The following is a 57,671-nucleotide window of genomic DNA, read 5'->3' as shown; positions in this document are numbered from 1 at the left end:
GGCGCCCCGCCGTGCACTCCGAGGTGCGGATCGTGGGTCCCGACGACGTCGAGCTGCCCCGCGGCGAGATCGGCGAGATCGTCGCCCGCGGCGACCACCTGATGACGGGCTACTGGAACAAGGAGGCCGAGACCGCGGAGGCGCTGCGCGGCGGATGGATGCACACCGGCGACGCGGGCTACATGAACGAGGACGGGTACGTCTTCGTGGCCGACCGGATCAAGGACATGGTGATCACCGGCGGCGAGAACGTCTACTCGGTGGAGGTGGAGAACGCGCTCGCCAAGCACCCCGCCGTCGCGCAGGTCGCCGTGATCGGCGTGCCCGACGAGGAGTGGGGCGAGCGGGTGCACGCCGTCGTCGTGCTCGCCGCCGGCACGTCCGTCACCGGCGACGAGCTCCGCGGTTTCGCCCGCGAGCACATCGCGAACTACAAGCTGCCGCGGTCCGTCGCCTTCGTGGAGGCGCTCCCCGTCTCCGGCGCGGGGAAGATCCTCAAGCGCGACCTGCGGCAGCAGGACTGGTCACGCGCCTGACGCACGGCCGGCGGCCGTCCCCGGACAGCACTGCGCCCCCGCCGTAAACGGCGGGGGCGCAGGACATGTCAGGAGATCAGCCCAGGCGCTGCTTGAGCGCGTCCAGCTCGTCCTTGAGGCCGGTGGGCAGCTTGTCGCCCACGAACTCGAACCACTCGTCGATCGACGGCAGCTCGCCGCGCCACTCGTCGACGTTCACGGCCAGCGCCTCGGCGACGTCCGCGACCGGGGTGTCCAGGCCGGTGAGGTCCAGCTCCTCCGGGGTGGCGACGATGCCGACCGGCGTCTCCTGGCCGGTGACGTTGCCCTCGATGCGGTCGACGATCCACTTGAGCACGCGGCTGTTCTCGCCGAATCCGGGCCACAGGAAGCGCTTGTCCTCGCCGCGGCGGAACCAGTTCACGTAGAACACGGCCGGCAGCTTGGACTCGTCGGCCTGCTTGCCGATGTTGAGCCAGTGATCGAAGTAGTCGCCCACGTTGTAGCCCAGGAAGGGCAGCATCGCCATCGGGTCGCGGCGGACGGTGCCCACCTTGCCCTCGGCGGCGGCGGTCTGCTCCGAGCCGACGGTCGCGCCCATGAAGACGCCGTGCTTCCAGTCGCGCGCCTGCGTGACCAGCGGCACCGTCGTCTTGCGGCGGCCGCCGAACAGGATGGCCGAGATCGGCACGCCCTGCGGGTCGTCCCACTCGGGGGCGATCGACGGGCACTGCGACATCGGGGTGGTGTAGCGCGAGTTCGGGTGCGCGGCCACGGTGACGACGCCGTCCTCGTTCTCGGCCGAGGAGCTCTCCCAGTCGTCGCCGCGCCAGTCGGTGAGGTGCTGCGGCGCGGCCGACATGCCCTCCCACCAGACGTCGCCGTCGTCGGTCTTGGCGACGTTGGTGAAGATGGTGTTGCCGGCGTCGATGGTCTTCATCGCGTTCGGGTTCGAGTCCATAGACGTGCCGGGGGCGACGCCGAAGAAGCCGAACTCGGGGTTCACCGCGTACAGGCGGCCGTCCTTGCCGAAGCGCATCCAGGCGATGTCGTCGCCGACGGTCTCGGCGCGCCAGCCCGGCAGGGTCGGCTGGATCATCGCGAGGTTGGTCTTACCGCAGGCCGACGGGAACGCCGCGGCGATGTAGTAGACCTTCTGCTCCGGCGAGATCAGCTTGAGGATCAGCATGTGCTCGGCGAGCCAGCCCTCGTCGTGCGCCATGGCCGAGGCGATGCGCAGCGCGTAGCACTTCTTGCCCAGCAGGGCGTTGCCGCCGTAGCCCGAGCCGTACGACCAGATCTCGCGGGTCTCCGGGAAATGGGTGATGTACTTGGTCTCGCTGCACGGCCACGCCACGTCGGCCTCGCCCGGCGCGAGCGGCTTGCCCACGGAGTGGATGGCCTTGACGAAGAAGCCCTCGTCGCCCAGCTTCTCCAGCACGGCCGAACCCATGCGGGTCATGATCTTCATCGAGACCACGACGTACGGGCTGTCGGAGAGCTCGACGCCCAGCTTCGGGTCGTCGGCGCCCAGCGGGCCCATGCAGAAGGGCACCACGTACATGGTGCGGCCCTGCATCGAGCCGCGGTAGAGGTCGGTCATCGTCGCGCGCATCTCGGCGGGACGGACCCAGTTGTTCGTCGGGCCGGCGCCCTCCTTGGTCTCCGAACAGATGTAGGTGCGCGACTCCACGCGCGCCACGTCCGCCGGGTCCGAGAGAGCCAGGAAGGAGTTGGGCTTCTTCGCGTCGTTGAGCTTGGTGAACGTGCCCGCGGCGACCATCTCCGAGGTCAGGCGATCCCACTCCTCGTCGGACCCGTCCGCCCACACCACGCGATCGGGCTGCGTGAGCTCGGCGACCTCGCGCACCCATGCGATGAGCTGCGCGTGCTTCGTGGGGACCGAATCCCCCTCGAGGCCGGGAATGGTGGCTGACGTCATGTGTGTCATCTCCGAAAGTCGTACCGAACCTTTGAACCAGTGTCACACATCGGGCAAGGTCACAGAACCGAGGGTGACGTGCAACATCTCACATCACACGTCGACCACTTCTCCTGCGCCCGGGAGGAAGCCGATGCGTACTAAGTAGTCGACGTAGACGTCGAGCCCGGCGTCCCCGACGGGGCCCCGGTCACCGTCGAGCCCGATGCGCCCGTCGGCGGCGCTCGTCGGGGTCCAGCCGCCGCCCTCGCCGACGGTCTCGCGCTCCAGACCGGCACGGATCAGCAGGATGGCGCGCGCGAGCGCCTCCGCCACCTCGGGCCGGTCCCGGAAGGCGGCGGTCTGCCGCTCCAGGAAGACGTGACCCGGCACCGCCTCGACGGGGTAGCCGCCGCGGCGCAGCGCCCCGACGATCTCGGCCCAGCTCACCCGGGAACCGCTGCCCACCTCGAGCGTCCGCAGCGGCTCGGCGCCGGCGCGCAGGACGTCGACCATCGCCTCGGCCGCCCGGTCGACGGGGGTCATCTCGATCGTCTGGTCCAGCAGCTCCGACGGTGCCGCCCCCACCGTCGCGATCGACCGGACGAGGTTCCAGAAGGCGTCGTCGGTGTTGGTGGCGCCCGACTCCAGGGACCCGGTCAGCAGGCCGGGCCGCAGGATCGTCGACCGCACGCCGCTCGCCGCCGCGAGCTCCACGACCCGCTCGGCCACCCACTTGGAGTGCGTGTACCCGGCGTCGGGGATCTCCTCGAAGGCGCCCGCCGCCGAGATGGTGGAGACGAACTGGAAGGCCGTCCCGGGTCGCCGCGAGGCCAGCTCCAGCAGGAACCGCGTCGAGTCCACGTTGGCCGCCCGCAGCCGGGGGTACGGCTCGACGTGGTTGACCCGCGCGCCGCAGTGGATGATCGCGTCGACCTGCTCGATCACGCGGTCCCAGACGGCGGCCTCGATCCCCAGGGCGGGTAGCGCGAGATCGCCGGGGAGCGCGGTGATGCGGTCCTCGTAGCCGTCCGACCAGGAGCCGTAGCCCCGCATGGTCGTGCGGATGCGCTCGAGCCCCGACGCCTCGTCGCGGGCGCGGACCAGGGCCTGCACGCGGGCCGTCGGATCGGCCTCGAGCACGGCGCGGATCAGGTGCCCGCCCAGCAGGCCGGTCGCGCCGGTGACCAGGACCTCATAGCCGGTGGGCGTCACGTCGGGCGTCGACGGCGCGAACCGCACGTCGTCGACGGGGACCTCGACCGCCCGGGGCCGGCCGGCCTCGGACAGCGACGCCAGCACCGACGCCGGGGTGGCGCTCTCGAAGAGCCCCGCGATCGGCACCCGCACCCCGAAGTCGACGTCCACGCGGTCCACCAGCCGCATCAGCGACAGCGAATCGCCGCCGAGCTCGAAGAAGGAGTCGTCGAGCCCCACGTCCTCGGCGTCGAGGACCGACTCGAACAGCGCGACCATGGCCCGCTCCTCGTCGGTCTCCGGCGCGCGGTACCCGGCGGCCGCGGCGAACACCGGCTCCGGCAGCGCCGCGCGGTCGAGCTTGCCGCTCGGGGTGAGCGGCAGGGCGTCGAGCACCACGACGAACGGGACCATCGCGGCGGGCAGCCGCCGCGCGACGACGGCGGTCACCTCGTCCGGCGCGAGGCCGGGCGCGACGACGTAGCCGACGAGCCGGCCGCCGCGGGCGCCGTCGCGCACGAGGGCGACCGCGGCGCTCACGCCGGGGACCGCGGCCAGCGCCGCCTCGACCTCGCCCAGCTCGATCCGCACGCCGCGGATCTTCACCTGGTCGTCGGCGCGGCCCACGTACTCCAGGGCACCGTCGGGCAGCCACCGCACCAGGTCGCCCGTCCGGTACATGCGCGCCCCGGACCCGCCGTACGGGTCGGCGACGAACCGCGACGCCGTGAGGCCCGGGCGGCCCACGTAGCCGCGGGCGACCGCGGCACCGGCGACGTACAGCTCGCCCACGACGCCCGGCGCGACGCGCCGGAGGGCACCGTCGAGCACCCGGACCGCCATGCCGCGGACGGGCCGGCCGATGGGCACCGGGCCGGCGCCCCCGGGGCGGATGCGCGCGAAGGAGACGGCGATCGTCGCCTCGGTGGGGCCGTAGGCGTTGACCAGCCGGCGGCCGGGGCCCCAGCGGTCGACGAGCGCGCGCGGCACGGCCTCGGCGGCCACCACCAGCGACGTGAGGCCCCGCATCCGCCCGGCGGGCACCGACGCCAGCACGGACGGGGTAAGCACCGCGTTCGTGACCCGGTGCTTCTCGACGAAGTCGGCGAGCTCGCGGCCCGCGCGCACCGTCGCCGAGACGACGAGCGTGCCGCCCGTGCCGAGGGCGCACAGCAGCTCCCACACGGCGGCGTCGAAGCCGACCGAGGCGTTGTGCAGCATCCGCGTCCCCGGGCCCAGGTCCAGCTCGTCGAAGGTCCGCACCAGGTCGGCGAGGCCGGCGTGGGTGACCGCGACGCCCTTGGGCGTGCCCGTCGAGCCGGAGGTGAAGATGACGTACGCGGCGTCCTGCGCGGTCAGCGGCGACCGCCGGTCGGCGTCCGTGACGGGCTCGTCCCCGGCATCGCCCGGGCCGGCGTCGAGCAGCGCACCGTCGACCTCGAGGACGGGGTGCGCGTCCGCGAACATGGCCTCGATGCGCTCGCGCGGCGTCGCGGCGTCGATGGGCAGGAAGGCGGCGCCCGCCTTCGCGACGCCGAGCACCACGGCGACGAAGCCGATCGAGCGCGGCGCGGTCACCGCGACCACGTCGCCCGGGCCGACGCCCTTCGCGAGGAAGCGCCGCGCCCACCGGTTCGACAACGCGTCGAGCTCGGCGTAGCTGAGCGGGGCTCCGTCGCCGGCGACCGCGCGGGAGCGGGGGCGGGCCGCGGCGCGTCGGGCGAAGAGCTCCGGGAGCGTGCGGGCCGGGACGCCGCCGATGGCGCCGCCCCAGCGGCGCACGAGCAGCCGTTCGGTCTCGCCGGTGCCGTCGACGTCGGCGAGGCGGGCGTCGGGCCGGGTGACCGCGGCGGTCAGCACGCGGCGCCACCGGTCGATCAGGTCCTCGACCCAGCCGCGGTCCAGCGCGTCGGTGCGGAAACCCGCGCGGACGTGCATGGTCCGCCCCGGGACCACCGCGACGGAGAGCGGGTAGTGGGTGGCCTCGTCGCCGTGCACGTCGACGACCTCGACGTCGGTGCCGGGGATCGTCGCGCCCGCCGTCGACGGGTAGTTCTCCACCACGAACAGCGAGTCGAAGAGCTCGTCCCGGCCGGTGGCGCGGGCGATCTCGGTGAGGCCGAGGTGCTGGTGGTCGAGCAGGCGCACGTACTGCTCCTGCACGCCGAGGACGACCTCGCGGACCGTCGCGCGCGGATCGAGGGGGACCCGCACCGGCGAGGTGGTGATGAGCAGGCCCACCAGGTCCTCGACGCCGTCGAGCTGCGCGGGGCGGCCCGACTGCACGGACCCGAAGACCACGTCGCCGCGGCCGGTCGCGCCGCCCAGCGCGATCGCCCACGTCGCCTGCAGCACCGCGCCGGGCGTGGTGCCGAGCGTGCCCGCGAGGCGGGTGACGGCCGCGTTGAGGTTGTCGGGGACGATCGCACGCACCTCGTCGTGTCCCTCGCCCGACGGTCCGCCGTCGGCCCCGGACCGCAGCGGGCGGTCGCGCGCGACGAGCGTCGGCTCGTCGAGGCCGTCCAACTCCGCCGCCCAGGCGGCGCGCGCGGCCTCCCGGTCGCGCCCCTGCAGCCAGGTGAAGTAGTCGCGCAGGCCCGCCCGCGGCCCGCCGAGGGCGTCGGGATCGATGCCCGCGTACCCCGCCAGGAGATCGCGGAAGATCACCGGCGCCGACCAGCCGTCCCACAGGATGTGGTGGTTCGTCACCACCAGCCGCACGTCGCGCTCGCCCACCCGGACCAGCAGGAACCGCATGCCGGGTTCGCGGTCGAGGCGGAAGCCGCGGCGCCGCTCGGCGGCGGCCAGCTCGACGAACCGGGCGTCCGGGTCGTCCTCCGCGCGCACGTCCTCGTGGCGGAAGGGCACCGGCCCGGGCGCCGCGATGACCTGGACGGGGGCGTCCAGCCCGTCGGCGACGAACCGGGCGCGCAGCGCCTCGCGGCGGGCCAGCAGCGCGCGCACCGATTCGGCGAAGCGGTCCTCGTCGAGGACGCCCTCGAAGTCGATCACCGTCTGCACGACGTACGGATCGGCGGCGTCGCCCGCCGCGTCGCCGAGCTCGGCGTGGTAGCGGAATCCCTGCTGCAGCAGCGTCAGCGGCAGCACGTCCTCCAGGCCCGGGTACCGCTCGTCGAGGCAATCGACCTGCTCGCCCGTGAGCGCGACCAGCGGGAAGTCCGACGGGGTGTGCCCGCCGCCGCTGCCCGCCGCGGCCACCACGTCACGCAGCGCGTCGAACCACAGGGCGCCGAGCCGGCGGACCGCATCCTCGTCGATCAGCGCCGGTGCCCAGGTCCAGGCCGCGACCAGCTCGGGCCCGTCCGCGCCGTCGCGGGCGACGGCGTTCACCTCGACGGCGTGCATCAGCGCGAGCGCGTCCGGCGCCGGGGAGAGATCGGGGAAGCGACGGTCGGGCGCCCATGCCTGATCGCCCGCGCTGGTCGTGCGGCCCAGGTAGTTGAAGCCGATCTCCGGCTGCGGCAGCCCGGCGAGGGCCTGGGCCGTCTCCGCGTTGGCATACCGCGCGAGGCCGTAGCCGAGGCCGCCGCCGGGCAAGGCCCGCAGTTGCTCCTTGATGCGCTTGACCGCCGTGGCGGGGCCGTCCGTGCCCGGCCGCAGCCGCACGGGGTGGACGTTCGTGAACCACCCGACGGTGCGCGCGAGGTCCAGCCCGGGCGCCAGGGACTCGTCGCGGCCATGGGTCTCCACCTCGACGAGCGCGGAGTCGGCGTCGCGGCCGCGCTCGCCCGCCCACGCGGTGACCGCGGTCGCGAAGGCCGCGAGCAGCACGTCCTGCACGCCCGCGTGGAAGGACTCCGGCACCGCACCGAGCAGCGGCCCGGCGATCTCTGCGGGCAGCGTCAGCTCCGCGCGGCCGGCCGCGCCGTGGGTGTCGCGGGCGGGGTCGAGGGCGCCGTCGACCAGCGACGGCGCACCGTCGAGCACCGACCGCCAGTGCGCGACGTCCTCCGGCCCCACCTGCGCGGCGCGGTCCGCGAGCACCGTCGACCAGCGGCGGAAGGAGCTGCCCACCGGGGCCGTCACCACGGGCCGGCCCGTCGAGGCGGCGTGCCAGCCCGTCGCGAGGTCGGTGAGCAGGATGCGCCAGGACACCCCGTCGACCACGAAGTGGTGGGCCGCGACCAGCAGCGCGCCCTCCCGCTCCGGGCCCAGGTCGAACCACACGACCCGCAGCAGCGACGGTGCGCCGGGCCGCAGCAGGGACGTCACGCGGCGGTGCTGCGCGGCGATCATCGCGCCGACCTCGTCGATCGACAGACCGGTGGCGTCGACGCGGTCCACGACGTCGGCCGCGGCGACGGCACCGACGGGCCGCACCACGAGCGACGAGCCGCCCCCGGGCGCCGTGCCGATCTCCGCGCGGAGGGCGTCGTGCCGGTCGAGGATCGCCTGCGTCAGGGCGTGCAGCGTCTCCGTGCCCACGCCCGACGGGGTGCGGACCAGCACCGACTGGTGGAAGCCCTCGGGGGTGCCGCCGTGCGCGGCGAACCAGGACAGGACCGGTGTGGGCGCGATCTCGCCGACGCCGTCGTCGGGCACCGCGTCGGCGGGGTCGGCCCGGCGGGCCACCGCCGCGAGGCCCGCGACGGTGCGGTGCGCGAAGACGTCGTGCGCGGTGATGGTGAGGCCCGCGGCGCGGGCGCGGCCGACCAACTGGATCGACGTGATGGAGTCTCCGCCCAGCTCGAAGAAGGAGTCGTCGACGCCGACCTGCTCGCGGCCGAGCACCTCGGCGAAGACCCCGGCGAGGATCTCCTCGGCGGAGGTCACGGGCGCCCGGTACGGGGCGTCGTCGCCGGCGTCGGGCACGTGCAGCGCCGCGCGGTCGACCTTGCCGTTCGCGGTGAGCGGCAGCGCGTCGAGCACGAGCACCCGGGCGGGCACCATGTGCGCGGGCAGCCGCCGGGCGGCGTGCGCCCGGACGTCCGCCTCGGACGCCGTGCCGGTGACGTACCCGACGAGGCGCCGGGCGGCACCGTCGCCCTGCACGACGACGGCCGCGCCGCCGACGCCGGGGCACGCCGCGAGCGCCGCCTCGACCTCGCCGGGCTCGATCCGGAAGCCGCGGAGCTTCACCTGGTCGTCGGCGCGGCCCACGTACTCCAGCTCGCCGCCGGGCAGCCAGCGCACCAGGTCGCCGGTGCGGTAGACGCGCGCGCCGTCGGCGCCGAGGGGGTCGGCGACGAAGCGCGACGCGGTGAGCGCGGGCAGGCCCGCGTAGCCGCGGGCCACGCCGGGCCCGCCGACGTACAGCTCGCCCACGACGCCCGGCGGCACGCGCCGCAGCCCGGCGTCGAGGACGTAGGCGCGGGAGCCGCCGATGGGCTTGCCGATGGAGACGGCGCCCTCCCCCGGGGTCAGCGGCCCGACGGTCGCGGCGACGGTGAGCTCGGTGGGGCCGTAGGCGTTGATCAGCCGCCGGCCCGGCGCCCAGGTCTCGACGAGCGCGCGGGTGACGGCCTCGGCGCCGACGGTGAGCGAGGTGAGGCCGGGCATCCGGCCCGGCGTGATCGACGCCAGCACCGAGGGGGTGATGAGCGCGTGCGTGACGCCGTGCTCCTCCACGAAGTCGGCGAGCTCGTCGCCCACGCGGGTCTCGCCGGAGATCCGCAGCGTGCCGCCGGTGGCGAGGGCGCTGAGCAGGTCCCAGAAGGAGATGTCGAAGCCGACGGAGAAGTTCGACAGCACCTGCGCACCCGCGCCCGCGCCGGTCCCGGCGGCGATCGCGGCGGCCAGGCCCGCGGCGCCGGCGTGCGGCACGACCACGCCCTTGGGGGTGCCGGTGGTGCCGGAGGTGTAGACGACGTACGCGGCGTCGTCGGGCCGCAGCGGCCCGCCGCGCTCGGCGTCGGTGAGCGGGGAATCGTCGAATTCGCGCAGGTCGGGGGCGGTGTCGGCGCCGATCACGAAGCGCGGCGCCGCGTCCTCCAACAGGAACGCGATGCGCTCGGCGGGGTACGCGGGATCGATCGGCAGGTAGGCGGCGCCGGCGCGCAGCACGGCCAGCTCCGCCACGATCAGGCGCGCCGAGCGCGGCACGGTCAGCGCGACCACGTCGCCCGGCCCGACGCCCTCGCCGCGCAGGTAGCGCGCCCAGCGGTTCGCCTCGCGGTCGAGCTCGGCGTAGGTCAACGACTCGTCGTCGTCGGCGAGGGCGAGCGCATCGGGCGTCGCCGCGATCCACTCGTCGATCAGGCCGGGGACGGTCGCGGTGCGCTCGGGGCCCGACGGTGCGCCCCACGCCGCGAGGGTCGCGGGCTCGGTGTCCAGCAGCACGTCGAGGGCGGCCACCCGCGTCCGCGGGTCCGCGGCGACCTGCTCGAGCAGCCGCCGCCAGCGGGCGACGAGAGCCTCGACGGTGGCGCGGTCGAAGACGTCGGTGCGGTACTCGACGCCGCCGGTGAGGCCGTCGGCGGACTCGGTGACGCTGAACAGCAGGTCGGCACGGGAGGTCCCGGCGGCCATCGGCGTCGCCTCGGCGCCGAGCACGTCGCGCAGGTCGCCCCAGCCCGGATCCTCGTTCCAGCCGAGGATCACCTGGAAGATCGGGTGCCGGTCGGCGGAGCCGCGCGGCTGCATCGCCACCATCTCACCGAAGGGGACGTCCTGGTTCGCGTAGGCGTCGAGCACCGTCGACCGGGTGCGCCGCAGGTAGTCGCCGAACTCCGCCGACCAGTCGACGGTGGTGCGCAGCGGCAGCAGGTTGACGAACATGCCGACCACGTCGTCGCACGACGCGGGGCGGCCGGACGCGGCGGTGCCGATCACCACGTCGTCGCCGGCGCCGAGCTTGGACAGCAGCGCCGCGAGGGCGGCGTAGTGGACCATGAACAGGCTCGCGCCGTGCGCGCGCGCGAGCTTCCGCAGGGGCTCGGCGAGCTCCGCGGGCCACGCGAAATCGACGGTGCCGCCGTCGAATTCGTTGTCGACGGGGTACGGGCGATCCACGGGCAGCACGGTCTCGGCCGGCGCACCGTCGAGCGTGCGGCGCCAGAAGTCGCGCTGCGCGACGACGGGACCGTCGGGGTCTCGCAGCCGCTCGAGCTGCCAGGCCGCGAAGTCCGCGTACTGCACGGCCAGGGCGCCGAGGTCCGGCGCGACGCCGGAGCGGCGGGCGGCGTAGGCGGCGACGAGGTCGCGCAGCAGCGGTCCCACGGAGGCGCCGTCGCCGGCGGTGTGGTGCAGCACGAGGACCATGCGGGGCGGCTCGTCCGGGTCGGGATCCTCGAGCAGCCAGCCGCGGAAGGGCGGCTCGGCGGCGAGGTCGAAGGCGTACGCCGCGCACTCCCGGGCGACGGCGTCGCGTTCCTCGGCGGGGACGGTGCGCCGCTCCAGCAGGCGGTCGTCGTCGATGGGGACGGCGAGGTCCTGCACCACGTCGTCGCCGCGCAGCCGGAGAACGGTGCGCAGCGCCCGGTGCCCCACCACCACGTCGCGCACGGCGCGGGCCATCGCGGCGGCGTCGATCGGCTCGTCGAAGTCCAGGACCAGCGGCATGTTGTAGACCGGCGAGGGTCCGCCCAGCTGGAAGTCGCGGAACAGCCCCGCCTGCGCGTGCGAGGCGGGGGCCTCCGTCACGTCGCCCAGGGACGGGATCGACGGGCCGGCCGGGCGGGAGGTCGACGGTGCCGTCTCGTCCACGATGGCGTGCGCGAGGCCGCTCAGGGGTCGGACCGTCGGGGCGGCGACGGGCGGCGCGGTCGCGATCAGCGCGGCGATGCCGCGGGGCGTGGGGTTGTCGAAGACCTCCACCACGGGGACCTGCACACCCCTCAGCTCGGCGATCCGGTCGGTGACCCGGACCGCGACCAGCGAGGTGCCGCCCAGGTCGAACAGCGAGTCGTCCGGGCCCACCTCGGGCACGCCGAGGATGCCGCCGAGCATCTCGGCGACGAGCGCGACGTCGTCCCCACCGGTCGCCGCGGCGGCAGGGGTCGCGGGCGCCTCGGGCGCGACGTCCTCGGGCACGGCCTCGAGCAACGGCCCGAGGAGCGCGTCGGGGTCGGCGACGAGCGCCGCGATGGCGCCGCGCCACTCGGCCGCGAGCGCCGCGACCTGCGGGGCGTCGAAGACCCCGGCCCGGCCGCGGACGTCGAGGGTGAGCCCACCGTCCACGACGAGGGCGACGAGGGCGAGGTGCCGGACGGGCCCGGCGTTGACCACCTCGGTGCCGCCGGGCACGCCCGCGAAGTCCTCGGGCACCGGCTGCAGGTAGTTGACGACCACGCCGGTCGAGCCGTGCTCGCCGTCGAGCGGGCGGCCGCGCTGGTGCAGGAAGGCCTGGCGGATCGCGGCGTCGACGGCCCGCAGGCACGCGCGCACGGTGCCCTCCCGGGGCAGGTCGACGCGCACCGCGATGGTGGTCCCGGCGGCACCATCGGTGTCGAGGCCGGTCTCGTCGATGCGTCCCGAGACGGGCAGGTCCACCCGCACGCGCTCGGCGCCGGTGCGTCGCGCGGCGACGAGCGCGGCGGCCACGACGGCGACGGTGAAGTTCCGCACGCCCACGGCGCGGGCCTCGGCGTCGAGGCTGCGGACCAGGTCCGCGGGGACGGACAGCAGGGGCGCGCGGACCTGGCCGCTCGCCCCGCCCGACGGTGCGCCGCCCGGCAGGACGGCGGGCCCCGGGAGGCCGGCGCCGCGCCAGTAGGCGGCGTCCTCCCCGCGGTCCTGGGAGGAGAGGTAGCCGGACTCGGCGGCGAGCAGCGCCCTTAGCGGCCGGATGGGGTCCGCGTCGAGCGAGCGGCCCTCGACGAGGGCCGTGTACGCGGCGGCGATCGCGGCGCGGACGCGGGCGGCGGTGTAGCCGTCGGCGACGGCGAGATCGCATTCGAGGAGCAGCCGCACCCGGCGCTCGGAGGTGCGGACGAGCGCCAGGCGGACGCGGGGCTCCCGCGGAGGCGAGGCCAGACGGTCCGCGGCGAACCGCCGGGCCGCCTCCTCGGGGTCGGCCTCGCGCCGGAGGTCGACCTCCTCCACGACAACGGTGGTACCGGCACCGACGTGCTGGGTGTGCGCCTTCTCGTCGATCCGCGTCACGAGGGGCTCGGCGGCGGTCGCCACGTAGGCGGCGGCGCGGCGCAGCACGGCGTCATCGATGTCCCCGTCGAGGACGACGTACTCGCTGATCATCCACACCGGGCCCGCGCCGTCGGCGCGGCGGGCGGCGAGGATGTACTCCTGCGCCCGAGTCAGCGCCACACCGGCGCGCGCGGCGCGCCTCGTCTTGAACCGGTTCGCCATGGTTCCCCCTCAATCAGGTTTGCGATCGCAACCTTATCGAACGGTGTCAAGCAATGTCGCCGCTATCCATCAGTCGCCAGCGACCGGCGGCGAACCGCCACGTCTCGAAGGTGCCGTTCTCGCGCACCCGGTGGTAGACGTCGGCCACCCCGTCGGCGTCGAGGTCCGTGAAGACGGCCGTGCCGTCGGCGTCCGTGAGAGTGCCCGTGTCGACCATGCCGTCACCGTCGGTGTCGAGGGCGTGCACGTCGTACCAGCCGCCGTCGGCGTGAACCCAGAGCCCGCCGGGCGCGGGCTCGGCGGCGGGAACGGCCCCGTCGAACAGGCCGGAGCCGAAGGCGTCGGAGTCCGGCGATCCGAACAGCCCGAATTCAGGGTCCATATTCATTGGACGCACCGGCCTCCCGATCGGTTCCCGGTCCGCGGGCGAGCCGCAGCGCGGCGTCGGCCTCCGCGGCCACGAGCGCCGCGGCCAGCTCCACCTCCACCCGCTGCCGGAACCCGGCCGCGGCGGCGTCGGCCCAGTTCCGCCGGTCCGCCCGCGCGGTCGAGCGGCGCCGCACCCGCAGCAGCCAGACCGCCGCGCCGAGCCCCACGGCGAGGCTGATCGGCAGGGCGAGCCAGCGCAGGGCACCGAGTGCCTCGAGCGGCGCGGCGACGGCCCGGCCGATACCGAGCCCGGCGGAGGCGCCCAGGATCAGCACCGCCAGGTCCTCGGGCCGGCGACGGTGCGCGGGCACCTCCGGCGGGTCGGGCCGGGGCAGCACGGGCACGGCGGGTTCCGGCGGGTCGGGCCAGCCCGCGAAGGTGCCGCGGTAGGCGGCACAGAGCTGCGCGTGCAGCGAGCGTTCCAGCGCGACCGCGACCGCGGTGAGCCGGGGCCGCACGTCGGGCCCCGGCTCGTCCTCCTGGCGCCGGAAGCCCTCGGCGGAGTCCGCGAGCAACGCGGCCCGGATCCGCGCGACGGTGGAGCGCAGGTACGCGGAGCGGTCGGCCCGTTCCAGCGCCGGGCTCGGCGGCGCGCCACGTGCCCCGCCCGGCGCCTCCGGGCCGGTGCCGTGCGTGTCCGGGGCCGACGGGACCGACGGGGGCCGCAGCGGCGGCGGGTCGGCGAGCGCGGCGCGGAGCGCGGCGAAGCCGCCGCCCGAGTCGGGCTGGACGCTCACCACGTCGCCGCCGAGGCGCCGCCCGGACTCCGCCAGGGTGTCCGCCGCGTGCGGGTAGACGTCGGCGCCGGTGGCGGCGAGCACCGTCGCGAGGCCGGCGCGGAGCCGGCCGAGCGCGACGGCGTCGACCGCGTCGGCGGGGACGCAGGCGTCGAGCACGTAGACGAGGGCGTCGTGGTCGCCGCGGTGCTCGCCGAGCGGCACCGGCACCCCGTCGGCGCCGATCGCCGCGGCGTCCCCGCCCAGGCGGTCCGCGACGGCCGCCGCGCCGGCCGGGTCCTGCCCGGCCACGAGCACGGTCACGACGCCCGCCCCAGCCTGTCCAGCAGCAGCTGCTCGGCCTCGTCGCGGCGCGCGCAGTCCGTGGCGGCGACGGCGCGCAGCGCACCGTCGAACTCGGCTTCCCGGCGCTCCTCGTACCCCTGCAGGGCCGCCGCGAGCGGCGGGAGCAGCGCGTCCACGCCGCTCAGCTCGCGCAGGCTGGCCAGCAGCGTCTCGTCGGGCATCGACGGGGTCTCGCGCAGCGCGCCGAGCGCGCACGCCAGCCCGTAGCCGCCGAACCGGCGCAGCAACGGGGCGTCCTCGCCCAGCGCCTCCGCGGCCGCGAGCGCCGACTCGGGCAGCGCAAGGGGTGATTCCGCGAGGCGGCGGATCGCGGGCAGGTCGGCCGCGTCGACGCCGTCGAGCAGCGCCATGACCGCGACGACCGGGCGGCCGAGAACCTCGCCGAGGCGCACGGCGTACTCGTCGGCGGCGCGCCAGGAGCCCGCGGCGTCGGCCTTGGTCCACGCGATCACCGGCGGGCCCGCGGGATCGGCGTCCAGCGCCGCGATCGCCGCGCGGTCGGTGGCGCGCAGTCCCCCGGCGAAGCAGTAGAGCAGCGCGTCGGCGCCGCCGTCGTCCTCGGCCGTCTCGACCGCGCGCGAGCGCAGGGCCGCGCCCAGCACCGTCGTCCCGACCCCGGCGCGGCCGAGCAGCCGCACCCGTGGCGCGCCGCGGCGCACGGACAGATCCCCCATGAGAGCCCCCGCTCCCGATCGGCGCCCCCGCGCCGATCGCCTACCGGGAGGGTACGAGCGCCTCGTCGTCGACGGTGGGCGATTGCTCCGATTCGTGCCGGCCGCCGGCCACGAAGCTCGCGAGCACGGCGCCGATCAGGCAGATCACCGCGGTCACGCCGAAGACCTCGCCGAACATCCGGCCGTAGGCCTCCTGCGTCTGCCGGGCGACCGCCATGGCCGTCTTCATGAAGTCGCCCGTCGGGGCGATCCGCGGCATCGAGTCCATGATCGCGTTCAGGCGGTAGAAGCCGAAAGTGGTCAGCGCGGCCACGCCGATCAACATGCCGCTCATCCGGGCCACGACGAGCAGCGCCGAGGCGATGCCGGCCTGCGAGAGCGACACCGCGCGCAGCGCCGCCGACGAGAGCGGGCCGATCACCACGCCGAGCCCGAAGCCGGCGATCGCCAGCGAGGTGTCCAGCGCCGGGAGGAAGCCCAGGTAGTGGGCCGAGAGCACGTCGGTGGGCCACTGCGCGATGAGCACGTAGCCGCCCGCCGCGACGACGAGCCCGACGACCGACACGATCCGGTCGCCGAAGCGCGTGGCCAGGAAGCCGCCGAGGATCGCGCCGACGGGCAGCGCGAGCAGGAACCGGACCAGCGTGAGCACCGCGGCCACACCGTCGCGCTGCAGCACCAGCCGTGCGTAGATCTCGACGTCGACCAGCGTCACCATGAGCGCCGCGCCGGCGCACACCGAGGCGGCACAGGCGGCGAGGAAGGGACGCACCCGCATGCCCGCGGTGTCGATGAGCTTGGTGCGGGCGAACCGCTCCCAGACGGCGAAGAGGACGAAGGCGACGGCGGCGGCGAGGAGCAGCCACGCCCCGTTCGGCGGCAGAATGTTCTCCCCGTCGGGCTCCGGGTTGTAGAGGCCGATCACCGACAGCCCCAGGGCGACGGCCAGGAGCAGCCCACCGACCACGTCCACCTTCTGCTTCGACACCGCGCGTTTCGGGACGGTCAGCTGTAGCAGCACCATCGCGACGAGCGCGAGCGGCACGTTGATCCAGAAGACGACGCGCCAGGCGTCGTCGCGGGGCACCGAGGAGAAGTGGTTGTGCACCAGCGTCACCACGCCCACGCCCACGACGGGGCCGAGCACGCTGCCCAGCTCCTGAGCCGCGCCGACCCAGCCGAGCACGGCGGCCCGTCGGCGCGCGGACCAGAGGTCGGCGGCGAGGGCGAGGGTCACCGGCAGCAGCGCGCCGCTCGCGACGCCCTGGACGACGCGGCCCACGAGCACCTGGTCGAGGGCCGTGACATCGACATCGATCCCGGTCATCGGGAGGTGGAAAGCGATCGTCATCGCGCCCGCGAGCGCCGTCAGCACCGATCCGACGATGAACAGCGCGAGGCTGGCCTGCAGCACGAGGCGGCGGCCGAACCGGTCGGACAGGCGGCCCAGCAGCGGCATCGCCGCGATGTAGCCGAGCAGGTACCAGGTGATGATCGGGGTGGCGAGCTGGATCCGGTTGATGGGGATCTCGACGCTGCGCATGATGTCCTCGAGGACCGAGACCACCACGTAGGTGTCGAGCGCGCCGAGCAGGACCGCGAGTCCCGCGGCGCCCATCGCGACACCGCGGCCGCGCACGGGCCCCGGAGCCTGCGGCGCCGCGGTGATCGTCACTTCGCGGTCTTCGGGTCGAGCAGGGTGACCTTCTTGCCCCAGTCCGTCAGCGTCACCGTCAGGGTGCCGGCGTCGAAGCCGACGTTCGCGCGGACCAGGTTGTTCGGCGCGGCCTCCTGCACCCAGAAGGTGAGCGGGCGGTCGCCGAGCGCGGCCTTGGGGACGATGCCGGCCAGCGCGCTGCCCGGGATGATCCCGGAGACGCGGACGGCCTCGACGCCGCCGATCTGCTCGCGGCCCTCGACCTTCGGGTCGCGGACGGAGGAGATGAGGTTGGCGATGCCCTTGTCCGGGTCGAGGATGGCGGAGGCGTCGTAGATGTCGGCCGCGAGGCCCATGTCCTGGTAGGTCTGCCCCGCGCTGAACTGCGCCCACAGGTGCGCGTCGACCACCACGAACTTGGCCTTGACCTGGGTGCCGTTGAACGTGACCTCGGCGTCGCCCTGGCCGGAGACCTTCGGCTGATTGGTGAGGTAGGCGGAGACGCTCTTGACGGGCAGGTTGGGCACGGTGCCGTCGACGGAGAGGTCCAGCTGCACGTCGTGCAGGTCCCGCGCGGCCTTCGACGAGGCGTCGATCAGGGTCTTCGCGTCGGGCAGCGGCGCGTCGTTCACCTTCTGTCCTTCGCTCTTCGAACAGGCGGCCAGGAGGCCGAAGACGGCGAGCAGGGCCACCACCGTGGAGGCGAGGCGGAGCGCCGTGTGGCGAGAGTTACGCACGATCATGCGGCCAATGCTAAGTCACAAGCGAGAAGCTGGGACGATGGAGAGCGTGCCCCAGTCCCAGGATCCCCGTGCCGAGCACCGTCGGCTGTACCCCCGCGTGACCAGTTTCCGCTCCCGTCGCGCCGCCCTCACCCCCGCCCAGCAGCTGGCGATGGACACGGGGTGGGAGACCCTCGGCCGGGACATACCCCCTGCCCGGCCCGTCGCGGTGGACCCGGTCGCAGCCCCGGGCTCCGGCCCGGCGTCATCCCATGCCTCGCCCCCGGACGACGGTGCGCCCGACGGCACGCCCGGGGGCGCGCGCGAGAGCTTCCCGGCGCCGGCGCATCCGCTGGACGCGGAGGCCTGGTTCGGACGGTCCGCCCCGCTCATCGTGGAGATCGGCTCCGGCACCGGCACGTCGACCTGGGCGATGGCGCAGGCCGAGCCGGAGAACGACGTCGTGGCCGTGGAGGTCTACCTGCCCGGCATCGCCCAGCTCGTGGGGGCGGTGCAGCGCGCGGAGCTGACGAACGTGCGGGTCGTACGGGGCGACGGGGTCGCGATGCTGGAGGACATGATCGCTCCGGGCACGCTCACCGGAGTCCGCGTCTACTTCCCGGACCCGTGGCCGAAGGCCCGTCACCACAAGCGCCGGCTGCTCCAGCCGCGCATGTTCTCGCTGATCGCGGACCGTCTGCGGGTCGGAGGGATTCTGCACGTGGCTACTGATCATGCAGACTATGCAGAGGCGATTGCGGAGACCGCACCCTCGGAGCCGCTGCTGCGGCCCGTGGTGCTGCCGCCGCGGCTCGCCGACGCCGGGCTGCCGATCTCCGTCGACCGCCCGGTGACCAAGTTCCAGGACAAGGCCGCGCAGGTGGGCCGCGAGATCCACGAGTTCGTATGGGAGCGCGTGGAGGAAGGAGAGGTGCGGTGACTCCGCTCGACGCACCCACCGACCCGCAGCCCGACGTGGCCGCGCGCGTCCTGCTCGTCTGGGACGCGCCCAACCTCGACATGGGGCTCGGCTCGATCCTCGGCGGCCGCCCGACGGCCGCGCACCGCCCGCGTTTCGACGCGCTGGGCCGCTGGCTCCTCGAGTACACGGCCGGCCTGGAATCGGACACGGACACCCGGCTCGAGCCCGAGGCCACCGTCTTCACCAACATCGCGCCCGGCACCGCCGACGTGGTCCGCCCCTGGGTCGAGGCCCTGCGCAACGTGGGCTACGCGGTGTTCGCCAAGCCCAAGGTCGACGACGACAGCGACGTGGACGAGGACATGCTCGACCACATCGACGTCCGGCGGTACTCGCCGGGCCTCGGCGGGCTCGTCGTCGCCTCCGCGGACGGCCAGGCCTTCCGCGAGCCGCTGGAGGAGATCTCCGCAAGCGGCGTACCGGTAACCGTCCTCGGGTTCCGCGAGCACGCCGCCTGGGCGCTGGCGTCCCCTACTCTGGAGTTCGTCGATCTCGAGGACATCGCCGGGGTGTTCCGCGAGCCGCTGCCACGGGTGAGCCTCGATTCGCTGCCCGACGAGGGTGCGTGGCTGCAGCCGTTCCGTCCCCTGTCCTCGCTACTTTCGAGCCGGGCCTAGCCCTAGAACCGGTTCACCGGAAAGGAATTTTCGCTTGTTCGCAGCTATAGGACGCTTCACGTACGCGTTCCGATACACGATCATCGCGGTCCTCTTCGTGTCCATCGCCGCGACCGGCGTCTGGGGCTTCCTCGGGCTCGGCGCCAAGACCAAGATGAACGGCCTCTACGACGAGGCCAGCGACTCGGTCGCGTCCGCCGTCGTCACCGACAAGGCCAACGGCCGCGAGATGCAGCCCGACATCCTGGTGCTGATCAAGCCGGCGGAGGGCAAGAAGATCTCCGACGAGGACGTCGAGAAGGCCGTCGAGAAGACGCGCCAGGACGTCCTGGCGAAGTTCGCGACCGGTGAGGACGCGAAGCTGAACCCGCTCAACGAGAAGGACCCGCAGGAGAGCTCCCTCAGCTACACGATGTTCGCGCCGGGCGCGCCCCAGGCGAACGACGGGTTGTACAAGAAGTTCACCCGCACGGACGCCGACGGCGGCACCTGGGGCTTCTTCACGCTGCCGATGAAGTCGGCGGACGACACGCAGCGCGGCAAGGACTGGGTGTCGATCCAGCCGGCGCTGATGGAGATCCTGCGGTCGGAGGCGAACAAGCCGGTCTTCGAAGCTCAGGTGGCCGGCCTCGTCCCCGTGACCTCGGAGGTCACCGAGGGCGTGCAGAAGGACCAGAAGAAGGCCGAGATCATCGCGCTGCCGCTGGTCGCGATCGTGCTGTTCTTCGTCTACGGCGGCATCGTCGCCGCGGTGCTGCCGATGATCATCGGCGTCATGACGATCGGCGCCGCCATGGCGGTCGCCTCGGTGATGGCCGATTTCACGGACGTCAACCTCTTCGTCGGGCCGATCATCTCCCTGATCGGCCTGGGCATCGCCCACGACTACGGCCTGTTCATGGTGTCCCGGTTCAGAGAGGAACTGGACGAGGGGTACGACACACCAACGGCGGTCAGACGCACGGTCATGACCGCCGGCAGAACGATCATCATGTCGTCGCTGCTCATCGTCGCCGCGCTGGCCTGTCTCTACATCTCCCCGCTGGGCCTGCTCACGTCGATGGCCACGGGCGCGCTGCTCGGCGTGTTCATCGCCGCGATCCTGTCGCTGACCCTGCTCCCCGCGATGCTCGCGGTGCTCGGCCCGCGGGTCTTCGCGCTCAGCTTCCACTGGTTCCTCACCATCTTCGACAAGTGGAACCTGCCGCTCATCGGCGGCGTCATCCACTGGGCCGCCGAGAAGACGGGCCGGGCGAAGACCAAGGCCAACATCGAGGCCGGCATGTGGGGCAAGGTGACCGACGCGGTCATGAAGCGCCCGAAGACCGCGATCGTCGGCGTCGTGACGCTGCTGCTCGCGATCTGCATCCCGATCGTCGGCCTGCAGTTCGGCGGCATCTCGCAGACCTATCTGCCGCCGACCAACGAGACCCGCCAGGCGCAGGACCAGTTCCAGGAGCTGTTCCCGGACAACACCGGGCAGCCGGTCAAGATCGTCTTCACCAATGCCAGCGACGAGCAGATCAAGCAGGTGCTCGACGAGGCGAACAAGATCCCCGGCTTCACGCACTCGAACCCCGCGGACCCGAACTCCGCGCGGTTCAGCGCGGCGACCGACGCCGTCTCCACCGCCAAGGGCACGACGGACAAGCTCGAGGTCCGCGGCCAGGAGGTCACGGTGCGGGTGTCCAACGGCAGCATGCAGGATCCGAACGACACCAAGGCCGTCGGCGAGGCGGTGACCGCGCTGCGCGGCATCCAGATGGACGGTGCAGACCCGGGCAAGGGCGTCGGCTTCCTGGTCGGCGGTATGCCGGTGCTGCAGTACGACTCCATCGATTCGATGCTGAGCCTGCTGCCCATGCTCCTGCTGCTGCTGGTCGTGGTCACCACGCTGATGATGTTCCTGGCCTTCGGCTCGCTGACGCTGCCGATCAAGGCCGTGCTCATGTCGCTCCTGTCGCTGGGCTCCACCCTCGGCTTCCTCACCTGGATGTTCGTCGACGGCCACGGTGGCGACCTGTTCAACTTCACCGGCGGCCCGATGATGGCGCCCGTCCTGGTGCTGGTGATCGCGGTGGTCTTCGGCCTCAGTACGGACTACGAGGTCTTCGTGATCTCCCGCATGATCGAGGAACGCGCGGGCGGCGCGACCACGAACCAGGCGATCCGCGCCGGTACGGCCAACACCGGCCGGATCATCACCGCGGCGGCCGTGCTGCTCGCGTGCGTCGCGGCGGCGTTCGCGACCTCCGACCTGGTGATGCTGAAGTACGTCTCCTTCGGCCTGATGTTCGCGCTGCTCATCGACGCGACCGTCGTCCGCATGGTGCTCGTGCCCGCCGTGATGAAGCTGCTCGGCGACGACTCCTGGTGGGCGCCGCTCTGGATGCGCAAGATCCAGGAGGCCGTCGGCCTCGGCGAGACCTCGCTGCCGGCCGAGACTCGCGACGGCCGCCCGCTGTCGTCGGTCAAGCCCGCGACCGCGGCGCCGGGCAAGGCCGCGCCGGAGCTGGTCGGGGCGGGTGCGCCGGTCTCCGCCACACGGACGGCCGCGGCGCCCGAGGACGGCAGGCTCCATCCGCCGTCGAACCTGCCCGACGTGCGTCCGGCCCGGCCGACCCCGGTCGGCCCCGGCCCGCGCCGCCCCGGCCCGCCGCCCGGCTTCTCGGGCCGGCTGGAGCTGCCGCCGCGCCCGTCGGCGCCCACGCAGCGCCCGCCGCAGGATCCGCGCAGCTACCAGCAGCCGGTTCCGGGCCGCGGCCCGCAGCAGGGCGGCCCGCAGGGGCCGGGACAGCCCTCGCGGCACCGTCAGGGCCCGCCGCCCGGCCCGCAGGGCCCCGGCGGCCCGCAGGGCCAGCGTCCGAGCGGTCCGATCGGCCCGGGTCCGAGCGGCCCGATGCCGCGGCAGCAGCGCCCGGGCGGGCCGCAGGGTCCGCGCCAGCCGTACCCGCCGCGTCCGCAGGGGCCCCAGGGCCCGGGCGGGCCGCAGGGTCCGCGCCCGCAGGGCCCGACGGGTGAGGGACCGCGCCCCCAGCAGCGTCCCCCGCACCAGGACTGATCCGCACGACGAACGAGCCCCGATCCCCACGGATCGGGGCTCGTTCCGTATTCCGGTGCGGGTCGCCGCGCAGTAGGCTCGGTGACCGTGGCGGGGAACGACCAGGACCTGGAGATCGCCGGGTACCGGGTGCTCGATCGGTTGGGCGCGGGCGGGATGGGGCAGGTCTTCCTCGTCGCGCATCCCAGGCTGCCGCGCAGTGACGCCCTCAAGCTGCTCGACGGTGCCGTCTCCTCCAGCGAGGAGTTCCAGGCGCGGTTCATCCACGAGGCGGATCTACTGGCGCCGCTCTCGCACCCGAACATCGTGCACCTCTACGACCGCGGGCGGCTCGACGACGGCCGGCTGTGGCTGACGATGGAGTACCTGCAGGGCACCGACGCCAAGCAGCTCCTACGCGAGCGCGGCCCGCTGCCGCTGGGGCTGGTCGCGCAGATCGTGAGCGGCGTGGCCGCGGCGCTGGACTACGCCTACGAGGACTTCTCCATCACCCACCGCGACGTGAAGCCCGCGAACGTGCTGGTCCGGATGCGGAACGGCCGGGTGGGCGCGGTGAAGCTCGTCGACTTCGGCATCGCGAAGGCCTCGACGGAGGCGAGCTCGCTGACGGTGACGGGCACGACCGTCGGCACCCTGGGCTACCTCTCCCCCGAGGCGATCAACGGGCTCGAGCTGGACAACCGGACCGACCTCTACTCCCTGGCGACCGCCGCGTTCGAGCTGCTCACCGGCGCGCCGCCCTTCGCCGGCACGACGATCGCGGCGATCATGGGCGCGCATCTCTACCAGCCGATCCCGTCGCTGCACCTCCGCGGGCCGGGCCTGCCCGCGGAGCTCGACGCCGTCTTCGAACGCGCCCTCGCCAAGGACCCGGCGGCCCGGTTCGCGACGAGCGGCGAGTTCGCGGCTGCCCTGGCCGCGATCGCCGCGTCCGCCCCCGACGCCTGCGCAGCGGCACCGCCGGCCCCGGCGGGCGAGGGCGAGAGCGACGGGGCCGGCGACGATCCGCACTACGCCTCGACCACGATCCGCCCGGCCGTCGACGACCCCGCCGGCGACGCCGCGACCACCGTGCTTCCCCCGAGCGCGCCCGCCCCCGGCGCAACGGTCGAGCTCCGCCGCGGCGAGACCGTGGACCTGCCGGTGACGGCGGAGGAGCGGCTGCTACTGACGCCGCCCGGGATCAGGTCCGACGGCGACCTGTTCGCGCTGGTCGTGGACGGCGATCGGCGGGTGCTCAGCGAGCAGCACCTGGTCTTCTACAACAACCCGCGCGACCCGGACGGCATCGCCGAGCTCGCGGCCACCGGCCTGGTCCTCGCGCCGCACCTGCTGCCGCGGGGCGCCCGGATCGTGGTCGCAGTCGCCTCCGACGCGCCGGAACCCACCCGCCCGACGGTGCCGGCCGTGGTCGTCGAGTGCGCGGACGGCGCGTGGGCGGTCCCGACGGCCCCCGAGCCGGGCCTGCGCGCAGCCGCGCTGTGCGAGGTGTACCACCGCGACACCGCGGAGGGCCCGGTGCTGCGGCTGCGCGCGGTCGCGCAGGGCTGGACCGACGGCGTCGCCGCCCTCGTCAGCGCCTACGGCGTGGAGGTCGACGAGACCTGATCCGTCGAGGAATCGGCCGATTCCGGCCCGGCGATCCGCTCAGGGGATTCCCGGCCCGGATTCGACCGTTTTCCCGACGATCAGGGCTTCGCCTTCGGGGCCGACGGGGCCGGCTTCGGCGCAGCGGCCTTGGGGGCCTCGACCTTGGGGGCCTCGGCCTTCGGTCCCGGCTTGGCCTCGGTCTTCGGCGCCGGCTTCTCCCCGGCCTTGGTGTCGGCCTTCGGTGCCGGCTTCGCGTCGGCCTTCGCCGCGGCCGCGGCGGCACCCTTGTCCGCGGCGCCGGGCTTCGCAGCGGGAGTCTTGACGCCCTTGACGGCGGCGATGTCGGCGGAGACGTTCGCCGCGGTGGACTTCACGTCCGCGTCCAGCTTCGAGCCCGCGGACTTGAGGTTGGTCACGCCCTCGGTGACCTCCTTGCCGGCCGACTTCACGGCGGCGACGTCGGAGGTGATCTCGGACTTCTCGTCCGCGGCGCGACCGGCCGCGCCGCGCGCCTGCGTCAGGCCGCCGATGATGCCGCGGATCGTCTTCACCACGGCCTTGCCCTGCTCTACTGCGCTCACGACCACACCTCTCCCGAAAGACTGTTGGATTGCAACCTTCTCACGGCCGGGGGCGCGCTGCCACCGTTCTCTTCACGGTGGCTCCATCGCGCGGGTCAGGAGTCCGTGGCCGGCCCGGTCGCGTCGGATTCCGTCGCGTCGGGTGACGCCACGCCGGAGTCGTTCTCGTCGGATGACGACTCCTCGGACGCGGCCGCGTCGGAGGCGGTCTCGTGCCCGGCGGTGGGCGGGTCCGGCAGGTCGGCGGGGGCGGCCGGCGCCGACCGCTGCTCCGTGCGGGCCTCGTCCGCGGCGGCGGCCTTGGCCGCCTGCCGCATCTCCAGGGCATCGCTCACGGCGTCGCCGACCTCCCGCGCGACATCGGCGACGGCGGTGGTGATGATCGTCGCGATCCGGCCGACGCGGATGGCCGTCGACTCGACGGCCTCCTGCGCCGCGTCCTTGCGCCGCTCCAGTTTGCCCACGTCCGCGCCCTCCTGCAGTCCGGCTTAGACCGACACCATCTCACGCTCGGCGGCGCGCTGCCAGCCCGCCTTGGCGAGGGCCTTCGACGCGGCGTCCTCGTGCCGGGCACGCTCGATGGTGACGGCGAGCTCGGGCTCCTGCTTGGTCCAGCGGTTCGGCAGCGAGAGCTTCGCGATCTTCTTCCACGTCGAGCCGAGCTGGGCGCGCAGCGAGCCCGTGTTGTAGGGCAGGCCGAACTCCTCGCACGTCGCACGGACCTCGGCGGCGATCTCCGGATAGCGGTTGGCGGGGATGTCGGGGAACAGGTGGTGCTCGATCTGGAAGCTCAGGTTGCCGCTGAGGATGTGGAAGAGGCGGCCGCCGTCGATGTTCGCCGAGCCCAGCATCTGCCGGACGTACCACTCGCCGCGGGTCTCGTCGGCCGTCTCCTCCTTGGTGAAGGTCTGCACGCCCGACGGGAAGTGCCCGCAGAAGATGATCGAGAAGGTCCACAGGTTGCGCATCAGGTTCGCGGACATGTTGCCCAGGAAGGTCAGCGGGAACAGGGGCCCGGTGAGCGCCGGGAAGATGACGTAGTCCTTGAGGACCTGCTTGCCCGCCTTCTTCCGCATCCCGGCGACGAGCTCCTTGATGTCGCCCCACTTGCGCTCGCCCTTGACGATCCGCTCGGCCTCGAGGTCGTGCAGCATGACGCCCCACTCGAAGAGCACCATGAGCGCGCCCGCGTAGGCGAGGTTGCCCAGGTAGTACGGGTGCCACTTCTGCTCGGGGGCCATGCGCAGGATGCCGTAGCCGATGTCGCGGTCCATGTCGAGCACGTTGGTGAACGTGTGGTGCAGGTAGTTGTGGCTGTGCTTCCACTGGTCGGCGGGGCACACGGTGTCCCACTCGAACTCGCGGGAGTTCAGGCCCGGCTCACGCATCCAGTCGTACTGGCCGTGCATCACGTTGTGGCCGATCTCCATGTTGTCGAGGATCTTCGACACGCCCAGGGAGCCCACGGCCAGCGGCCACAGCGGCGGCAGGTACATCATGGCGCGACCGGCGATCTCGAAGCCGCGCTGCGCGCGCACGATCTTGTAGATGTACTCGCGGTCCTTGGCGCCCAGGTCGTTCACCACGCGGGTGCGGATGGCGTCGAAGCGCTCGCCGATGGCCTCGACCTGCTCGGCGGTGAGGGTGATGTGCTCGGTCATGATGGACTCCCCTTCGAAGATGGTGGCTAGAGCGCGATCTCGACGTCGCCGACGGGCGCGCTGATGCAGAGCTGGATGTGCTGGTCGGGCTCGTCGTTCGTCTCGCCCGTGAGGATGTTGGTGGTGCAGCCCGTCTTGCGGACCGCGGTGCAGGAGAAGCAGATGCCCATGCGGCAGCCGCTCTCGGGGAAGAGGCCGGACGACTCGGCCTGGTCGAGGATGCTGCGGCCGTCGTTGTCGACCTCGGTGCCGGCCTCGGTGAAGCGCAGGGTGCCGGTCGCCTCGCCCGACGGTGCCGCCACCACGGGCGGGGTGAACTCCTCGACGCGGAGCTCGACGCCGGCGTCGGAGTACAGCTGTTTCGCGGTGTCGAGGAGCGGGGCGGGCCCGCAGGCGAAGCCGATGTCGCCGAGGTCCTCGAGGTGCTCGGGGCCGAGGTGGCGGCCGCCGGCGCGGGTGTACACATAGGTCACCGAGACGTTCTGCCGGCGGGCGAGGCGGTCGAGCTCCTCGCGGTACGGGTTGTCGCCGGAGTCGCGGCAGAAGTGCAGGACGTCGATCGCCCCGTCGTGCTCCTCGTCCACGAGCGTGCGCACGATCGAGAGTACGGGTGTGATGCCACTGCCGCCGCTGATGAGGCGGATCCGCGCGGGGCGATCGCCGGGCGTTCCGGGCAGGGTGAAGGTACCGGCCGCCGGGGTCAGGCCCAGCACGTCGCCCACCGCGAGGTTCTCGCGGAGGTGCTTGCTGACGTGGCCGTCGGCGTCCGCGGTCACGGTGAACTCAAGGTCGCCGGGCTGATGCTGCGAGCCGGCGGGCGAGAAGCAGCGGGTCTGACGGACGCCGTCGATCACCACGCTGACCTGGATGAACTGGCCCGCCTGGAAACCCTCGAACTGGCGGGTGGGCGTCACACTGAAGGTCACGGTGCGGTCGCTGCGCCGGCTGACGGCGGTGACGCGGCCACGGATGTCGGTCCAGGTGACCATCGGGTCGACGAGCTCGAGGTAGCGGTCCACCGCGTGGGGGGTCAGCACCGCCTCGATGACGGATCCGGCGAATCGGGTGAAGCGGCTCATGGCTGTGTTTCTCCGTTCAGTGCACGCTTGTACACTCACAGTATGCACGCAGTCGTCGCCTCCCCGTCAAGGAGTAGTTCCGTGACGTCCACCACAGACCCCGCGCCGGGTTCGACCTCCACCCCGGCGCGAGCCGCGCACGCAGCGCGTTCGCCCCGGCGGGATAGACTCGGATCCATGCCCAGACCGACCCCGCGCGCCGTCGAACGGCACACCCCGGGGCCGTCGCGGGCGGAGGCCAAGGAGCGCACGCGGCAGACCCTGCTCGACGAGGCGCTGGCCCTGGCCGGTGAACGCTCGTTCGCGAGCCTGTCGCTGCGCGAGGTCGCCAAGGCGGCGGGCGTCGTGCCCACCGCCTTCTACCGCCACTTCGCATCGATGGACGACCTCGGCGTCACCCTCGTCGAGGACGCGATGCGCGTGCTGCGCCGCATGCTCCGCGAGGGCCGGCGCGAGGGTGTGGCGCCCAGCGGCGCGGAGGCGATCCGCGTCGTCGCCAAGCAGGCCCGCACCAACGACGCGGAGTTCCAGTTCCTCGTGCGCGAGCGCTACGGCGGCTCCCCCGAGCTGCAGCGCGCGATCGACGTGGAACTGCGGCTGTTCGCCAAGGAGCTCACGCACGACCTGTCGCGGATCCCCGCGCTCGGCGAGTGGAGCGTCGAGGACCTCGACATGATCGCCGACCTCTACGTCACGATCATGCTGGGCTTCGTCGCCGAGCTGGTGCGCATCGACGCCCGCAACACCCGCGACGAGGACGAGCTCATCGACCGCACCACCCGCCAGCTCACGGTCGTGGCCCTGGGCCTGGCGACGTACACCCCGCGCGAGCGGTAGGCGCACCGTCGGAACCCGGCCCGGACGTTCACCGCACCGCCACCACGCAATCATCTAGTTCGGCTAACTTCTGAGCATGCGTACCGCAACCCGCCTCGCGGGATCGGTCGTCGTGGCACTCGGCGTCACCGTCGCGACCGTCTCCCCCGCCTCCGCCGCCCTGCCGACCTGTGCCCTCTCTTCGCTCCCGGCGCAGGCCACCGACACTGCGAACCTCATCCACCAGGGCGGGCCCTTCCCGTATCCCAAGAACGACGGGGTGGTGTTCCAGAACCGCGAGGGCATCCTGCCCGCGCAGGCGTCGGGTTACTACCACGAGTACACGGTGCCGACGCCCGGGTCGTCGACGCGGGGCGCGCGCCGGATCGTCACCGGCGGAACGCCGCTCACCTCGCCGCCCAACTGGTACTACACGGGCGACCACTACGCCTCGTTCTGCGTCGTGACGGGAGTCTGAGCCGTGAAGATCTACACCGTGGACGGCAGCCGGGTGACCGGGGCGGCCGACTTCTACACCGAGCTCGGCCGGGCCGTGAACGGCCCCGACGGCTACTTCGGCAGCAACCTCGACGCCCTCGTGGACTGCCTGCGCGGCGGCTTCGGCACCCCCGAGGACGAGCCCTTCGGCTTCCGCCTCACCCACGCCGACGAGGTCCGCGCCGCGCTCGGCCCGAGGCTCTACGCCGAGGTGCTCGACGTCTTCGCCACGTCGGGCGTCCCCCTCACCGCGGAGGCCGACTCCGGACGGGCCGGGCGCACAATCTGATCCGCCGAACCGCCGACCGAAGAGCGGCGGTGCGCAACGATTGTGCGATGACCACATCCCAGACGCGCAGCGAGCACGACCTGCTCGGCGACATCGACGTCCCCGCCGACGCCTACTACGGCGCCCACACCGCCCGGGCGCTGTTGAACTTCCCGATCACCGGCGTCCCCATCGCGATCCACACCCACCTGGTGAACGCGCTGGCCGCCGTGAAACAGGCCGCGGCGTCGGCGAACCGGCAGCTCGGCCTGCTCGACGAGGAGCGGTCCGCGGCGATCGTCGCGGCCTGCGAGCGGATCCGCGACGGTGGGCTGCACGAGTGGTTCGTCGTCGACACCATCGCCGGCGGCGCCGGCACCTCGACGAACATGAACGCCAACGAGGTGATCGCCAACGCCGCGCTGGAGCACCTGGACCGCCCCAAGGGCGACTACGCCGCGCTGCACCCGCTCGACCACGTGAACCTGGGCCAGAGCACGAACGACGTCTACCCGACCGCGATCAAGATCGCCCTCATCACCCAGCTCGCCGAGCTTGCCGAGGCGCTCACGGAACTGCGCGGCACCTTCGCCGCGAAGTCCGACGAGTTCGCGGGCATCCTCAAGATGGGCCGCACCCAGCTGCAGGACGCGGTCCCGATGACACTCGGGCAGGAGTTCGGCGCCTTCGCCACGACGCTCGGCGAGGACATCGTGCGGCTGCAGGAGGCGACGCGCCTGCTGCACGAGCTCAACATCGGCGGCACCGCGATCGGCACCGCCCTCAACGCCCACCCTGGCTACCGGCGCAAGGTCATCGAGCAGCTGCGCGAGGTCACGGGCATCCACGAGCTGGTCGGCGCGACGGACCTGATCGAGGCCACCGCCGACGTCGGCGTCTTCGTCCAGCTCTCCGGCGTGCTCAAGCGGATCGCGGTGAAGCTGTCGAAGACCTGCAACGACCTGCGGCTGCTGTCCTCGGGCCCGCGCGCCGGCCTCGCGGAGATCCACCTGCCCGCGGTGCAGGCCGGGTCGTCGATCATGCCGGGCAAGGTCAACCCCGTCATCCCCGAGGTGGTGAACCAGATCGCCTACGAGGTGATCGGTCACGACGTCACCATCACCATGGCCGCCGAGGGCGGGCAGCTGCAGCTCAACGCCTTCGAACCGATCATCGCGCGCTCGCTGGTCGAGTCCATCGCGCACCTCACGCGCGGGGCCCGGGTGCTCGGCGAGCGCTGCGTCTCCGGGATCACCGCGAACCGGGAACGCCTGGAGCAGATGGTGGCCGAGTCCATCGGCGTCGTCACGGCGCTGAGCCCCACTATCGGCTACGCCGCCGCGACCTCCGTCGCCGCCGAGGCGCTGGAGTCCGGGCGGGGCGTCGTCGAGATCGTCCGCGAGCGCGCCCTGCTCGACGAGGCCGTGCTCGACTCCCTGCTCAGCCCCGAGTACCTCACCGGGCATCCGCCCCACGCTCTGCAGCCCCGGCCCGATGACGCGCCGGCGGCGGGACTCGGCGAGTAGGACGCCGACCGTAGGACCACCCGAACACGGCTCCGTACTGGAGCATCCGGGTGGTCCTCGTCGGCTGCGCGGAGAGCCCGGGCGACCGTGCTACTTTTCTCGCGGTACACCGAATACTGCCGGTACCGGAGGACGAGCATGACTGACGAGGGATTCGAAAGCCTGCTGACGACGATGGCGGAGATGTCCCGCAACATCGCGCAGACGAGTTCTCTCGACAGCACACTCGAGAGCGTCACATCCGCATGCGTCCAGCTGATTCCCGATGTGGCGGGCGCCTCGATCCTGATCGTCGAGGGGCCCGAGAAGTACGGTTCCCTCGCGCCGACCTCGGAACTGACCGAGAAGCTCGACGCACTCCAGCACCGGTTCCAGCAAGGCCCGTGCTGGGACGCGGCGACCACCAACCCCGCCACCCGCGCACCCGACCTCCGCGGCGACGACCGCTGGCCCGAATTCGCGCCCGCCGCGGTGGAAGCGGGAATCCTCAGCATGCTCTCGTTCCGGCTGTTCACCTTCGATTCCCGGGTCGGCGCGTTGAACCTGTTCTCCGAGAAGGTCGATGCCTTCGGCGACGAATCCGAGACCGTCGGCGGGATGTTGGCGACGCAGGCCGCGACGGCCCTCATCGCCAACGATCGCGCTTTGCAATTCCGCTCCGCCCTGGCCAGCCGAGACATCATCGGGCAGGCCAAGGGAATGCTCATGGAGCGTTTCGACGTGGACGCCGTGCGGGCGTTCGAACTCCTGTCCCGCGTTTCCAGCGACAGCAACGTTCCCCTGGCGACGATCGCAGAACGCGTGGTGGAGAAGGGGTCCGCGAGCCGCGAGCCCGCGTGATCCCGCCCGGTCCTCCACCGCCTCTGGGAACGCCTCTCCCGGTACGGCATCCGTGCTAGTCTTCCGCCGTACCGAAGCGATGATCGCTTCGAGTGCATTCGCATTGAGACCACGGTGCGGCCGCTCAACCGATCGGCGTCGTCGACGCCCGTCGGTATGGACGCGCGCCGTCGGCTTCTCCCGCAGAGCATCACGGATCGCCGGTCTCCCTGCGTGTCCTCCCAGCGAGTGGCCTCCACGAGGTTTCCGCACAGAAGGAGGAGACAATGCAACTCTCGGCAACGGTGATCGAGGCGAACCTCGGATTCGACGGCATAGGCTGGATCGCCTGGATCATCATCGGTGGCATCGCGGGGTGGCTCGCGAGCAAGATCATGGGAACCGATGCGCAGCAGGGCCTGTTCCTCAACATCGCGGTGGGCATCGTCGGCGGTGTCGTCGGCGGGATCATCCTCAGGCTCCTCGGCGTTTCCACGGCCGGCGCCGGGTGGATCCTCACTCTGCTCACCGCGCTCGCGGGGTCGTGCGTCCTGCTGTTCGTCGTGGGCCTGGTCACCGGACGACGTGGCTGAGGGGGCGACGATGAGAGGACTGGAATCGACTCGTTCCGTGGCAGTGATCGCCGCTCTCGCAGCGGCACTCGCGCTGGGCGGGTGCGCGAAAGCCGGCGCCGACACCACCTGTAAGGACTTCGTGGCGATGTCCGAGGCCGACCAGACCGAGCAGGTCCAGAAGATGTACAAGGACAAGCACGGCGAGGAGCCGGCAGCTGGTGCGGCGACCGCACTGCGAGCGGAGGCGATCGCCTACTGCAAGACCGCGGGCAAGGAGGACACCAAGATCAAGGAGGTCCCGATCTCCTGATCCACCGCGCCCGGCGAGCACGGTGCCGGGGCGCCGGCGTGCGGGGGCGACCCCGTTCGCCGGCGCGACGGCGCGGCTCCCGATCGGCCCCGCCGGGACCGGAACCGGGCGCCACTAGTCCAGCCCGTTCTCCAACGCGTAGCGCGCCAGCTCGACGCGGTTGCCGAGCTGCAGCTTCCGCAGCGTGGCCTGCACGTGGTTCTCGACGGTGCGGTGGCTCAGGTGCAGGCGGGTGGCGATCTGCCTGGCGGACAGGCCCTTCGCCACCAGCCGCAGCACCTCGGTCTCGCGCGCGGTCAACCCGGGACCGGCGGGCTCGGGCGCCGACGCCATGCGCCGGAACTCGCCCAGCACCAGCCCGGCGAGGCCCGGCGTGAACACCGGCTGCCCCGCGGCGGTGGCGTGCACGGCGGCCACCAGCTCCTCCGCGGAGGCACTCTTGACCAGGTAGCCGCAGGCGCCGGCCTTGACGGCCTCGACCACGTCGTCGCGCTCGTCGGAGGCGGAGAGGATCAGCACCTGCGCCTTCGGCGCGGCCTCGAGCACCAGTGCGGTGCCGGCGGCGCCGTTCCCGTCGGGCAGCGACATGTCCATCAGCACTACCGACGGCTGCACCGCGCCGGCGATCCGCCCCGCCGCTGCCACCGAATCGGCGGTGCCGGCCACGGCGAAACCGCGCGCCTCGAGATCGCGGGCCACCGCCTCGCGCCACATCGGGTGGTCGTCCACCACCAGCACGGAAATACCCGCCGGGTCAACGTTCACAGCACTCGTCTCCTCATCACCAGGGCGGTCACGACTCGTGCGTCGACCGCGGCACCGACAACTCCCATTCCACCCCGTCGCCGACGCCCGTCGTCAGTTCGGCGCGGCCACCGAGGGCCCCCATCCGCCCGACGATGGACTCCGACACCCCCAGTCTGCCCTCCGCGCGTGCGGCGTCGAGCCGTCCCGGCGCAATTCCCGCGCCGTCGTCGCGCACGGTGACCAGCACGGCGTCGTCGAGGTCCTCGAGCAGCAGGTACGAGCGCGCCCCGGGACCGGCGTGCAGCGCGGTGTTGTCGAGCGCGTTCCGCACCGCCGCGGCCACCTCGGCGGCGGGCCCGGCCGGGAGCAGCACGGCGCCGCCCGGCTCCGCGAGCGTCACCGTCGACGAGGCGAGGGGCCGCAGCAGGTCCCGCAGGTCGACGGTGCCCTCGTCCTCCGGCCCGGGCGCTGGGCCCACCGGCGTCTCCGCGATCAGATGCCGCAGCGCCCGCTCCTGCTGCGCGGCCAGCTCACCGAGCGCGCCCAGCTCCGTTCCGGGACCACCGAGCTCCGCGCACCGTCGGGCGAGGAAGGCGAGGGCCTGCAGCACCCCGTCGTGCACCTCCCGGGCGAGGCGCTCCCGGGCCCGGGCCTCGGCGGCGACGCGCTCGGCCTCGCGGAGCTGCTCCTGCGAGCGGATCGCGACCCGCGCCGCGACGCCGAGCCCCAGGCCGACGGCCATGAAGACGGGGTAGTTGGCGTCGCGGACGATGGTCTCGGGGAACGTGCCGCGGTAGAGCGCGTTGACGACGGCGATGGCGACGCCGCCGGCCATGCCCGCGACGGGGCCGCCGAGGATCGCAGCGGAGACCACCGGGTTGGTCAGCCACAACGTGGTGGGCAGGGCCTGGTTGTGGGCGGTGAACTCGGGCGAGGCCACCCAGACGGTGCCCAGGGCCAGTACCGCGGCGGCCACGAACTCGCCGATCACGAACCACCGGTTGCGGCCGAAGCCGCGCACGTAGCCCAAGCCGGCGATCAGGCTGACCGCCACGACCGCGCCGATCATCACCCAGCTCCAGCCGATCCGCTGGTACCGGTCGGCCTCGTCGATCTGCCGGCCCACCGCGTACACGACGGACAGCGCGCGGAACCACTGCGCGCCGCGCCACAGCGGCGCGCGGGGGTCGCCGTCGGACGCGCGCACCCCGGCATCGTCGCCGGCGGGTTCGACGCGCCGCAGCCGCGATGCGAGGCCTTCCATGTGCCCACGTTAACCGCTGAGTAGGCTGGCGCCGATGCAGGCAGACGACGACGCGCCCTCCCCCGGCGCCGAGCCCTCCGGCGGCCCGCCGCCCGAGGACACGCCCTCGAAGGACACCGCCGTGACCCGGCGGCGGCTGAGGTGGGTCCGCCGGGCGCTGCTGCTCGTCATCGCGATCGTCCTCGGCGTCGAGGTCTACCTGTTCGGCCCGACGGTCTCGAAGTCCATCCGCGAGTTGGAGCACATCCGCTGGGAATGGGTGCTGGCCTGCGTGATCGCCGTCTTCTTCTCCATGGACTCCTTCGCCCAGGTGACGCGCGTGCTACTCCGCTCGGCGGGTGTCAAGGTGACGCAGCGGCAGGCGCTGGGCCTGCAGATGGCCTCGAACTCCGTCTCGCAGACGATGCCGGGCGGGCAGGTGCTCGCCCCCACCCTCGTCTACCGCCGCACCCGCATGTGGGGCGCCTCCCGGGTGGTCGCGGCCTGGCAGATCGTGATGAGCGGCCTGCTCATGTCGGCGGGCCTCGCCGTCCTCGGCCTCGCGGGCGCCCTGCTGGCCGGCGCGAAGACGAGCCCGTACTCGGTGCTCTTCTCGGTCGGCATGCTCGTCGTCTTCATCGTGCTCGTGCAGTACGTGGCCTCGCACCCGGACGGCCTGTACGTCGTCGGCGCCCGCCTCATCCGCTGGACCAACGACCTGCGCAACAAGCCCGAGGACACCGGCCTGGCCCGCCTGCGCGAGGTGATCGAGCAGCTCCAGTCCGTGAAGATGGGCCGCCGCTACGGCGCCGAGGCCTTCGGCTGGTCGCTGTTCAACTGGATCGCCGACGTGGCCTGCCTCGCCTTCGCCTGCTACGCCGTCGGCGAGGCGCCCGGCCTGGCCGCGCTCGCCGGCGCGTACGCGGCGTCGAAGGTGGTCAACACCATCAGCCCGATCCCCGGCGGCCTCGGCCTCGTGGAGGGCGCGCTCGTCCCGGCCCTCGCACTCTCCGGGATGCCGCTCAGTCAGGCCCTCACCGCAACGCTCCTGTACCGCCTGGTCAGCTACGTCCTCGTGGTCGTGATCGGCTGGGTCGTGTTCTTCGTCTCGTACCGCAGCACCATGGACGTCGACCCCGACGCCCCGGACAAGAACGGCGAGAAGCCGTCCGAGAAGGCCGCGAAGGCGGCGGAGGCTGCGACGGAGGGCACGGACGCCACCTCGCCCGCTCCCGACGGTCCGCCGGACGACGGCGCACCGTCGGGCCGGGAAACCGGTCCCGACCAGCGAATTTAGCGCGCTCCAACCGACGCTGAAGGGTCGGCGGGCATCGTCGTTCCTGTGAGCGAGAGACCCGCAACGCTCACGGCGCCCCGGAGTGGAGGGGGGCGAGGGGGTCAGGCCCGGTCGGGGCCGCGGTTGGGAGGACCGCGCCCCGGCCGCGTGCCGTCACGACCCCGCGATCCGATTCCCGGCAGGAGCCGCAGATCATTTACCGTTGCCGTATGCGCATCCCGGTCATCGCCGCCCTCGACGTGGTCTTCGTCCTGCTGTTCGTGGTGATCGGCCGGTTCAATCACAACGAGGCCTTCTCGCCGTCCGGATTCGCCGAGACCGCGTGGCCCTTCCTGCTCGCGCTCGCCGTGGGCTGGGCGTTCACCTACGTCCTCGCGGCCCTGCGCGGTCACGAGCCCGGCCGCGCCGCCACCTTCGCCCCGGGGCGCGTCTTCCCCGCCGGCGTCATCATCTGGGTCTCGACGGTGGCCTTCGGCATGACGGCCCGCGGGCTGCTCACGTCGAAGGGCGTCGAGGTCAGCTTCGTCATCGTCGCGACGATCGCCCTCGGCGTGTTCCTGCTGGGCTGGCGCGCCATCGCCCGCACGGTCCTGTCCCGTCGCGCGAAGGCGACGCAGGAGACCGCAGCCTGACACGGACCGGTCCGGCCTACTTCAGATACGCGCCCGCGACCTGCAGTGATCCGGCGCCGGAACGCTCGCCGCTGACCAGGATCGCGAAGGCCTGGTCGCCGCGGTAGCCGATGAACCAGCCCGGTCCCTCGGGGCCGTTGGTGCCCACGAGCCCCTTGGCCTTGGTCGAGGCGAGGTCGCTGCCGTCGCCCGACGGGGACACGGTCGAGTCCATCTTCGCCCGCACCGCCTTGAGGATCTTCTCATCGACGTCGCCGAGCGGCGCGCTGGGCTTCGCGGTCTGCCCCTGCACCACGTACGGCGCCGTGGTTTTGCCCTTGGCGATCGCGGAGGCGAAGACGGCCATACCGAAGGGGCTGGCCTTGACGGTGTCGGCGCCGAGCTCGGCGGCGCCCCGGCCGCCGGTGCCGGGCAGCTCCGCGGTCTTCGTCGTCACGCCCGTCATGGCGAAGTCGGTGCCCATGCCGAGCGGGGCGAGCAGCTTCGCCTGCTTGCCGGCGTCGTTCCCCGCGGCGGCGTTGACCTCGCTGTAGAGCGGCTCCAGCACGGGACCGGTGGTGGCGAGCCCGGTGAGCGCCCACTCGATGGAGATGCCGCTGGCCTGCGTGTTCTGCGCGGCGGCCAGGACGGCGCCGGTGGAGACGGACAGCACGACCATGGCGGCGGGCTGCCCCAGCTGGACCACGGCGTTCTCCACGTCGAGCTGCACCTTGGGATCCATCGCGATCCGCAGGTCGGGCCCGGGCGGGCCCTGGAAGCCGACGATCTTGGTGGGCGGCTTCCCGTTCGTGAGCAGCTGCACCTCCCAGCCGGCGGTGGCGTCGCGGTTGGCCTGCCAGGCGCCCTTGATGCCGTCGAAGAGGGGCGAGAACAGCTGCCGGTTGGAGATGAGCAGATCGCCCGCCGTGGTGTCCTGCAGGCCCGGGACGGCCGTCAGCGCGTCGCCGAGGACCCCGTAGTCGTCGTCCCGCAGGTCCACGACGGGGACCGGTTTACCGGGGTCCGCCTTCGCCTTCGCGGCGAGGGATTCGGGCGTGACCAGCGGCGCGACCGGGGAGACGATCTTCGCGACCCGGTTCAGGCTGTCGGTCAGGTTCTTGGTCTTGTTCGGGTCGACGGTGAGCCGGTGCACGGTGCCGGCGAACATCAGTTCCGACTTGTCGGCGGCGAAGACCTTCGGCGGCTTCGCGTCGGTGCGGATCTGCCGGATCGCGGTGTCGGGCGTGAGGCCCGGCGCGAGCACCGCGGGGTCCCAGGAGATGCGCCAGCCGATCGACAGCTGCGAGGCGCTGCCCTTGGTGGTGTAGTCCCAGTCGCGGCCGTCGCCGAAGTTCCAGTGCGTCTTCACGTCGAAGGTGGCGTTGCCGCCGGAGTAGCGCTGCACGTTGGACGCCGTGACCTCGACGGACTTCGCGTTCATGTCGCGCAGCGTGCGGCCGATGACACCGCCCGCCGCGTCGGGCGAGGAGGTGAAGGCGGCGGCCGCGACGGCCTTGCCCTCGCCCAGCGCCGAGCCGTAGCCGTCGAGCATCTTCTGCACCTCGGCGACGGCGCTGTCGCCGCACGCGGCCAGCCCGGAGCCCAGCGTGAGGAGGAGTGCGGAGACCACCGCGGCGGCGCCGTACCGTGCCCGGCCGCTGCGTCTCACGTGGTCTCCTCGCTGCTCATGGTGCGTTCGGCATCCCTGGCCGCGGAGTTTACCGGTCCTCACATGGCATCCTTGGGATATGGATCGGTTGCTTCGCTCCGAGGACCGCGCCGCGTCGTCGATGCCGGGCGTGCAGTCGCGCCACTGCTTCTCCTTCGGGGACCACTACGATCCGGACAATACGCACCACGGCGTCCTGCTCGCGTGCAACGCGGAGCAGGTCGCAGCGGGTACGGGCTTCGACACACACCCGCACCGCGCCGTCGAGATCATCACCTGGGTGCTGTCCGGTTCCCTCGTCCACCAGGACAGCGAGGGACACGCCGGGCTGGTCCATCCGGGCCTCGCCCAGCGGATGAGCGCGGGCACCGGCGTCCTGCACTCCGAACGCAACGATCGCCCCGACCCCGCGGGCGCCGACGTCCGGTTCGTCCAGATGTGGGTGCTGCCCGACGAGCCGGGCGGCGCACCGTCGTACGAGCAGCGGGAGGTCGACGCCGATCTCGCGGCGGGCGGCCTGGTCGCCGTCGCGTCGGGCGACCCCGCGCAGGACGCGGCGATCCGGATCGGCAACCGCGGCGCCACCCTGTTCGCGGCGCGCCTGGCGCCCGGCCGCGCCCTCGACCTGCCGGACGCGCCCTTCGGGCACCTCTACCTGGCCGACGGTGCGGTGGTCGCCGAGTCGTCCGGCGGTCCGGTCGGTCTGTCCGACGGCGACTCGCTGCGTACCGTCGCGGACGGGCGGCGCGTGACCGCCGGGCCCGACGGTGCCGAGCTCCTGTTCTGGCGCATGCGGAACCGCCTGGGCGGCTGAACGGCACGCCGGAGTCCGGCTACGGCAGGGGCCGGTCCGAGGGCACGACGAGGTAGCTCGGCTGCTTCGGGTCGATCAGCACGTGCTGCGGCCGGAACTGCGTCTCCGCGGTGACGGGCCCGACGGTCATCGACTTGATCAGGTTGAGCGCGAAGACGTCGACCCGCAGCCGGTGCCCGGGCTTGAGGACGGCGCTCACGGCGTGGGTACCGATGTCGAGCGGCACCACCTGGCCGGGCTTGACCAGCTCGCGGTCGTCGATGTTGAGCTGGTAGTACGGGGACGCGAGATCGCCGCTCGCCGTGCGGATGCTGCGGGACTCGTCGATCTGCCGCAGCGACGTGGTGAGCTGGCCGGAGCTGATCTTCTCGGACCGTCCGTCGGGACCGACGTCGGTCACGATCACGCTCCAGTACGCGTCGCGGGCGTCCTGTGTGGTGTTGAGACGCAGGTTGATCGGGCCCGAGATCACCGTCGGCTTCCCCACCGGTTTGGACGTGAAGGTGAGCGCGTTCATCTCCGCGACCCGGGTGTCCTTGGTGCAGCCGGTGAAGACGAGGAGCCCGAACATCGCCTGCCCGGTGTCGTTCGAGCACAGCGTCGAGAGGCCGGGGCCGACGGTGCGCCGCGCCGCGATCTTCGGCGGCGCGGTCTGGAGGCTGTTGTCCGACAGCGCGGTCGGCGCGGTGCCCGAGGGCAGGCTGGAGAGGTACATGCGCTGGTACTTCTGGCCGGGCTCGGGGAAGGTGTCGCCTTGCCACCAGCCGCCGCCCATGCGGTGCACGGTGACCGGTGCGTAGTTGTCGATGCCGTTGTCGGCGTCCTTGAGCCACTTGTCGAACCACGCCTTCTGCAGCACGTCGGCGCGCGTCGGCTGGTTCACCCCGCCCAGGTCGTTGGTGACGGTGGCGTGCGCCGCGTCGCCCATGATGAGCTTCTTCTTGCTCGTGGGCAGGGCGCTCAGGTCCTTGGGAAGGCGCCACTCGGTGTTGGTGAACAGGTCGTTCCAGGCGCCGAGCGCGAAGGTCGGCGTGGTGATCTTGTCCAGCGCCGTGCGGTAGGCGGCGCGCAGCGGCGAGTTCTTGTCGATGAGCTGCTTGGTAGTGGGGGTGAGCCCCTCGACCGTCGGCGAGAAGACGCCGGAGAGCAGCTCCGGGAAGAACACCGCCGGGTTCTGCAGCCGGTCCTGCAACCACTTCCAGTCGAAGGTGCCGTTGAGCAACGAGCGCAGGTCGGGGATGAACTTGAGGATGTTGACGATGGCGAGCCAGGGACCGAGGAAGCCGACGCCGAGGCCGCCGCCGGGGGCGACGATGTCGGCGGCGATGTCGGCACCGGGGACGACGGGGAACAGGGCCTGCAGGCCGGCGGGGTTCTTCGACGCCGCCTGGAGCTGATTGATCGCGGAGTACGAGACGCCGGACATGCCGAGGCGGCCGTTCGTCCAGTTCTGCTGACGCACCCAGTCCAGCACCTCGACGGTGTCCGTCTGCTCGCGCGCACCGAAGACGTCCCAGACGCCCTGCGAGTTGCCGGTGCCGCGCACATCGACGACGACCTGCGTGTATCCGCTCTGCACCAGCTTCTGGTCGACCGTGAAGGTGTTGATCAGGCCACCGTTGAGCACGTTGCGGAGGTCGTCGACGCCGCCGATCGGCGTGCCGGAGAAGTTGAACATGTTGAGCACGCCCACGAGCGTCGGGAAGAGCACGGGGACGTTGGTCATCACGGTGGCGATGGTGCTGACGAACTTGGTGTAGGGCGTGACGTTGACGATCGTCGGGGTCTTGGTCTCGATCGCCCTGCCGGACGCGTCCGCGGGCCGGAAGATGTTGGCCCGCAGGACGGTGCCGTCCGACATGCGGATCGGAACGTCCCACTCCGTGGCCATCCTCGGGTACTGCGTCGGGCCGTCGTGGGAGGCGATCCACTCGGGGTTGATCATGCCCGCGACACCCGGCCCCGGCTTCCACGGCTCCGCGCCTGCCCGCGCGACGAGTCCGGGCACGGTGATCGACGTTCCGATCAGCACGAACGCCGTGAGCAGGGCGGCCAGAGTCAGCCGCAGTCGCGGACGTATCAGCCTCATCGAAGAATCCCCTTTAACTTCTCCACCCCGCTCCAGGCCAACCCTGATAGCGGTTTGCGTCACACCGCACGCTAACGGTGTGCTGCGCCATAGGGAATACTGACGAGTCACTTCTCCCACCATGTGAGATTCCTGAGGTCGGCTGGCAGGATGGACGGGTGACGACTTCTCCCGCTCTTGACCTCAGCCACGTCGACGCCGGCATCCGCGTGCAGGACGACCTGTTCGGGCACGTCAACGGCGCCTGGCTGGACACGCACGAGATCCCCGCCGACCGCTCGACCGACGGCGCCTTCTACGCCCTCCGCGACGCCGCGGAGGAGACCGTCCGCACGATCATCGAGGCCTGTGCCGCCGACGCCGGGGCGATCGGCGACGCCGCGCGGATCGGCGACCTGTACGCGAGCTTCATGGACACCGGCGCCATCGCCGCCGCGGGCCTCGCGCCCCTGGCCGACGAGCTGACGGAGGTCCGGTGGGCGCAGTCGCCGTCGGACCTGGTGACGGTCCTCGGCCGGCTGCAGCGGACGGGCGTGAGCGGGCTGCTCGGCTACTACGTGGACACCGACGCCAAGCGCTCGGACCGCTACCTGGTCAACGTGGTGCAGAGCGGGATCTCCCTGCCCGATGAGGCCTACTACCGCGAGGAGCAATACGCGCCGATCCGGGAGAAGTTCGTGGCGCACGTCGCCGCGACCTTCCGCCTGGCCGCGGAGGTGCTCGAGGGCGTCGTGGCGCCGGGCGAGGAGGACGCGGCCGCCGCGCAGGTCCTCGAGCTGGAGACCGCGATCGCCGCCGGACACTGGGACGTGGTCGCCCGGCGCGACGCCGACAAGGGCTACAACCTGCGCACCTTCGCCGAGTTCTCCGCCGAGGCGCCGGGGCTCGCCCCCGCCGCCTGGGTCGCCGCCGTCACCGGCACGGAGGCGAGCCCGGCGTTCGCCGAGGTGAACGTGCGGCAGCCGTCGTTCGCAACGCACGCCGCCGACCTGCTCACCGACCGTCCGCTCGCGCAGTGGCGCACGTGGCTCGCCTGGCGGGTGCTGCACGCGCGCAGCCCCTTCCTCACCGATGCCCTCGTCGACGAGCACTTCGCCTTCTACGGCACGGCGCTCACCGGCACGCCGGAGATCCGGGACCGCTGGAAACGCGGCGTCACCCTGGTCGAGCAGTACCTGGGCTTCGCGGTGGGCGAGCTGTACACCGCGCAGCACTTCCCCGCCGATTCCAAGGAGCGCATGCAGGCGCTCGTCGCCGACCTGGTGGAGGCCTACCGCCGCCGGATCACCGAGCTGCCCTGGATGACCCCCGCGACGCGCGAGCGCGCGCTGGAGAAGCTGGGCAAGTTCACCCCGAAGATCGGCTACCCGGACGTCTCCCGCGACTACTCCGCGCTGGAGATCCGCCGGGACGACCTGATCGGGAACCTGCGCCGCGGCGAGGCCTTCGAGCACGACCGCGAGTTCGCGAAGATCGGCGCGCCCGTCGACCGCGACGAGTGGTTCATGACGCCGCAGACGGTCAACGCCTACTACAACCCCGGCATGAACGAGATCGTCTTCCCGGCCGCGATCCTGCAGCCGCCGTTCTTCTCCCCCACCGCCGACGACGCCGTGAACTACGGCGGCATCGGCGCCGTGATCGGGCACGAGATCGGCCACGGCTTCGACGACCAGGGCGCGAAGTACGACGGTGACGGCAACCTCGAGGACTGGTGGACCGACGCCGACCGCGCGGAGTTCGGCAAGCGCACGACGGCACTCATCGAGCAGTACGACGCGCTGGTCCCACGGGAGCTGGCCGACCAGCCGGGCGGCTCCGAGCACCACGTCAACGGCGGCTTCACCGTGGGCGAGAACATCGGCGACCTCGGCGGCCTCGGCATCGCCCTGGTCGCCTACGGGATCGCCCGGGAGCGGGCGGGCGGCACCGTCGACGACGAGTCCACGCGGGTCGACGACCTGACCGGCCTGCAGCGGCTGTTCTTCAGCTGGGGTGTCGTCTGGCGCGGCAAGTCCCGGCCGGAGGAGGCGATCCGCAGGCTCGCGATCGACCCGCACTCGCCCGCCGAATTCCGTTGCAATGCCATCGTCTCGAACCTCGACGAGTTCTACGCAGCGTTCGGCGTCGATGCCGGGGATCGCCTGTTTTTGGACCGCGACCGCCGTGTCTCGATATGGTGAGAACCGATCAGTAACGACTTTCGAACGACCCGTCCAGCAACCGGCGGATACCCATGATGTGACCCCGTGTCGAACCGGCACGGAGAACGGGTGGCCGTGCATTCACACAAACAGTCCGGTGAACAACTCCCCTCGGTCCTCGGCGTCGTCCACGAATCACCCGAGGTGCAGCTCGAGGAACTGCCCCTCGGGGAGCGGATGGGCGAGATGGCGCGGATGCTGCGCGAGCAGTCCGGGGATTCGGAGTCGCTCCTGACGGCCGCCACCCAGTTCGCCGTCGACCAGGTTCCCGGCGCCGACTTCGCGTGCGTCACCCTGGTCGATCCCAAGGGCGGCATCTCGCATCCCGTGGTGATCGGCGCCGAGGCGCAGCGCGTCGCCGACGTGCAGCGCGACCTGGAGGAGGGCCCCAGCGTGGGCGCGACCTTCGAGTCGACCACGATCCTGCTGCTGGAGGACACCGCCGACGACGACCGCTGGCCGCGCTTCGCCGCCGCCGCGCACGAGGCCGGCGTCGGCTCGATCCTCTCGTTCTGCCTGTACGTGCAGAACGAGGCCTACGGCACGCTGGATCTCATGGCGCGGGAGCCGCACGCCTTCGACGCCGAGTCCATCTCCATCGGCTCGCTCTTCGCCGTGCACGCGGCCGTCGCCTTCTCCGCCGTGCGCGAGAAGGAGCAGATCCGCGCGGCGCTGACCACGCGCGACGTGATCGGGCAGGCCAAGGGCATGATCATGGAGCGCTACAAGCTGGACTCCGACGCCGCCTTCCGCCTCCTCGCGCGCCTGTCCCAGGACAGCAACATCCGCCTCGCCGAGGTCGCCGAGCAGGTCATCGACGCCGGGCCGGAGTAGCCCGACGGTCCGCCGACCGCTGCGGCTGCGGCTGACGCCGACTCTCCCTCACGAAACACCCGGTCCCCCAACGGACGCCACCACTCACGCACCGGCAGCCCTACGGCTCGAGCACGACCCCGTCGGCGATGAGGGGCCTGCCGTCGATGATCAGGCTGCCCGCGCCGCCGGGGGCGTCGGTGCGGAGGTCCTTGACGATGTCCCAGTGCAATGAGGAATCGTTGGTGCCGTTGCACTCCGCGTACGCCCGGCCCAACGCGATGTGCACGCTGCCGAGGATCTTCTCATCGATGAACAGGTCGCCGGTCCAGGTCTGCACCTTCTCGCTGGTGCCGATCCCGAGCTCGCCGATCCGCGCGGAGCCCCCGTCGGTGTCGATGAGGGCGCGCGCCACCTCCGCGCCCCGCGTTGCTGAGACCCCGGTGACGAGCCCGTCGGTGAAGTCGAGCCGCAGGTCCTCGAAGGAGCGGCCGGCGAAGACGAAGACGCCGGGGAACGTGATGTGCCCGTTCACCCCGTCGTCGAGCGGCGCCGTCGCCACCTCGCCGTCGGGGAGGTTCGCCTCGCCGGCGAAGAGCACGCCGAGCCGGCCGGCCACGCGCATCGTGAGGTGGGTGTCGGGCGAGACCACGGTGATGGTGTCGGCGGCGCTCACGGCGTCGGCCAGCGGCTGCCAGCGCCGACGGTGCGCGTCCCAGTCGTCGAGCGCGCCCGCGAAGAACTCGTCGAGCAGCGTCGGCAGGGGCACGGCGATGCGCTCGGCCCAGTCCGCGGTGGGGACCCGCACGACGGCCCAGCGGGTGCCGCGCCAGCGCAGCGACGAGACGACGCCCTTGGCGGTGCGCTGCGCCGCGAGTTTCGCCGGCAGGTCGGGCAGCTCGGACTCGTCCTCCGGCCACAGCATCGCCCGGAAGGAGACGTGCACCGTCGACCACTCCATCGCCGCGACCTCGACCGGCGCGGGCTCCCGCAGCTCGTCGACGGTCCGCGTGGCGAGCGCGTCCGCGTCGGCGAACTCGCTGGTGTAGACCGTCTGCACCGCGGCGCCGCGGCGGGTGGCCTCGCGGATGAGGGCGTGCGCCGCGGGGGTGGCGGCGGCATCGTTGAGGAAGACGCTCACGCGCGAATCGGCGGCGATCTCCAGGCGGTGGGCGATGTGCTCGGCGAGTCGGGCCCACCGGGGGGCGTCACTGGTCATGGTTCCTCAGTTCGTTCAGGTCGCTGACGATGTCGCGCGTGGCGCGGTAGAAGGCCCGGTAGGCGGCGCTCTGCCGGGCGTAGAGCGGGGCGAGATCCGTGCGGGGCGCCACGGACCGCTGCACGTCGACCCAGTCGTCGAGGCGGTCCGGCCGGGTCATCCCGACGGCGCAGGCCGCGAGCATGGCGTCGCCCTGCGCGGCGCCCGATCCGCCGACGACCTCCTGCGGGTAGCCGCTGATGTCGGAGATCGCCTGCAGCCAGACGGCGTTCTTGGTGCCGCCACCGACCGCGCGGATCCGGCTGGGCGCCAGGGACTCCGCCTCGTAGGCGCGCAGCGCCTCGGCGGCCGACTGGGCGATGCCCTCGAGCACCGCGCGGGCCATGTCCCCGCGGTCGTGCTCGAGCGAGAGCCCCAGGAAGCCGCCGCGGGCGCCGGCGTCGAACAGGGGCGTCCGCTCGCCGCTGAGGTGCGGGAGCGCCAACAGGCCCCGCGCGCCGGGCCTCGATCGTGCTGCGAGGTCCGCGATCTCGGTGAACACCTCGTCGATGCTCTCGGTACCGGGCGCCAGGATGTCGACGTACCACCGGGTGAAGCTGCCGGCCGTCGCCGTGCCCGCGGCGGCGATGTAGCTGTCGCGGAAGACGTACGGCGCGGGCCACAGCACGGCGGAGGAGACGGGCCGGTCCACGACCTCGATCAGGAAGTGCGAGGAACCGTACATGAGCATCATGTCGCCGGGGCGGCGCACGCCGGCGCTCAGCGCCTCGACGGCGGCGTCGGGCGCGCCCACCAGCACCGGGGTCCCGGCCCGCAGCCCGGTCGCCGCGGCCGCGGTCGGCGTGACCTCGCCGACGACGTCCGAGGACCAGCCGAGGTCGGGCAGCTGGTCCCGCCGGGGCGCGCCGGGCACGCCGTCGAGGTTCCAGTCGCCCGTGCGCCGGTCGTACAGCGGGTGGTAGTACGCGGCGGTGGCGTGGTCCGTCACCCGCTTGCCGGTGAGCCGGCCGGTGACGAAGGTCTGGCAGGTCACGAAATGCGCGGCGGTCGTGAAGACCTCGGGCTCCTCATCGTGCAGCCAGGACACCTTCGGTCCCGCGGACTGCGAGGTGAGCGTGGTCCCCGACCGCGCCATGATCTCGTCCTCGCCGAGCGCGGCGACGGTGGCCGCGATCTGCGCGTCGGCGCGGGTGTCCACGCCGTAGAGGATCGCGGTGCGCAGGGGGCGGCCCGAGGCGTCGATGGGGAGCACGCACGGGCCGATGCCGCTGCACGCCACCGCCGCCACCTCGGCGGGGTCCACGTCGCCCTCGGCGAGCAGGCGCGCCGTCACCTCGACGAAGCCCGCCCACCAGACGGTCTCCGGGTCGTGCTCCACGAAGCCGGGGCGGGGCACCGTCACGCGGTGCTGCCGGCGGGCCCGTGCGACGACGGTGCCGTCGGCCCGCAGCAGCACCCCCTTCGTCTCGTAGGTGCCGATGTCGACACCGAGAACGACAGTCATGAGCTCAGTGTTTCGCGCGGATCAGAGCGTCGCGCGGAAATCGCGGACGGCGCCCATCAGCTCCTGCACGCGGGCCAGGTCGGCGCGGTTCTCGAAGACCCCGCCCTCCTTGAACGCCGTGCCGACCACGGCACCGTCGGCGATCGCGAGCTGCTCGGAGGCGTTGGCGGCGCGGACGCCCGTGTTGACGAACACCGGCACGGCGCCGGCGGCGTCCTTGACGATGCGCAGCGACTGGGTGTCGGTGGGGGCGCCGGCGGTGAGGCCGGAGACGCAGAGGGCGTCGGGCTTGGTGGCGAAGACGGTGGTCTCGGCGATGGACTTGAGGCTGCGCTCTGCCATGTACGTCGCCGACTCGGGGACGATGTTGAACAGCAGCTTGACGTCCTGGCCGCCGATGCGGTGACGGTAGCGCGCCACCTCGCCGACGTTCGTGTCCCACATGCCGAAGTCGCTGGCGTAGACGCCGGTGAAGATCTCGCGCACCCACTGCGCGCCGGTAGCGACGGCGAGGTCGATCGAGGCGCGGCCGTCCCACAGCACGTTCACGCCGTGCGGCACCGACAGCTGCGGCAGCAGCTCGGCGATGATGCGCGCCATGGTGATCGCGGTGATCGGCTCGGTCTTGGTGAGGTACGGGAGGCTGAACTCGTTGGAGACCATGACGCCGTCGACGCCACCGGTCTGCAGCGCGTCGAGTTCGGCCTTCGCCCGGTCGATGATCGCGCCGATACCGGCCTTCGTGTCGTAGCCCGGGTCGCCCGGAAGGGCCGAGAGGTGAAGCATGGCGATGACCGGCTTCTTCGTGCTGAAGACGTCGTCGAGCCAGGTGGTGGAGGTCATGGGGCCGTCTCTTTCGTCGGTGAAGACACGCACCGGGTTTCGGGCGCGCGGGTTTCGTTGTGGTGGAGCGGGATCGGGTGTCAGCGTTGGTCGGCGAACACGGTGCGCACTCCGGCCGCCTCGGCGGCGCGGATCACGTCGGAATCGGGGGCCGCGTCGGTCACCAGCAGGTCGGCCGCGGCGAGCGGCGCGACCTGCGCGAGGTGCGCGCGGCCGAGTTTGGTGCGGTCGACGACCACGATGAGGCGGTCGGCGGATTCGATGGCGGCGCGCTTCACCGCGCTCTCGTCGCGGTGGTAGTCGCTGTAGCCACGGGCGGCGTCCACGCCGGACACCCCCATCACGAAGGTGTCGCAGTTGTAGCGGCGCAGCGCGGAGACCGCGTCGTCGCCGATCAGGCTGTGTTCCCCGGGACGGACGGTGCCCCCGGTGAGCACGACCGTGGTGCCGGGCTCGTCCGCCAGTTCGACGGCGACCAGCACGCTGGGCGTGACCACCGTGAGCTCGAGCCGCCTGCCCCGGATGGCGCGCGCCACCGCGAGGGCGGTGCTGCCGCTGTCCAGGATCACGGTCTCCTTGTGGTGCAACAGGTTCGCGACCGTCGCGCCGATGTGTTCCTTGCCCACCGACTCGGCACCCATCCGGGATTCGAAGGTGGGCTCGACGAACTTGCCGGTCGCGATCGCGCCGCCCATCACCTTGCGCACCAGGCCTTCGACCTCGAGCGCGTCGACGTCGCGGCGCACCGTCATCTCGGAGACCTGGAAGCGGCCGGCGAGCGAGGCGAAGTCGACCTCGCCCTGCTCCTGCACGAGATCGCGGATCAGGCGCCGCCGTTCCGTGACGTCGAGTGCCATGGCCCGCTCCCCTCGTGCTCCCTCGGTGATGAACGATTGTGACTTTATCACAGCCACGTGGGGGTCGCCACCGCGTTCTGAGAATATTTCACCGACTTTGGTTGAAGTTCTTGCGATCCAGGTCACATCGATCTACATTTTGATGTGATTTAACAACAAGACGCTCGTCCGCATCGAACACCCGGAGGCATCATGACCCCACCACCGACACTGGAGAGCTCGGCGCCGTCCGGCTTGCTCGCCCGCATCGGTATCCCTCCGAGCATCGCGTGGGGCTTCGCCGGCGTCTTCCTGTTCATGATCGGCATCGGCCTCGAGATCAGCTGGCTCAGCCCGTACCTCACCGACCAGGGCATCAGTGTCAGCGTGGTCGCCTCGATCTTCTCGGTCTACGGCATCAGCGTCTCGATCTCGTCGTGGATCTCCGGCGTGGTCTTCGAGATCATCGGCGCCAAGCGCACGATGCTGCTGGCCTTCGTGCTGTTCGCCGCGGGCACGGCGGTGTTCGTCGGGATCGGCGTGCAGCAGCAGGCGGTCTGGGCGCTGTTCGTGGGCTACGCGATCAAGGGCTTCAGCTACCCCCTCTTCTCCTATTCCTTCCTCGTCTGGATCGCGTACCGCGCTGTCCCGGAACGCCTCAGCACCGCCTACGGATGGTTCTGGGTCGCCTTCTCCGGCGGCATGAGCGTGGTCGGCGCCTACGGCTCGGGCCTCCTCATCGACGCCGTCGGGCCGATCCCGGTGCTCTGGTCGACGGTGCTCTTCGCGGGCCTCGGGACCGCGGCGATCGTCCTGCTCAACCGCGACGACATCACGCCGAAGCCCGCACCCGCCGCCGACCGCTGGCTTGAGCTCTTCTCCCTGGTGACGATCCTGCGCGACCAGCCGCGGCTGGCGCTCGTGATCGGCATCCGCATCGTGAACACGCTGCCGCTCTTCGCGATGCCCGTCTTCATGCCCCTCTACCTGGAGGACTACGGCTTTACCACGGCGGAGTGGCTCGCGGTCTGGGGCACCACCTGGCTCGCGAACATCGCCTTCAACCTCGTCTTCGGCTACCTCGGGGACCAGCTCGGCTGGAAGCGCGTCATCTCCTTCGTCGGCGGCATCGGCTGCGCCCTGTCCACGCTGGCCTTCTTCTACGCCCCGCAGGTCCTCGGCCACAACTTCACCGCCCTGATGATCGCCGGACTGTGCCTGGGCGCCTGTGTGGCGGGCTACATCCCGCTCGACGCGATCGTCGCGAACTTCGTCGAGGACAACAAGGGCGCCGCGATCTCCGTGATGAACTTCGGCGCCGGCCTGTCCACGCTCGTCGGCCCGCTCATCGTGGCGATCTTCGCCGAGCCCTTCGGCTACACGTCCGTGGCGTGGGTTCTCGCCGGCCTGTACCTCGCGGTGGGCGTGGTGATCTGGTACCTGGTGCCCCGCACCGCCGCGACGAACGACACGGACGCCGCCACGACGGCCGAGGCGACCGAGGCGTGACCTCCTCCCCCGGCACCGATCCGGCCGTCGTCGAGTGCGACGCCGGCCGGATCACCGGCCTCCGAATGGGGTCGCTCCGGCGTTTCCTCGGCGTCCCCTACGCCAGTCCGCCGGTCGGCGCGCGACGCTTCGCGCTCCCCGAGGCGGCCGCACCGTCGAACGTCGACGCCGGCGCCTTCGGCCCCACGCCCCCGGCCTCGTTCGTGCTGCCGGCCCCCTTCACGTACCCGGAGATCCTCGGGGACGACTGGCTCACGCTCAACGTCTGGACCCCGGCGGAGCCCGACGGTCCGCTGCCCGTGCTGGTCTGGTTCTACGGCGGCTCCTTCGCGATGGGCAGCACCGCGCAGGGCGTCTTCGACGGGGCCGCCTTCGCCCGCGACGGCGTGGTCTTCGTCTCCGTGAACCACCGGGTGGGCGTCGAGGGCTTCGCCCACCTCCCCGACGCCCCGGACAACCGCGGCCTGCACGACCTGGTCTGCGCGCTGGAGTGGGTGCGGCGCAACATCGCCGCGTTCGGCGGTGATCCGGCCCGGGTGACGATCGCGGGCGAGTCCGCGGGCGCGATGAGCGCCTCGGCGCTGGCCGCGTCGCCGCACGCCGGTCGCCTGTTCGCGGGCGCGATCTGCCAGTCCGGCATCGGGCTCGCGTACGACGCCGAGACCGCCGCCCGGCCCGCGCGGATCGCCGCCGAGCGGCTCGGCCTCGCCCCGACGGCCGACGACCTGCGGGCGGTCGATCCGCGGACCGTCGGGCGGGCGGTCGCGGACGTGATGGCGGGGCTGCCCCCGCACCGGCAGGCCACACTGTTCACCCTCGCGCGGGACGGCGATCTGGTGCCCGAGAGCCCCGTCGACGTCCTGTCCCGCGGCCCAGCCGCAGTGCCGATGATCATCGGGCACAACGCCGCCGAGGCCGACCTGTGGCGCACGCCCGGCGTCTTCCCGCCCGTGTGGGCCGACGGCGCGCCGGACGCGCGGTTCGCCGAAGAACTCGCCCTCCTCGGGGCGGACGAGGCCGTCGTGCGCGCCTATCGGGAACGCTTCGACGACGATGACGCCTTCGTCGAGCTCGTCTCCGACGGCCTGTTCTGCGCCCCATCGCTGCGGGCCCAGCGCGGGCAGGCCGGAAACTGCCACGCGTACCTGTTCACCTGGCCGTCGCCGCTCCTGAGCCGGACCGCGTTCCACGCCCTCGACCTCGGCTTTGCGCTGGACAACCTCGATGATCCCACGTTCGCGCGGCACGCGGGCCCGCGGCCGCCGCGGGCACTGGCCGCGGCGATGCACGGCTCCTGGGTGCGATTCCTTGGCGCGGGCTCCCCCGGTTGGGCCCCGTACTCCACGGAGCGGGACGTGGCGACCTTCGGGCCTGCGGAAAGCCGTGACCTGGGCCTTCTCGCGATGTGGGGAACACGGGCGTAGTCACGGGTTCGAACTGCGACGATTCCGACCCTGTGTTCGCATCGCAAAATACGGTCTGGTGTGATTGTCTGTCGTCGGCGAGAGACGAACACGGGTTCACCTCGATTCATCGCCGGGAACGTCTCACGAGAAGAGGGAGATCATGACCGCAAGTCCCACGAACAACCCGAACCCCCCGAGCAACCCGCTCGGCGCCGGCCAGCAGTTCGTCAACGAGGTGCGCGGGTTCGCCGCGGATGTCGCCAAGCGCACCTGGCAGACGGCCATCGCCATCGGCGCCATCGCCGCGATCCTCGGCATCGTGCTGCTCGCCTGGCCGCAGCCGACGCTGCACGTCGTGGCGATCCTGTTCGCGCTCTACCTGCTCATCACCGGCGTGCTCCAGATCGTCGCGACCTTCGGCGTGCTCTCCTCGCAGAGCTTCTGGTGGCGCCTGCTCACCTTCCTGACCGGTGCGGTCTCGATCGTGCTGGCCGTCGTCGCATTCCGCAACGTCGTCGAGTCGCTGGTGATGCTCGCCATCTGGATCGGCGTGGGCTGGATCTTCCGCGGCATCGCGGGCCTGTCGCTCTACGCCGACTTCCCGAAGGGCGCGCCCGGCAAGGTGGGGGGCATCATCCTGGCCATCATCTCCATCGCCGCCGGTGCCTTCGTCGTGATCTACCCGTACGACTCGATCCCGTCGCTGGTGCTGGCCACCGGCATCGTCCTGATCGTGCTCGGCCTGGTCGAGATCTTCCACGGCATCCAGATCCGGTCGAACATCAACCGCATCCGCCCGCAGGTCTAGTCCGCACCCGCGGAACTGCCGGCCTCACCCCGGCAGACCGAAAAGGGGCCGGCACCGTCTTCTCGACGGTGCCGGCCCCTTTCGTCGTTCAGGCCGTGCGGCGGTGAGTCCTACTCGTAGGTCTCGCCGGCCTCGGCCTTGGCGACCAGCGAGGCGGGCGGGGTGAACTGCTCGCCGTACTTGCCGGCCAGGAAGTTCGCCTGCGCGATGAACGCCTTCGGACCCGCGAGGCCCTCGGCGGGCGTGCCCGGGCGGCCCTCGTAGGTGTTGATGTACTGCAGCACGCCACCGGTCCAGGCGGGGAAGCCGATGCCGAAGATCGAGCCGATGTTGGCGTCGGCCACCGAGGTGAGCACGCCCTCGTCGAAGCAGCGGACGGTCTCGATGGACTCGATGAAGAGCATGCGCTCCTGGAGCTCGTGGAAGTCCGGCGTGACGCTGCCCGACTTGAACTGCTCCTGGAAGCCCTGCCACAGGCCGGTGCGCTTGCCGTCGGCGTAGTCGTAGAAGCCCGCGCCGTCCTTCTTGGAGGTGCGGCCGTTCTCGACCATCCAGTCGACCACGGCGAAGGCGCCGTGCTGCGGCACGTCCTTGCCCTCCGCCTTGAGGGCGGTCTCGGTCGCGAGGCGGATCTTCTGCATCAGGGTGAGCGTGAGCTCGTCCGTCAGCTGCAGCGGCGCGGCCGGGTAGCCGGCCTGCTGGCCCGCCTGCTCCAGGTACACCGGGTCGACGCCCTCGCCGATGGCCGCGAGGGCCTCGTTGATGAACGTGCCGATGACGCGGGAGGTGAAGAAGCCGCGACTGTCGTGGACGACGATCGGGGTCTTCTTGATCTGCAGGGTGTAGTCGATCACCTTCGCCAGGACGGCGTCGGAGGTCTTCTCGCCCTTGATGATCTCCACCAGCGGCATCTTGTCGACGGGGCTGAAGAAGTGGATGCCGATGAAGTCCTCGGAGCGCTTGACGCCCTCGGCGAGGATGGTGATCGGCAGGGTCGACGTGTTGGAGCCGAGGATGGCGTCGGGCTCGACGATGTCCTCGATCTCCTGGAAGACCTTGTTCTTCACCTCGACCGACTCGAACGCGGCCTCGATCACGAGGTCGACGCCCGCGAAGTCCTGCGGGTCGATGGTCGGCGTGATGCGGCCGAGCAGCTCGTCGGACTTCTCCTGCGTGGTGCGGCCCTTGGCCAGCGCCTTCGCCTCGAGCTGCTCCGAGTACGCCTTGCCCCGCTTGGCGGCGTCGAGGTCGATGTCCTTGAGGACGACCTCGATGCCGGCCTTCGCCGAGACGTACGCGATCGCCGCGCCCATCATGCCGGCGCCGATGACGCCGACCTTCTTGGCCTGGTACTTCTCGAAGCCGTCGGGGCGCGAGCCGCCGCCGTTGATGTGCTGCAGGTCGAAGAAGAACGCCTTGATCATGTTCTTCGAGACGCTGCCCGTGGCCAGCTTGGTGAAGTAGCGCGACTCGATCTCGAGGGCGGTGTCGAAGTCGACGTAGGTGCCCTCGAACGCGGCGGCCATGATGGCCTCCGGCGCCGGCATGGGCGCGCCCTTGAGCTGCTTGCGCAGGTTGGCCGGGAACGCCGGGGCGTTCGGGGCCAGGGTCTTGTCGATCGGCGAGCCGCCGGGGATGCGGTGCCCCTTGACGTCCCAGGGCTGCACGCCGCCCTCGGGGTTGGCCTTGATCCACGCCTTGGCGGCGGGGAGCAGCTCGTCGACGGTGGCGACGACGTCGTTGACCAGGCCGGTCTTCTGGGCCTTGGTCGGGTTCATCTGGGTGCCCTGGAGCAGGACGCCCATGAGCGCGCCCTGCAGGCCGAGCATCCGGACGGTGCGGGTCACGCCGCCGCCGCCGGGGAGCAGGCCGAGCGAGACCTCGGGGAGGCCGATCTTGCTGCCGCGCGCGTCCGCCGCGATGCGGTGGTTGGCGGCGAGGGCGATCTCGAGGCCGCCGCCGAGCGCGGCGCCGTTGATGGCGGCCACGACGGGCTTGGGCAGCTTCTCGATACGACGGAGGTCCTTCTTGATCTCCTGGACGTTGTCGAAGACCTGCTGCGCCTCGGCCGGGGTGGCCTTGCGGATCTCGGTCAGGTTGCCGCCGGCGAAGAAGGTCTTCTTCGCGGAGGTGATGACGACACCGGTGATGGACTCGACCTCGGCCTCGAGGCGGTCGACGGTGGCGCGCATGGACGTGCCGTACAGCTCGTTCATGGTGTTCGCGGAGCTGGTCGGGTCGTCCATCGTCAGGGTGACGATGCCGTCGGCGTCCTGCTCCCAGCGGATCATGTTGTCAGACATGTTTCTTCAGTCTCCTGTTGTTCCGGCGGGCGTCAGACGCGCTCGATGATGGTGGCCGAGCCCATGCCGCCGGCGATGCAGAGCGTGATGAGGCCGTAGCGGCCCCCGGTGCGCTCCAGCTCGTCGAGCACGGTGCCCACCAGCATGGCGCCGGTGGCGCCGAGGGGGTGGCCCAGCGCGATGGCGCCGCCGTTGACGTTGACCTGCTCACGATCGAGCTTGAAGTCCTTCATCCACTTGAGCACGACGGAGGCGAACGCCTCGTTGAGCTCCCAGACGTCGATGTCGTCCTTGGTCAGGCCGGCCTTGGCGAGCACCTTCTCGGTGGCCGGCGTCGGGCCGGTCAGCATGATCGTGGGGTCGGCGCCGGTCGACGCGGTGGCGACGATGCGGCCGCGGGGGGTCAGGCCGGCCTTCTTGCCGCCGGCCTCGTTGCCCACCAGGACCAGCGCGGCACCGTCGACGATGCCCGAGCTGTTGCCGCCCGTGTGGACGTGGTTGATCTTCTCGACGGTGGTGTACTTCTGCAGCGCCACGGCGTCGAAGCCGCCCATCTCGCCGATCACGGTGAACGCGGGGCGCAGCTTGCCGAGGTCGGCGGCGCTGGTGCCGGGGCGACGGTGCTCGTCGTTGTCGAGCACGACGAGGCCGTTCTGGTCCTTGACGGGCACGACGGACTTGGCGAACCGGCCCTCGTCCCACGCCTTCGCGGCGAGGTCCTGCGACTGCGCGGAGTACTCGTCGACGTCGTCGCGCGAGAAGCCCTCGATGGTGGCGATGAGGTCGGCACCGATGCCCTGGGGCGCGATGTAGTTGTCGTAGCTGTACTGCGGGTCGTAGAAGAGCGCGCCGAAGTCCGAGCCCATGGGCACGCGGGACATCGACTCCACGCCGCCGGCGAGGACCAGGTCGTCGCCGAGGGCCGAGCCGACCTTCTGCGCGGCCATGTTGGTGGCCTCGAGGCCCGAGGCGCAGAAGCGGTTGATCTGCACACCCGCGACGGTGTCCGGCAGGCCGGCCACGATGGAGGCGGTGCGGGCGATGTCGGCACCCTGCTCACCCACGGGCGAAACCACACCGAGCACGATGTCGTCGATGGCAGCCGGGTCGAGGTTCTCGTTCCGGTCCTTGATCTCATCGATCAGGCCGACCACCAGGTCGGTGGGCTTGATCGCGGTCAGCGAGCCGTTCTTGAGCTTGCCACGGGGCGTGCGGATCGCCTCGTAGATGAATGCGTCAGACACTTGGTCTTCCCGTCCTTTCGAAGAAGGTGTTCCCGGTCCCCGCGGATACCACGAAGCCCGTCACCCCTACAGGCTAGCCATGTGTAGCTTATTTGAAAAGACCGCCAGGTAGATCCTGGTTCGAAACGCCCATGATGGGCTATTGTGACGTTAATCATGGCAACAGCATCACGTTCCGCGGGCACGCGCCTGCGCCCCGCCGAGCGGCGTCGACAGCTGGTCGACGTCGCGACCGCGCTGTTCCTCGAGCAGGGCTACGGCAAGGTCTCCGTCGCCGACATCGCGCGCGCCGCCGGCATCAGCGGCCCCAGCGTGTACCGGCACTTCCCGGACAAGGAGACCATCCTCGCGGCCGCCATGCGGTCCGCCGTGGACGAGATGGGCGAGACGACCGCACGGGTACTCGCCCGCCCGGGCGCCACCTTCGAGGACCTCTCCTCCGCCGTCTTCGCCATGGCCGTCTCCCGCCCCGGTCCCCTGGCGCTGTGGCGCTGGAACCGGCGGCACCTGACCGCGGAACAGGCGCGGGAGATGATCGCCGCCAGCGAGGGCGTGCTCGGCTCGTGGACCGAGGTGCTCCGCCGGGACCACCCCGAACTCACCGACGACGACGCCCGCGTCCTCACCTGGGCCGTGCTCGCCGTCGGCGGCTCCGTGCCGCCCAGCCGGGGGCGCATCGGGATCCGCCGGTACCGCGCCGACCTCGAGGTGATCGCCCGGCGGGTGCTGCGCGCGGCACCGTCGACCGCGCCGGAGCTGCCCGCACCCCCGCCGCACCGCGCCCCCGTGGTGCGCAGCGACGAGATCCTCGACGCCGCGTCGGAGCTCTTCTTCTCCCGCGGCTACAGCGCCGTCAGCATGGACGACATCGGTGCGGCCGTGGGCATCTCGGGCCCCAGCGTCTACGGGCACTTCCCATCGAAGGGGTCGATCCTGGTGGGCATCGTCGCCCGGGCGCGCGCCGCGCTCGAGATCGGCGTCGTCGGCGCGGCCGGTCTGTCCGACGGTGACCCCCTCGCCGAGCTGCGCGCGCTGGTGCGCTCCTACGCGGCCAACCTCGTCTCGTCGACCGACCTCGCCGTCGCCTTCACCGTCGGCCGCGAGGTGGTGATCGAGTCGGGCGGCGAAGCGCTGCTCGCCGCGCAGAAGGCCTACGTCGCGCGCTGGGTGGCCCTGCTCGCCGCGGGATCCGACGGCGACACGCCCGAGTCCGGCGCTGCGCTCGACGCGGCCGGGGCCCGCATCGCCGTCGGCGCCGCCATGACCATCGCCAACGACTTCGCCCGCACCCGCCGCCTCCGCGGCCGTCCGCGCTTCCACGACGAGCTGGTCCACCTCGTCGACGCCGCGCTGGGCATCTGAATCCCGGCGTTCAGCCCGAGCGCCGGCGGGCGGTGCGGCTATCGCTCCGCGGAGTCATGCGTGCCACGCATGGCCCATGAACCCCCAGGTCAGTCACATTTGTCGCGGGTCGCCGAACGCGCCGCATGCATCCCACGCACGACTTCCCCCACGCGGCGTCGACGGGGCGCGGGGGACGTTTCCTCCCCCACCGGAAGCCGCTCCCCTCGTGGGGGACCTGCCGTCCCCCACGCGGCGTCGACGTCCCCCACGCCGCGACGCTGCGGCGGGTCCGGCCGGTGCTGCAGCCTGCGGCTTTCATGGGCCATGCGTGGCACGCATGACCCCGCAGAGTGAGCAACCGCCCGGCGTCCGCGCGGCGGACCGTCGGGCTACCAGCCGTTGACGTGCAGGACGGTCTCCAGCGGGGCGCGCTTGGCGAGCTTGAAGTCGGTGCCCTTGGTGTAGGCGACGGGCAGCAGCACGCCCTGGCGAACGGTGGCGGGGATGCCGAGCGCCTCGGCGACCTCGCGCTCGTACCCGAGGTGCAGCGTCGTCCACGCGGAGCCGAGGCTGCGCTCGCGGAGCGCGAGGGCCAGGCTCCACGCCGCGGGCAGCAGCGAGCCCCACAGCCCGGCCTGATTGCCCTCCGGCAGCTCGCCGCCGGGCACGTGGATCGCGCCGATGACCAGCGCGGGCACCTGCTCCATCACCTCGGCGAGGTAGGTGGCGCTGGAGGCCACCTTCTCGGCCGTCTCGAGGTCCGCCGGCGGCTTCGCGGCCCGCGCCGCCGCGCCCGCCTCGGCGTACGCGAAGTAGGACTTGCGGTAGTACTCGGCGACGATCTTCTTGGGCTCCGGGTCGGTGAGCACGATCCAGTGCCAGCCCTGGGCGTTGCTGCCCGACGGGGCCTGCAGCGCCACCTCGAGCGCGTCGGTGATCACCTCGAGCGGCACGGGCCGCTCGAGGTCGAGGCGCTTGCGCACCGATCGCGTGGTGGTCAACACCTCATCGGCGGAGAGGTCCAGGTGGGGGAAGTCGAGTGCCATGCCTCGACCCTAGCCAGAGAACCTAGCGCGCGCGGGCCGAGCCGCTCCCCCGCTTGGCCCGATCCAACGTCGCGAGGGACTTCTTGGCCGCGGCGAGCTCCTCCTGCAGCGCCGCGACGCGGTCGGCGGCGGCGTCACGGGCCGCGGAGAGCACCTCGTCAACGGCGGCCTGCGCCTCCTTGTCGCCCAGCCCGGCCAGCGCCTTGTGCAGCGCGGGCAGCGGGAACTCCTGCGCGCCCGCGGGTTTCTGCGCGTTTCGCGTCACCTTGAGCGAA

The 57,671-nt window shown here is 72.1% G+C and carries 44 protein-coding genes (2 of these 44 cut by a window edge); 21 read left to right on the top strand and 23 right to left on the bottom strand.

Annotated elements, in window-relative coordinates:
• Positions 1–536 carry the 3' end of a long-chain-fatty-acid--CoA ligase gene (locus WFK95_RS01465; protein ID WP_224650497.1) on the top strand. Its footprint begins 997 nt before the window's first position, so the window shows 536 of its 1,533 coding nt (coding positions 998–1,533); the start codon falls outside the window, past its left edge; the stop codon is at positions 534–536.
• 76 nt (positions 537–612) lie between these two features.
• Here WFK95_RS01465 and WFK95_RS01460 read toward each other — a convergent pair whose 3' ends face one another.
• The 7 genes from WFK95_RS01460 to WFK95_RS01430 all read right to left on the bottom strand — a co-directional run bounded on the left by WFK95_RS01460 (position 613) and on the right by WFK95_RS01430 (position 17,485).
• Complete coding sequence (locus WFK95_RS01460) at positions 613–2,457, bottom strand: phosphoenolpyruvate carboxykinase (GTP) (RefSeq protein WP_224650494.1); 1,845 nt, start codon at positions 2,455–2,457, stop codon at positions 613–615.
• 93 nt (positions 2,458–2,550) lie between these two features.
• Positions 2,551–12,900: an amino acid adenylation domain-containing protein gene (locus WFK95_RS01455; RefSeq protein ID WP_336669667.1), complete on the bottom strand. Its 10,350-nt coding sequence runs from the start codon at positions 12,898–12,900 to the stop codon at positions 2,551–2,553.
• A 46-nt stretch (positions 12,901–12,946) separates the two neighbouring features.
• Positions 12,947–13,282, bottom strand: coding sequence for a DUF6802 family protein (locus WFK95_RS01450; RefSeq protein WP_224650490.1), 336 nt, complete (start codon positions 13,280–13,282; stop codon positions 12,947–12,949).
• On the bottom strand, positions 13,272–14,369 hold the full coding sequence (locus WFK95_RS01445; protein ID WP_224650487.1) for a hypothetical protein: 1,098 nt from the start codon (positions 14,367–14,369) through the stop codon (positions 13,272–13,274). Before WFK95_RS01445 ends, WFK95_RS01450 begins: the two co-directional genes overlap by 11 nt.
• Positions 14,366–15,085, bottom strand: a complete 720-nt coding sequence (locus WFK95_RS01440) for a hypothetical protein (protein WP_224650485.1) — start codon at positions 15,083–15,085, stop codon at positions 14,366–14,368. The genes WFK95_RS01445 and WFK95_RS01440 overlap by 4 nt, the downstream gene beginning before the upstream one ends.
• Before the next feature lie 40 nt (positions 15,086–15,125).
• On the bottom strand, positions 15,126–16,703 hold the full coding sequence (locus WFK95_RS01435; protein ID WP_336670129.1) for an MFS transporter: 1,578 nt from the start codon (positions 16,701–16,703) through the stop codon (positions 15,126–15,128).
• Between the two features lie 53 nt (positions 16,704–16,756).
• The gene (locus tag WFK95_RS01430) at positions 16,757–17,485 is read right to left on the bottom strand and encodes an LppX_LprAFG lipoprotein (protein WP_224650483.1); all 729 of its coding nucleotides are present in this window, start codon (positions 17,483–17,485) and stop codon (positions 16,757–16,759) included.
• Positions 17,486–17,522: 37 nt separating this feature from the next.
• Between WFK95_RS01430 and trmB the strand changes: the two genes are divergently transcribed.
• The 4 genes from trmB (at position 17,523) to WFK95_RS01410 (ending at position 23,732) form a co-directional block, all read left to right on the top strand.
• Positions 17,523–18,404: a tRNA (guanosine(46)-N7)-methyltransferase TrmB gene (trmB, locus tag WFK95_RS01425; protein WP_224650458.1), complete on the top strand. Its 882-nt coding sequence runs from the start codon at positions 17,523–17,525 to the stop codon at positions 18,402–18,404.
• Positions 18,401–19,063, top strand: a complete 663-nt coding sequence (locus WFK95_RS01420) for an NYN domain-containing protein (protein ID WP_224650456.1) — start codon at positions 18,401–18,403, stop codon at positions 19,061–19,063. The genes trmB and WFK95_RS01420 overlap by 4 nt, the downstream gene beginning before the upstream one ends.
• A gap of 34 nt (positions 19,064–19,097) precedes the next feature.
• The gene (locus tag WFK95_RS01415; protein ID WP_336669666.1) at positions 19,098–22,124 is read left to right on the top strand and encodes an MMPL family transporter; all 3,027 of its coding nucleotides are present in this window, start codon (positions 19,098–19,100) and stop codon (positions 22,122–22,124) included.
• Between the two features lie 87 nt (positions 22,125–22,211).
• Complete coding sequence (locus WFK95_RS01410) at positions 22,212–23,732, top strand: protein kinase domain-containing protein (protein ID WP_224651953.1); 1,521 nt, start codon at positions 22,212–22,214, stop codon at positions 23,730–23,732.
• Between the two features lie 80 nt (positions 23,733–23,812).
• Here the strand turns inward: WFK95_RS01410 and WFK95_RS01405 are convergent, their stop codons facing one another.
• The 4 genes from WFK95_RS01405 to WFK95_RS01390 form a co-directional block, all read right to left on the bottom strand.
• Positions 23,813–24,295 carry a hypothetical protein gene (locus tag WFK95_RS01405; protein ID WP_224651951.1) on the bottom strand — a complete coding sequence of 161 codons (483 nt, stop codon included), beginning with the start codon at positions 24,293–24,295 and terminating at the stop codon, positions 23,813–23,815.
• Between the two features lie 95 nt (positions 24,296–24,390).
• Complete coding sequence (locus WFK95_RS01400; RefSeq protein ID WP_336669665.1) at positions 24,391–24,759, bottom strand: hypothetical protein; 369 nt, start codon at positions 24,757–24,759, stop codon at positions 24,391–24,393.
• 24 nt (positions 24,760–24,783) lie between these two features.
• Entirely contained in the window at positions 24,784–25,956 is a 1,173-nt protein-coding gene (locus WFK95_RS01395) for a fatty acid desaturase family protein (protein WP_255604303.1), read from the bottom strand.
• A gap of 26 nt (positions 25,957–25,982) precedes the next feature.
• Positions 25,983–27,035 carry a flavin reductase family protein gene (locus WFK95_RS01390; protein ID WP_336669664.1) on the bottom strand — a complete coding sequence of 351 codons (1,053 nt, stop codon included), beginning with the start codon at positions 27,033–27,035 and terminating at the stop codon, positions 25,983–25,985.
• Between the two features lie 177 nt (positions 27,036–27,212).
• On the opposite strand from WFK95_RS01390, the gene WFK95_RS01385 reads away from it, so the two are divergent.
• The 7 genes from WFK95_RS01385 to WFK95_RS01355 all read left to right on the top strand — a co-directional run bounded on the left by WFK95_RS01385 (position 27,213) and on the right by WFK95_RS01355 (position 31,847).
• Entirely contained in the window at positions 27,213–27,872 is a 660-nt protein-coding gene (locus WFK95_RS01385; RefSeq protein WP_336669663.1) for a TetR family transcriptional regulator, read from the top strand.
• A gap of 76 nt (positions 27,873–27,948) precedes the next feature.
• Positions 27,949–28,329 (top strand): ribonuclease, encoded by a 381-nt coding sequence (locus tag WFK95_RS01380; RefSeq protein ID WP_336669662.1) that lies wholly within the window; start codon positions 27,949–27,951, stop codon positions 28,327–28,329.
• Between the two features lie 3 nt (positions 28,330–28,332).
• Positions 28,333–28,638, top strand: a complete 306-nt coding sequence (locus WFK95_RS01375; protein ID WP_336669661.1) for a barstar family protein — start codon at positions 28,333–28,335, stop codon at positions 28,636–28,638.
• Positions 28,639–28,685: 47 nt separating this feature from the next.
• Complete coding sequence (locus WFK95_RS01370; protein WP_336669660.1) at positions 28,686–30,143, top strand: aspartate ammonia-lyase; 1,458 nt, start codon at positions 28,686–28,688, stop codon at positions 30,141–30,143.
• A 183-nt stretch (positions 30,144–30,326) separates the two neighbouring features.
• Positions 30,327–30,983, top strand: a complete 657-nt coding sequence (locus tag WFK95_RS01365) for a GAF and ANTAR domain-containing protein (RefSeq protein ID WP_224651937.1) — start codon at positions 30,327–30,329, stop codon at positions 30,981–30,983.
• A 266-nt stretch (positions 30,984–31,249) separates the two neighbouring features.
• The gene (locus WFK95_RS01360) at positions 31,250–31,555 is read left to right on the top strand and encodes a GlsB/YeaQ/YmgE family stress response membrane protein (RefSeq protein ID WP_336669659.1); all 306 of its coding nucleotides are present in this window, start codon (positions 31,250–31,252) and stop codon (positions 31,553–31,555) included.
• A gap of 37 nt (positions 31,556–31,592) precedes the next feature.
• The gene (locus WFK95_RS01355) at positions 31,593–31,847 is read left to right on the top strand and encodes a hypothetical protein (RefSeq protein ID WP_336669658.1); all 255 of its coding nucleotides are present in this window, start codon (positions 31,593–31,595) and stop codon (positions 31,845–31,847) included.
• Between the two features lie 114 nt (positions 31,848–31,961).
• Here the strand turns inward: WFK95_RS01355 and WFK95_RS01350 are convergent, their stop codons facing one another.
• Entirely contained in the window at positions 31,962–32,612 is a 651-nt protein-coding gene (locus tag WFK95_RS01350) for a response regulator transcription factor (protein ID WP_336669657.1), read from the bottom strand.
• A gap of 28 nt (positions 32,613–32,640) precedes the next feature.
• Complete coding sequence (gene macS / locus WFK95_RS01345) at positions 32,641–33,858, bottom strand: MacS family sensor histidine kinase (RefSeq protein ID WP_336669656.1); 1,218 nt, start codon at positions 33,856–33,858, stop codon at positions 32,641–32,643.
• A 34-nt stretch (positions 33,859–33,892) separates the two neighbouring features.
• Here macS and WFK95_RS01340 point away from each other — a divergent pair, with 34 nt between their 5' ends.
• The gene (locus WFK95_RS01340) at positions 33,893–35,134 is read left to right on the top strand and encodes a lysylphosphatidylglycerol synthase transmembrane domain-containing protein (protein WP_224651927.1); all 1,242 of its coding nucleotides are present in this window, start codon (positions 33,893–33,895) and stop codon (positions 35,132–35,134) included.
• Positions 35,135–35,343: 209 nt separating this feature from the next.
• Positions 35,344–35,766, top strand: a complete 423-nt coding sequence (locus WFK95_RS01335; protein WP_336669655.1) for a DUF3054 domain-containing protein — start codon at positions 35,344–35,346, stop codon at positions 35,764–35,766.
• A gap of 16 nt (positions 35,767–35,782) precedes the next feature.
• Here the strand turns inward: WFK95_RS01335 and WFK95_RS01330 are convergent, their stop codons facing one another.
• Positions 35,783–37,414: an NTF2-like N-terminal transpeptidase domain-containing protein gene (locus WFK95_RS01330; protein ID WP_336669654.1), complete on the bottom strand. Its 1,632-nt coding sequence runs from the start codon at positions 37,412–37,414 to the stop codon at positions 35,783–35,785.
• Positions 37,415–37,493: 79 nt separating this feature from the next.
• Between WFK95_RS01330 and WFK95_RS01325 the strand changes: the two genes are divergently transcribed.
• A complete protein-coding gene (locus tag WFK95_RS01325; protein ID WP_336669653.1) occupies positions 37,494–38,228 on the top strand; it encodes a pirin family protein in 735 nt (244 codons plus the stop codon).
• Positions 38,229–38,247: 19 nt separating this feature from the next.
• Here the strand turns inward: WFK95_RS01325 and WFK95_RS01320 are convergent, their stop codons facing one another.
• Positions 38,248–40,317, bottom strand: a complete 2,070-nt coding sequence (locus WFK95_RS01320) for a CocE/NonD family hydrolase (RefSeq protein ID WP_336669652.1) — start codon at positions 40,315–40,317, stop codon at positions 38,248–38,250.
• Between the two features lie 158 nt (positions 40,318–40,475).
• On the opposite strand from WFK95_RS01320, the gene WFK95_RS01315 reads away from it, so the two are divergent.
• Complete coding sequence (locus WFK95_RS01315; protein ID WP_336669651.1) at positions 40,476–42,500, top strand: M13 family metallopeptidase; 2,025 nt, start codon at positions 40,476–40,478, stop codon at positions 42,498–42,500.
• Between the two features lie 96 nt (positions 42,501–42,596).
• Positions 42,597–43,355 (top strand): GAF and ANTAR domain-containing protein, encoded by a 759-nt coding sequence (locus WFK95_RS01310; protein ID WP_336669650.1) that lies wholly within the window; start codon positions 42,597–42,599, stop codon positions 43,353–43,355.
• 100 nt (positions 43,356–43,455) lie between these two features.
• Here the strand turns inward: WFK95_RS01310 and WFK95_RS01305 are convergent, their stop codons facing one another.
• The 4 genes from WFK95_RS01305 to WFK95_RS01290 all read right to left on the bottom strand — a co-directional run bounded on the left by WFK95_RS01305 (position 43,456) and on the right by WFK95_RS01290 (position 47,757).
• Complete coding sequence (locus WFK95_RS01305) at positions 43,456–44,553, bottom strand: aminopeptidase (protein WP_336669649.1); 1,098 nt, start codon at positions 44,551–44,553, stop codon at positions 43,456–43,458.
• The gene (locus WFK95_RS01300; protein WP_336669648.1) at positions 44,543–46,057 is read right to left on the bottom strand and encodes an FGGY-family carbohydrate kinase; all 1,515 of its coding nucleotides are present in this window, start codon (positions 46,055–46,057) and stop codon (positions 44,543–44,545) included. Before WFK95_RS01300 ends, WFK95_RS01305 begins: the two co-directional genes overlap by 11 nt.
• A 21-nt stretch (positions 46,058–46,078) precedes the next feature.
• Positions 46,079–46,900 (bottom strand): BtpA/SgcQ family protein, encoded by an 822-nt coding sequence (locus tag WFK95_RS01295; protein WP_336669647.1) that lies wholly within the window; start codon positions 46,898–46,900, stop codon positions 46,079–46,081.
• An 80-nt stretch (positions 46,901–46,980) separates the two neighbouring features.
• Complete coding sequence (locus tag WFK95_RS01290; RefSeq protein ID WP_336669646.1) at positions 46,981–47,757, bottom strand: DeoR/GlpR family DNA-binding transcription regulator; 777 nt, start codon at positions 47,755–47,757, stop codon at positions 46,981–46,983.
• 192 nt (positions 47,758–47,949) lie between these two features.
• On the opposite strand from WFK95_RS01290, the gene WFK95_RS01285 reads away from it, so the two are divergent.
• From WFK95_RS01285 to WFK95_RS01275, 3 genes are all read left to right on the top strand, one after another.
• Positions 47,950–49,245 (top strand): MFS transporter, encoded by a 1,296-nt coding sequence (locus WFK95_RS01285; RefSeq protein ID WP_336669645.1) that lies wholly within the window; start codon positions 47,950–47,952, stop codon positions 49,243–49,245.
• Positions 49,242–50,669 (top strand): carboxylesterase/lipase family protein, encoded by a 1,428-nt coding sequence (locus tag WFK95_RS01280; protein ID WP_224651400.1) that lies wholly within the window; start codon positions 49,242–49,244, stop codon positions 50,667–50,669. Before WFK95_RS01285 ends, WFK95_RS01280 begins: the two co-directional genes overlap by 4 nt.
• Positions 50,670–50,811: 142 nt before the next feature.
• Positions 50,812–51,459 (top strand): HdeD family acid-resistance protein, encoded by a 648-nt coding sequence (locus WFK95_RS01275; RefSeq protein WP_336669644.1) that lies wholly within the window; start codon positions 50,812–50,814, stop codon positions 51,457–51,459.
• Positions 51,460–51,569: 110 nt separating this feature from the next.
• Here the strand turns inward: WFK95_RS01275 and WFK95_RS01270 are convergent, their stop codons facing one another.
• The gene (locus WFK95_RS01270) at positions 51,570–53,762 is read right to left on the bottom strand and encodes a 3-hydroxyacyl-CoA dehydrogenase NAD-binding domain-containing protein (protein WP_224651406.1); all 2,193 of its coding nucleotides are present in this window, start codon (positions 53,760–53,762) and stop codon (positions 51,570–51,572) included.
• 32 nt (positions 53,763–53,794) lie between these two features.
• Entirely contained in the window at positions 53,795–55,006 is a 1,212-nt protein-coding gene (locus tag WFK95_RS01265; protein ID WP_336669643.1) for an acetyl-CoA C-acetyltransferase, read from the bottom strand.
• Between the two features lie 156 nt (positions 55,007–55,162).
• On the opposite strand from WFK95_RS01265, the gene WFK95_RS01260 reads away from it, so the two are divergent.
• Positions 55,163–56,368 carry a TetR/AcrR family transcriptional regulator gene (locus WFK95_RS01260; RefSeq protein WP_336669642.1) on the top strand — a complete coding sequence of 402 codons (1,206 nt, stop codon included), beginning with the start codon at positions 55,163–55,165 and terminating at the stop codon, positions 56,366–56,368.
• Between the two features lie 371 nt (positions 56,369–56,739).
• Here the strand turns inward: WFK95_RS01260 and WFK95_RS01255 are convergent, their stop codons facing one another.
• The gene (locus WFK95_RS01255; RefSeq protein WP_336669641.1) at positions 56,740–57,396 is read right to left on the bottom strand and encodes a nitroreductase family protein; all 657 of its coding nucleotides are present in this window, start codon (positions 57,394–57,396) and stop codon (positions 56,740–56,742) included.
• A gap of 22 nt (positions 57,397–57,418) precedes the next feature.
• A protein-coding gene (locus WFK95_RS01250; RefSeq protein WP_336669640.1) for a hypothetical protein crosses the window boundary here: on the bottom strand, positions 57,419–57,671 show its end. Its footprint extends 377 nt past the window's final position; only the last 253 of its 630 coding nucleotides appear in the window; its start codon lies off the right edge, out of view; its stop codon occupies positions 57,419–57,421.

The organism is Tsukamurella sp. USMM236 (genome assembly GCF_037148755.1).
Taxonomy (GTDB): domain Bacteria; phylum Actinomycetota; class Actinomycetes; order Mycobacteriales; family Mycobacteriaceae; genus Tsukamurella.
The sequence above is the reverse complement of the archived record's forward strand: the minus strand, read 5'-3'. Positions and strand labels throughout refer to the sequence as shown.

What these genes read in the sequence shown, in the direction of transcription:
- WFK95_RS01365 (WP_224651937.1), top strand. Translation starts at nt 30,327, where the DNA reads ATGTCCCGCAACATCGCGCAGACGAGTTCTCTCGACAGCACACTCGAG.
- WFK95_RS01450 (WP_224650490.1), bottom strand. Translation starts at nt 13,282, where the DNA reads ATGGACCCTGAATTCGGGCTGTTCGGATCGCCGGACTCCGACGCCTTC.
- WFK95_RS01430 (WP_224650483.1), bottom strand. Translation starts at nt 17,485, where the DNA reads ATGATCGTGCGTAACTCTCGCCACACGGCGCTCCGCCTCGCCTCCACG.
- WFK95_RS01285 (WP_336669645.1), top strand. Translation starts at nt 47,950, where the DNA reads ATGACCCCACCACCGACACTGGAGAGCTCGGCGCCGTCCGGCTTGCTC.
- WFK95_RS01455 (WP_336669667.1), bottom strand. Translation starts at nt 12,900, where the DNA reads ATGGCGAACCGGTTCAAGACGAGGCGCGCCGCGCGCGCCGGTGTGGCG.
- WFK95_RS01320 (WP_336669652.1), bottom strand. Translation starts at nt 40,317, where the DNA reads ATGAGGCTGATACGTCCGCGACTGCGGCTGACTCTGGCCGCCCTGCTC.
- WFK95_RS01380 (WP_336669662.1), top strand. Translation starts at nt 27,949, where the DNA reads ATGCGTACCGCAACCCGCCTCGCGGGATCGGTCGTCGTGGCACTCGGC.
- WFK95_RS01290 (WP_336669646.1), bottom strand. Translation starts at nt 47,757, where the DNA reads ATGGCACTCGACGTCACGGAACGGCGGCGCCTGATCCGCGATCTCGTG.
- WFK95_RS01460 (WP_224650494.1), bottom strand. Translation starts at nt 2,457, where the DNA reads ATGACGTCAGCCACCATTCCCGGCCTCGAGGGGGATTCGGTCCCCACG.
- WFK95_RS01275 (WP_336669644.1), top strand. Translation starts at nt 50,812, where the DNA reads ATGACCGCAAGTCCCACGAACAACCCGAACCCCCCGAGCAACCCGCTC.
- WFK95_RS01335 (WP_336669655.1), top strand. Translation starts at nt 35,344, where the DNA reads ATGCGCATCCCGGTCATCGCCGCCCTCGACGTGGTCTTCGTCCTGCTG.
- WFK95_RS01270 (WP_224651406.1), bottom strand. Translation starts at nt 53,762, where the DNA reads ATGTCTGACAACATGATCCGCTGGGAGCAGGACGCCGACGGCATCGTC.
- macS (WP_336669656.1), bottom strand. Translation starts at nt 33,858, where the DNA reads ATGGAAGGCCTCGCATCGCGGCTGCGGCGCGTCGAACCCGCCGGCGAC.
- WFK95_RS01395 (WP_255604303.1), bottom strand. Translation starts at nt 25,956, where the DNA reads ATGACCGAGCACATCACCCTCACCGCCGAGCAGGTCGAGGCCATCGGC.
- WFK95_RS01340 (WP_224651927.1), top strand. Translation starts at nt 33,893, where the DNA reads ATGCAGGCAGACGACGACGCGCCCTCCCCCGGCGCCGAGCCCTCCGGC.
- WFK95_RS01305 (WP_336669649.1), bottom strand. Translation starts at nt 44,553, where the DNA reads ATGACCAGTGACGCCCCCCGGTGGGCCCGACTCGCCGAGCACATCGCC.
- trmB (WP_224650458.1), top strand. Translation starts at nt 17,523, where the DNA reads ATGGAGAGCGTGCCCCAGTCCCAGGATCCCCGTGCCGAGCACCGTCGG.
- WFK95_RS01385 (WP_336669663.1), top strand. Translation starts at nt 27,213, where the DNA reads ATGCCCAGACCGACCCCGCGCGCCGTCGAACGGCACACCCCGGGGCCG.
- WFK95_RS01260 (WP_336669642.1), top strand. Translation starts at nt 55,163, where the DNA reads ATGGCAACAGCATCACGTTCCGCGGGCACGCGCCTGCGCCCCGCCGAG.
- WFK95_RS01325 (WP_336669653.1), top strand. Translation starts at nt 37,494, where the DNA reads ATGGATCGGTTGCTTCGCTCCGAGGACCGCGCCGCGTCGTCGATGCCG.
- WFK95_RS01255 (WP_336669641.1), bottom strand. Translation starts at nt 57,396, where the DNA reads ATGGCACTCGACTTCCCCCACCTGGACCTCTCCGCCGATGAGGTGTTG.
- WFK95_RS01435 (WP_336670129.1), bottom strand. Translation starts at nt 16,703, where the DNA reads ATGGGCGCCGCGGGACTCGCGGTCCTGCTCGGCGCGCTCGACACCTAC.
- WFK95_RS01440 (WP_224650485.1), bottom strand. Translation starts at nt 15,085, where the DNA reads ATGGGGGATCTGTCCGTGCGCCGCGGCGCGCCACGGGTGCGGCTGCTC.
- WFK95_RS01300 (WP_336669648.1), bottom strand. Translation starts at nt 46,057, where the DNA reads ATGACTGTCGTTCTCGGTGTCGACATCGGCACCTACGAGACGAAGGGG.
- WFK95_RS01295 (WP_336669647.1), bottom strand. Translation starts at nt 46,900, where the DNA reads ATGACCTCCACCACCTGGCTCGACGACGTCTTCAGCACGAAGAAGCCG.
- WFK95_RS01370 (WP_336669660.1), top strand. Translation starts at nt 28,686, where the DNA reads ATGACCACATCCCAGACGCGCAGCGAGCACGACCTGCTCGGCGACATC.
- WFK95_RS01390 (WP_336669664.1), bottom strand. Translation starts at nt 27,035, where the DNA reads ATGAGCCGCTTCACCCGATTCGCCGGATCCGTCATCGAGGCGGTGCTG.
- WFK95_RS01360 (WP_336669659.1), top strand. Translation starts at nt 31,250, where the DNA reads ATGCAACTCTCGGCAACGGTGATCGAGGCGAACCTCGGATTCGACGGC.